Origin of the sequence: Mesorhizobium sp. B2-5-7 (genome assembly GCF_006440875.1) — a bacterium.
GTDB lineage: Bacteria > Pseudomonadota > Alphaproteobacteria > Rhizobiales > Rhizobiaceae > Mesorhizobium > Mesorhizobium australicum.
On record NZ_VFUO01000001.1, the window covers coordinates 1 to 57,671 of the forward strand.

Annotated in this window: 49 protein-coding genes and 1 pseudogene (1 of these 50 running past the window's edge); 27 read left to right on the plus strand and 23 right to left on the minus strand. The window is 63.9% G+C overall.

From position 1 onward, the window contains the following. The 11 genes and pseudogenes from FJ543_RS00005 to FJ543_RS00055 all read left to right on the plus strand — a co-directional run. Positions 1-180, plus strand: a pseudogene (locus FJ543_RS00005) (ABC transporter permease); the annotation flags it as partial. Between the two features lie 88 nt (positions 181-268). Then, positions 269-1,294, plus strand: a complete 1,026-nt coding sequence (locus tag FJ543_RS00010) for a sugar ABC transporter substrate-binding protein (RefSeq protein WP_140873217.1) — start codon at positions 269-271, stop codon at positions 1,292-1,294. Positions 1,295-1,383: 89 nt separating this feature from the next. Next, on the plus strand, positions 1,384-3,507 hold the full coding sequence (locus tag FJ543_RS00015; protein WP_140873219.1) for an SMP-30/gluconolactonase/LRE family protein: 2,124 nt from the start codon (positions 1,384-1,386) through the stop codon (positions 3,505-3,507). After that, positions 3,504-4,559 (plus strand): hypothetical protein, encoded by a 1,056-nt coding sequence (locus tag FJ543_RS00020; RefSeq protein ID WP_140873221.1) that lies wholly within the window; start codon positions 3,504-3,506, stop codon positions 4,557-4,559. Before FJ543_RS00015 ends, FJ543_RS00020 begins: the two co-directional genes overlap by 4 nt. Then, positions 4,559-6,055, plus strand: a complete 1,497-nt coding sequence (locus tag FJ543_RS00025) for a sugar ABC transporter ATP-binding protein (protein WP_140873223.1) — start codon at positions 4,559-4,561, stop codon at positions 6,053-6,055. The genes FJ543_RS00020 and FJ543_RS00025 overlap by 1 nt, the downstream gene beginning before the upstream one ends. A 381-nt stretch (positions 6,056-6,436) precedes the next feature. Continuing rightward, positions 6,437-6,847, plus strand: a complete 411-nt coding sequence (locus FJ543_RS00030; RefSeq protein ID WP_140873225.1) for a carboxymuconolactone decarboxylase family protein — start codon at positions 6,437-6,439, stop codon at positions 6,845-6,847. A gap of 138 nt (positions 6,848-6,985) precedes the next feature. Then, the gene (locus tag FJ543_RS00035; RefSeq protein WP_140873227.1) at positions 6,986-7,822 is read left to right on the plus strand and encodes a metallophosphoesterase; all 837 of its coding nucleotides are present in this window, start codon (positions 6,986-6,988) and stop codon (positions 7,820-7,822) included. Then, the gene (locus tag FJ543_RS00040; RefSeq protein ID WP_140873229.1) at positions 7,819-8,976 is read left to right on the plus strand and encodes an ABC transporter ATP-binding protein; all 1,158 of its coding nucleotides are present in this window, start codon (positions 7,819-7,821) and stop codon (positions 8,974-8,976) included. Before FJ543_RS00035 ends, FJ543_RS00040 begins: the two co-directional genes overlap by 4 nt. Then, positions 8,969-9,892 carry a sugar ABC transporter permease gene (locus FJ543_RS00045; RefSeq protein ID WP_015317092.1) on the plus strand — a complete coding sequence of 308 codons (924 nt, stop codon included), beginning with the start codon at positions 8,969-8,971 and terminating at the stop codon, positions 9,890-9,892. Before FJ543_RS00040 ends, FJ543_RS00045 begins: the two co-directional genes overlap by 8 nt. Further along, entirely contained in the window at positions 9,889-10,719 is an 831-nt protein-coding gene (locus tag FJ543_RS00050; protein ID WP_140873231.1) for a carbohydrate ABC transporter permease, read from the plus strand. Before FJ543_RS00045 ends, FJ543_RS00050 begins: the two co-directional genes overlap by 4 nt. 26 nt (positions 10,720-10,745) lie before the next feature. Then, positions 10,746-12,011 carry an ABC transporter substrate-binding protein gene (locus FJ543_RS00055; protein WP_140873233.1) on the plus strand — a complete coding sequence of 422 codons (1,266 nt, stop codon included), beginning with the start codon at positions 10,746-10,748 and terminating at the stop codon, positions 12,009-12,011. A 50-nt stretch (positions 12,012-12,061) separates the two neighbouring features. Here FJ543_RS00055 and FJ543_RS00060 read toward each other — a convergent pair whose 3' ends face one another. From FJ543_RS00060 to FJ543_RS00110, 11 genes are all read right to left on the minus strand, one after another. Further along, positions 12,062-12,946, minus strand: a complete 885-nt coding sequence (locus tag FJ543_RS00060) for an amidohydrolase (protein ID WP_181173922.1) — start codon at positions 12,944-12,946, stop codon at positions 12,062-12,064. Continuing rightward, positions 12,946-14,217, minus strand: coding sequence for a VWA domain-containing protein (locus tag FJ543_RS00065; protein WP_224623474.1), 1,272 nt, complete (start codon positions 14,215-14,217; stop codon positions 12,946-12,948). Before FJ543_RS00065 ends, FJ543_RS00060 begins: the two co-directional genes overlap by 1 nt. Further along, positions 14,214-15,095, minus strand: a complete 882-nt coding sequence (locus FJ543_RS00070) for a MoxR family ATPase (RefSeq protein WP_140873237.1) — start codon at positions 15,093-15,095, stop codon at positions 14,214-14,216. The genes FJ543_RS00065 and FJ543_RS00070 overlap by 4 nt, the downstream gene beginning before the upstream one ends. An 8-nt stretch (positions 15,096-15,103) precedes the next feature. After that, complete coding sequence (locus FJ543_RS32155) at positions 15,104-16,108, minus strand: molybdopterin cofactor-binding domain-containing protein (protein ID WP_140873239.1); 1,005 nt, start codon at positions 16,106-16,108, stop codon at positions 15,104-15,106. 1 nt (position 16,109) lies between these two features. Continuing rightward, positions 16,110-17,477 carry a xanthine dehydrogenase family protein molybdopterin-binding subunit gene (locus tag FJ543_RS32160; RefSeq protein ID WP_140873241.1) on the minus strand — a complete coding sequence of 456 codons (1,368 nt, stop codon included), beginning with the start codon at positions 17,475-17,477 and terminating at the stop codon, positions 16,110-16,112. A gap of 10 nt (positions 17,478-17,487) precedes the next feature. Then, complete coding sequence (locus FJ543_RS00085; protein ID WP_140873243.1) at positions 17,488-17,970, minus strand: (2Fe-2S)-binding protein; 483 nt, start codon at positions 17,968-17,970, stop codon at positions 17,488-17,490. A 57-nt stretch (positions 17,971-18,027) separates the two neighbouring features. Next, positions 18,028-18,825: an FAD binding domain-containing protein gene (locus tag FJ543_RS00090; protein WP_140873245.1), complete on the minus strand. Its 798-nt coding sequence runs from the start codon at positions 18,823-18,825 to the stop codon at positions 18,028-18,030. 21 nt (positions 18,826-18,846) lie between these two features. Continuing rightward, positions 18,847-19,290 (minus strand): SRPBCC family protein, encoded by a 444-nt coding sequence (locus FJ543_RS00095; RefSeq protein ID WP_140873246.1) that lies wholly within the window; start codon positions 19,288-19,290, stop codon positions 18,847-18,849. A 114-nt stretch (positions 19,291-19,404) separates the two neighbouring features. Further along, complete coding sequence (locus tag FJ543_RS00100; RefSeq protein WP_015317103.1) at positions 19,405-20,232, minus strand: AraC family transcriptional regulator; 828 nt, start codon at positions 20,230-20,232, stop codon at positions 19,405-19,407. Between the two features lie 178 nt (positions 20,233-20,410). Continuing rightward, positions 20,411-21,409, minus strand: coding sequence for an ABC transporter permease (locus tag FJ543_RS00105; RefSeq protein WP_015317104.1), 999 nt, complete (start codon positions 21,407-21,409; stop codon positions 20,411-20,413). 61 nt (positions 21,410-21,470) lie between these two features. Beyond that, on the minus strand, positions 21,471-22,214 hold the full coding sequence (locus FJ543_RS00110; RefSeq protein ID WP_140615494.1) for an ATP-binding cassette domain-containing protein: 744 nt from the start codon (positions 22,212-22,214) through the stop codon (positions 21,471-21,473). Positions 22,215-22,663: 449 nt separating this feature from the next. On the opposite strand from FJ543_RS00110, the gene FJ543_RS00115 reads away from it, so the two are divergent. Then, positions 22,664-23,653 (plus strand): sugar-binding protein, encoded by a 990-nt coding sequence (locus tag FJ543_RS00115; protein ID WP_140615496.1) that lies wholly within the window; start codon positions 22,664-22,666, stop codon positions 23,651-23,653. A 187-nt stretch (positions 23,654-23,840) separates the two neighbouring features. Continuing rightward, positions 23,841-24,623, plus strand: coding sequence for a FadR/GntR family transcriptional regulator (locus FJ543_RS00120; RefSeq protein WP_140615498.1), 783 nt, complete (start codon positions 23,841-23,843; stop codon positions 24,621-24,623). Between the two features lie 21 nt (positions 24,624-24,644). Here FJ543_RS00120 and FJ543_RS00125 read toward each other — a convergent pair whose 3' ends face one another. After that, entirely contained in the window at positions 24,645-25,583 is a 939-nt protein-coding gene (locus tag FJ543_RS00125; protein WP_140615500.1) for an NAD(P)-dependent oxidoreductase, read from the minus strand. Positions 25,584-25,703: 120 nt separating this feature from the next. On the opposite strand from FJ543_RS00125, the gene FJ543_RS00130 reads away from it, so the two are divergent. From FJ543_RS00130 to FJ543_RS00140, 3 genes are all read left to right on the plus strand, one after another. Then, complete coding sequence (locus tag FJ543_RS00130) at positions 25,704-26,600, plus strand: NAD(P)-dependent oxidoreductase (RefSeq protein ID WP_015317109.1); 897 nt, start codon at positions 25,704-25,706, stop codon at positions 26,598-26,600. A gap of 101 nt (positions 26,601-26,701) precedes the next feature. Beyond that, on the plus strand, positions 26,702-27,478 hold the full coding sequence (locus FJ543_RS00135; RefSeq protein ID WP_140665373.1) for a FadR/GntR family transcriptional regulator: 777 nt from the start codon (positions 26,702-26,704) through the stop codon (positions 27,476-27,478). A 154-nt stretch (positions 27,479-27,632) separates the two neighbouring features. Next, complete coding sequence (locus FJ543_RS00140) at positions 27,633-28,076, plus strand: SRPBCC family protein (RefSeq protein ID WP_140873248.1); 444 nt, start codon at positions 27,633-27,635, stop codon at positions 28,074-28,076. A 94-nt stretch (positions 28,077-28,170) separates the two neighbouring features. On the opposite strand, the gene FJ543_RS00145 is transcribed toward FJ543_RS00140, so the two are convergent. Beyond that, a complete protein-coding gene (locus FJ543_RS00145) occupies positions 28,171-28,461 on the minus strand; it encodes a DUF3175 domain-containing protein (protein ID WP_015317112.1) in 291 nt (96 codons plus the stop codon). A 171-nt stretch (positions 28,462-28,632) separates the two neighbouring features. Here FJ543_RS00145 and FJ543_RS00150 point away from each other — a divergent pair, with 171 nt between their 5' ends. The 7 genes from FJ543_RS00150 to FJ543_RS00180 all read left to right on the plus strand — a co-directional run bounded on the left by FJ543_RS00150 (position 28,633) and on the right by FJ543_RS00180 (position 36,621). Beyond that, the gene (locus tag FJ543_RS00150; protein ID WP_140714483.1) at positions 28,633-29,862 is read left to right on the plus strand and encodes an MFS transporter; all 1,230 of its coding nucleotides are present in this window, start codon (positions 28,633-28,635) and stop codon (positions 29,860-29,862) included. Between the two features lie 159 nt (positions 29,863-30,021). Then, a complete protein-coding gene (locus FJ543_RS00155) occupies positions 30,022-31,050 on the plus strand; it encodes a LacI family DNA-binding transcriptional regulator (RefSeq protein WP_140873250.1) in 1,029 nt (342 codons plus the stop codon). Positions 31,051-31,358: 308 nt separating this feature from the next. Beyond that, positions 31,359-32,486 carry a sugar ABC transporter substrate-binding protein gene (locus tag FJ543_RS00160; RefSeq protein ID WP_015317115.1) on the plus strand — a complete coding sequence of 376 codons (1,128 nt, stop codon included), beginning with the start codon at positions 31,359-31,361 and terminating at the stop codon, positions 32,484-32,486. 76 nt (positions 32,487-32,562) lie between these two features. Then, entirely contained in the window at positions 32,563-34,110 is a 1,548-nt protein-coding gene (locus tag FJ543_RS00165; protein ID WP_140873252.1) for a sugar ABC transporter ATP-binding protein, read from the plus strand. Next, positions 34,107-35,087: an ABC transporter permease gene (locus FJ543_RS00170; RefSeq protein WP_015317117.1), complete on the plus strand. Its 981-nt coding sequence runs from the start codon at positions 34,107-34,109 to the stop codon at positions 35,085-35,087. The genes FJ543_RS00165 and FJ543_RS00170 overlap by 4 nt, the downstream gene beginning before the upstream one ends. Then, positions 35,084-36,070 (plus strand): ABC transporter permease, encoded by a 987-nt coding sequence (locus FJ543_RS00175; protein ID WP_140873254.1) that lies wholly within the window; start codon positions 35,084-35,086, stop codon positions 36,068-36,070. Before FJ543_RS00170 ends, FJ543_RS00175 begins: the two co-directional genes overlap by 4 nt. A 2-nt stretch (positions 36,071-36,072) precedes the next feature. Continuing rightward, positions 36,073-36,621, plus strand: a complete 549-nt coding sequence (locus FJ543_RS00180; RefSeq protein ID WP_140873255.1) for a gluconokinase — start codon at positions 36,073-36,075, stop codon at positions 36,619-36,621. Here FJ543_RS00180 and FJ543_RS00185 read toward each other — a convergent pair. The 3 genes from FJ543_RS00185 to FJ543_RS00195 all read right to left on the minus strand — a co-directional run bounded on the left by FJ543_RS00185 (position 36,616) and on the right by FJ543_RS00195 (position 39,462). Then, on the minus strand, positions 36,616-37,764 hold the full coding sequence (locus tag FJ543_RS00185; protein ID WP_140873257.1) for a hypothetical protein: 1,149 nt from the start codon (positions 37,762-37,764) through the stop codon (positions 36,616-36,618). The genes FJ543_RS00180 and FJ543_RS00185 overlap by 6 nt on opposite strands. Before the next feature lie 10 nt (positions 37,765-37,774). Beyond that, positions 37,775-38,224, minus strand: a complete 450-nt coding sequence (locus tag FJ543_RS00190; protein WP_023769580.1) for an Rrf2 family transcriptional regulator — start codon at positions 38,222-38,224, stop codon at positions 37,775-37,777. A gap of 251 nt (positions 38,225-38,475) precedes the next feature. After that, positions 38,476-39,462 carry a sulfate ABC transporter substrate-binding protein gene (locus FJ543_RS00195; RefSeq protein ID WP_140725990.1) on the minus strand — a complete coding sequence of 329 codons (987 nt, stop codon included), beginning with the start codon at positions 39,460-39,462 and terminating at the stop codon, positions 38,476-38,478. A gap of 245 nt (positions 39,463-39,707) precedes the next feature. On the opposite strand from FJ543_RS00195, the gene FJ543_RS00200 reads away from it, so the two are divergent. Together FJ543_RS00200 and FJ543_RS00205 are read left to right on the plus strand one after the other, a co-directional pair. Continuing rightward, complete coding sequence (locus FJ543_RS00200; protein ID WP_140873259.1) at positions 39,708-39,989, plus strand: DUF1778 domain-containing protein; 282 nt, start codon at positions 39,708-39,710, stop codon at positions 39,987-39,989. Then, a complete protein-coding gene (locus FJ543_RS00205; protein ID WP_140874409.1) occupies positions 39,989-40,474 on the plus strand; it encodes a GNAT family N-acetyltransferase in 486 nt (161 codons plus the stop codon). Before FJ543_RS00200 ends, FJ543_RS00205 begins: the two co-directional genes overlap by 1 nt. Positions 40,475-40,518: 44 nt before the next feature. On the opposite strand, the gene FJ543_RS00210 is transcribed toward FJ543_RS00205, so the two are convergent. The 7 genes from FJ543_RS00210 to FJ543_RS00245 all read right to left on the minus strand — a co-directional run bounded on the left by FJ543_RS00210 (position 40,519) and on the right by FJ543_RS00245 (position 53,100). Continuing rightward, positions 40,519-41,559 (minus strand): sulfate/molybdate ABC transporter ATP-binding protein, encoded by a 1,041-nt coding sequence (locus FJ543_RS00210; protein WP_015317125.1) that lies wholly within the window; start codon positions 41,557-41,559, stop codon positions 40,519-40,521. A 12-nt stretch (positions 41,560-41,571) separates the two neighbouring features. After that, on the minus strand, positions 41,572-42,456 hold the full coding sequence (cysW, locus tag FJ543_RS00215; protein ID WP_140873261.1) for a sulfate ABC transporter permease subunit CysW: 885 nt from the start codon (positions 42,454-42,456) through the stop codon (positions 41,572-41,574). After that, positions 42,449-43,300 (minus strand): sulfate ABC transporter permease subunit CysT, encoded by an 852-nt coding sequence (cysT, locus tag FJ543_RS00220; protein WP_015317127.1) that lies wholly within the window; start codon positions 43,298-43,300, stop codon positions 42,449-42,451. Before cysT ends, cysW begins: the two co-directional genes overlap by 8 nt. A 22-nt stretch (positions 43,301-43,322) precedes the next feature. Further along, complete coding sequence (locus FJ543_RS00225) at positions 43,323-44,351, minus strand: sulfate ABC transporter substrate-binding protein (RefSeq protein WP_015317128.1); 1,029 nt, start codon at positions 44,349-44,351, stop codon at positions 43,323-43,325. 224 nt (positions 44,352-44,575) lie between these two features. Next, on the minus strand, positions 44,576-45,298 hold the full coding sequence (locus tag FJ543_RS00230) for a M15 family metallopeptidase (RefSeq protein ID WP_140873263.1): 723 nt from the start codon (positions 45,296-45,298) through the stop codon (positions 44,576-44,578). 18 nt (positions 45,299-45,316) lie between these two features. Then, positions 45,317-47,407, minus strand: a complete 2,091-nt coding sequence (gene pbpC, locus FJ543_RS00235) for a penicillin-binding protein 1C (protein ID WP_224623434.1) — start codon at positions 47,405-47,407, stop codon at positions 45,317-45,319. Between the two features lie 212 nt (positions 47,408-47,619). Then, entirely contained in the window at positions 47,620-53,100 is a 5,481-nt protein-coding gene (locus FJ543_RS00245; RefSeq protein WP_140873267.1) for an alpha-2-macroglobulin family protein, read from the minus strand. A gap of 280 nt (positions 53,101-53,380) precedes the next feature. On the opposite strand from FJ543_RS00245, the gene FJ543_RS00250 reads away from it, so the two are divergent. After that, a complete protein-coding gene (locus FJ543_RS00250; protein WP_140873269.1) occupies positions 53,381-55,309 on the plus strand; it encodes an autotransporter assembly complex family protein in 1,929 nt (642 codons plus the stop codon). 2 nt (positions 55,310-55,311) lie between these two features. Beyond that, on the plus strand, positions 55,312-57,671 hold the 5' end (the start) of the coding sequence (locus FJ543_RS00255) for a translocation/assembly module TamB domain-containing protein (RefSeq protein ID WP_140873271.1). Its footprint extends 3,697 nt past the window's final position; 2,360 of the gene's 6,057 nt are visible here — the first part of the coding sequence; its start codon is at positions 55,312-55,314; the stop codon falls past the right edge of the window.

Genomic DNA, 57,671 nt, shown 5'->3' on the forward strand with positions numbered 1-57,671 from the left:
GTGCGCAATGTGCTGGTCGGCGCCGCGCTGATCGGCATCCTGCTCAACGCCATGACCATCATCGACATTCCGCTGCTCTACCAGAACCTGATCAAGGCGGCGATCCTGCTCGGCGCCATCATCGTCGACGGCATCATCAATCCGCGCGACGAACAGACCGCGCAACAAGGTGACATTTAGAGCAGATGGGCTAGCCCATCTTGCTCTGGGGTACCCGGTCCGATCGGGACGATCGGCCGGCAATGAAAACCGAACCAGAGGATGAGACATGAAACTGATCAGAACACTCATGGCGGCGGCCACGGCGCTGGCCGTCACCGCCTTCGTGGCGCCGACCTTTGCCGCCGACGATCCAGGCCCCGCTGCCTATGCACAAGCGCTGAAAGGCAAGCGCGTCATGCTGGTGCCGCTGGCGATGGGCTTCGACCTGGCGCAGGGCTGGGCGCATTATCTGAAGAAGGAGGTCGAAGCCTGGGGCGGCACGTTCGAAACGCGCGATCCCAACTGGGTCGTCGATGCGGGCGCGCAGGCGATCACCGACGCGATCTCGTCCGACACCAGACCTGATGTGCTGATCATCCATGCGCCGGACCTCAACTCCTATTCCAAGCTTATGAAGAAGGCGCAGGCCGCCGGCACCTATGTGATCCTGGTCGACAATCCGGCGAATTTTCCCGCCGATGCTTTCGTCGGCAGCGACTGGGACCGGCTCGGCCAGCTCGAGGCGGAAGCCGCGCTCAAGGGCTGCGGCGAGAACTCGTCCAAGAAGATCGGGCTGGTGCAGGGCGACCAGGCCAACTCCTCCAGCCTTTACCAATATGCCGGCATCATGAAGGTGCTGGACAAGCATCCCGACTTTAAGGTCGTGGCCAAGCCCGATTCCAACTGGGATGCGACGACCTCGCGCAACGTGACCACGACCATGCTGCAGCAGAACCCGGACATCTGCTCGATCATCGACTTCTGGGATGGCGATGCCACCGGCGCATCGGCCGCGATCCGCGACGCCAAGCTCGACGGCAAGGTGTTTTTGGTCACCACCGGCGGCGGCGAAAAGGCGGCCGATTGCGACAAGCTGAACGACGGCACCTACGGCGCCGTGGTGATGACCGATCTTGCCCGCCAATCGGGCGACATGAACGCCATCATCAAATTCCTGCTGCAGAGCGACCAGCCAGCCGGCACCTCCCACACCTACATCTACACGCTGGAGAAGGCGACGACCAAGGCCGACCTCAAGCCCGACAGCTGCTGGGACCTGAAGGCGCTGCAGGCCGAAGCAGCGGCGAAGTAAGCTGATCGTCTGCAACCGATATCGACGAGGTGGCCGGATCGTCCGACCACCTCTTTCTCTTGTGGCCCAGACCTGGCAGCAGTGACCCGATGAGCTTTCGCGAACGCCTCCAGTCCTGGCGCTACAATCTCGTGCCCGACCACCTCGTCGGCGAGATACTGACCAAGCGCTGGACCGACAACGCCATTCCCTTCCTGGCGCTGGTGGTGACGTTGGCGACCTTCGGCTCGATCATTCCGGGCTTCTTCAAGCTTTCTTCCCTGCAGGAATCGACGCGCCAGCTCGGCGAGTTTTCGATGGTCGTCACCGGCATGACGGTGGTGATGCTGGGCGGCGGCATCGATCTCTCGGTCGGTTCGATCTTCGCGCTGTCCTGCTTTTCCGCCGTCTATGTCTTCTTCATCCTCGAACAGTCGATCTGGCTGGCGCTGGCCGCCTCGCTCGCCACCGGGTTGGTGTTCGGCGCGATCAACGGCTACCTTGTCGGCTATCTCAGGCTGCGTGCCTTCCTTACCACGCTGGTGACCTTCATCTTCGGGCGGGCGCTGTTCGATATCCTGGTCACCACCTATGCCGCCGATGTGCAGCTTTCGACCGCTACATCAGACGTGCTCGATTTCATCGGCGACAGCACTTTCTGGGGCCTGTCGGTCTCGGTGTGGCTGGCGATCATCCTCGCCATCGTCACCCATGTCGCGCTGACGCGCTCGCGGCCGGGCTGGCACGTGCTGGCGGTCGGCGGCTCCCGGCGTTCGGCGCACAATGCCGGCATCAGGGTGCGCCGTACCGTGTTCATGACCTATGTCTTTTCCGGCTTCTGCGCCTCGATCGGCGGCTTTCTCATTGCCTGCCGCCTGAGCGGGGCGGGGCCAGGCACCGGCCTCAACCTCGAGATCATGGCGCTGACGGCGGCGGTGGTCGGCGGCGTCAGCCTCGGCGGCGGGCGCGGCTCGGTGATCAAGGGGCTGATGGGCGCCATCATCGTGCTGACCATGACCAACGGGCTGATCCGGCTGGGCTATGGCACCGGTACCAACCAGATGGTGCTGGGCATCATGCTGGCGGTGGCGGTGACCATCGACATTCGCTGGCTCAAGAACCGCCACAAGGTGCTGAACGAGGTCTATGTCGCGCCGGTCTATCTCAGGATGGGCGAAACCCAGTCCGCGGTGCCGGGTTCGGGCACGCCTTACGCGCTCGACAACCGGCTGTCGGCGGCCGACCATATCGGGCTCGGCGAACTGGAAGGGCCGGAAGACGTCATCCTCGACCGCGACGACAATCTCTATTGCGGCACGCGCCATGGCGAGATCGTTCGCTTCTTCGCGCCGGATTATGTCAGGTCGGAGGTGTTCGCCCATATTGGCGGTTTTCCGCTGGGCTTGGCCTTTGACAAAGGGGGCAATCTGATCAGCTGCGTCGGCGCGATGGGGCTCTATTCCGTCTCTCCGGATCGCGCGGTCAAAAGGCTGTCGGCCGAGACGTCGCGCTCCTGGACCTCGATCGTCGACGATGCGCGGCTGCGCGATCCCAATGATTGCGATATCGCGCCGGACGGCCGCATCTATTTTACGGACTCGACCAAGCGCTATGACGCGCATGACTGGGCGCTGGACTCGATCGAGAACCGCGCCACCGGCCGCCTCCTGGTCTACGATCCCAGGGATGGGTCGACCAGGACGCTGCTCGACGGCTACCGTTACACCAATGGTGTCTGCATGGCGCATGATGGCAAGTCGCTGTTCTTCGCCGAAAGCTGGGCCTGCCGGGTGCATCGCTATTGGCTGGAAGGGCCGAAGGCGGGCACCGCCGAATGCGTCATCCGCGACATGCCGGGCTACCCCGACAACATCAACCGCGCGTCGGACGGCAATTACTGGATGGCGTGGCTGGGCATGCGCACGCCGAGCTTCGACCTGTCGCTGCGCCACCCCGACATGCGCAAGCGCATGACGCGCCGGCTGCCGCAGGACGAATGGCTGTTCCCCAACATCAACACCGGCGGCGTGGTGAAATTCAACGAGAAGGGCGGCGTCGTCGAGGCGATGGGCGACTTGACGGGCGGCGCGCACCCGATGGTCACCTCGATGCGCGAGCACAAGGGATATCTGTTCGTCGGCGGCATCCTCAACAATCGCATCGGCCGCTACAAGGTTTCCGGCGCCGACCCGAACTGGACCAGCTCCGCCTCATATTGGGGAGCGCAGCCATGATCCTCGACCCAATCCTGGATATGTTTCGCGGCAAGGCGGTGACCATCCCGCCGCTCGACGGCGCCTTCCGTCCCAACACGCTGCTCGACGATGCGCCGGCTTTTGTCGGATTGACCGAACCGGACAATCTGCTGGTTGCCGATGGGCGGCTGCTGGCCTCCAGCGGCAACGCCATCTATTCGCTTGCCGCCGACACTGAGCCGATGGTTGTCGAGACCTTTCCTTTCCCAATCACGGCGCTGGCTCTGTCGCCATCGGGCCAACTGACGGTGGGGCTCGAAAGCGGCAAGCTGCTGACATCGGGCAAGGAAGTGTCGCTGCCGGCCGGTGTCAGCTGCATCACCGCTCTTGCCTATGCCGAGGACGGCACTTTGTGGTTGGCCAACGGGTCGACCGAGCATGCGCCATCGCAATGGGCCGCCGATCTGATGAAGAAGGGCGCATCCGGTTCGCTTTGGAAGCGAAACGCGGCAGGCGGCGAGTTCCGCAAGATAGCCGGCGACCTCGCCTTTCCCTACGGGCTCCGCCCCATCGGCGGCGATGTGCTGGTCAGCGAAAGCTGGCGCCATCAGCTTGTCCGCTTCGACGGTGCGACCGGCAACCGTTCGACCGTGATGACGCATCTTCCCGGCTATCCCGCTCGGCTGTCGCCGGCCGGCGATGGCGGGGCGTGGCTGACCTTGTTCGCGCCACGCAACCGGCTGATTGAATTCGTGCTGCAGGAAACGCACTACCGCCAGGACATGATCGACCAGGTGCCGCCGGCTTACTGGATCGCGCCGGCGCTTGCCTCCAGCCGCAGCTTCCTCGAACCGCTGCAATGCGGCGGCATCAGAACCATGGGCATCCACAAGCCGTGGTCGCCGAGCCGTTCCTACGGGCTGGTGGTCAAGCTCGATCAAAACATGCAGCCGCAATTCAGCCTGCACAGCCGCGCCAACGGCACGCGCCACGGCATTTGCAGCGTGGTGGAAAAGGGCGGCCAACTGTTCATTGCTTCCAGGGGTGGCGATTGCGTGCTGGCCGTCGACCTCGCCTCGGGAGGTTTCTGATGGAACCAATTATTCGCCTCGAAAACGTCACCAAGAATTATCGCGGCGTTCCGGCAGTCAAGAACGTCAGCTTCGAACTGCGCAAAGGCGAAATCCACGCACTGCTCGGCGAGAACGGCGCGGGTAAATCGACACTAACCAAGATTATCGCCGGTGTCGTCGACGCCACGTCCGGCAGGATGTTCCACAAGGGCCGGGAGATCGCCTACGCTTCGCCGCATGCCGCGCTAGAGGCCGGCATTGCCATGGTGTTCCAGGAGACCAGCCTGGTGCCGTCGATGACGGTGGCGCAGAACCTCTATCTCGGTACTGAAAAATTCCTCAACCGGCTGCGCGGCACGTATATTTCAGCACAGCAATTCCTGCAGTCGCTGAATTTTCCGGTCGATCCGAACGCCATGGTGGCGACGCTGGGCGCGGCCAAGCGGCAGATGGTCGAGATCGCGCGCGCCGTGCACCACAAGGCCGAGATCATCATCTTCGACGAGCCGACGGCGACCCTGACGCCGGAGGAGAAACGCCATTTCTTCGCGCTGATCCGGCGGCTGAAGGCGAACGGTGTCTCGATCGTCTTCATCAGCCACGCGCTGGAAGAGGCATTGATGATTGCCGACCGCATCACCATTCTGCGCGACGGTGAGCTGGTGATCACCGACGACACGCCGGCCTTCGACCGCGACAGAATTGTCGCCGCCATGGTCGGGCGCACTTTGTCGGGGCAGATCTACCGCCAGCGCGACGAAGCCAAGCTGCGCAAGGCGGGCCGGAAAGTGCTGTCGGTGCAGGACATTTCGATGAGCAATGTCGTGCGCAACAACTCCTTCTCGATCTTCGAGGGCCAGATCACCGGCGTGTTCGGGCTGATCGGCTCCGGCCGCACCGAGACCTTCAAGGTCGTGTCGGGCATCTATAAGCGCGATTTTTTGCGCGGCGGTACAATCGAACTCGACGACAGGCCGGTGCGCTATCTCGTGCCGAGCGAAGCGGTGGCGGACGGCATCGTCTATGTCACCGAGGACCGCAAGAGCGAAGGCATCTTCGAGACGATGAGCATCGCCGAGAACCTGTTTGGCGGCCTGCTGGCGGCCGGCCGTGAAAAGGCCTGGGTGATCAACCAGCAGGAGATGCACGCGCTATCGGCCGAGTGGACGAAGACGCTCAACATCAAGGCGATCAACGACAATGCGCGCGTGGTCGAACTCTCCGGTGGCAACCAGCAGAAGGTGGTGATCGGCAAGGGGCTGGTGCAGCAGCCGCGCATCGTCATTTTCGACGAACCGACGCGCGGCGTCGATGTCGGCGCCATCGCCGAGATCCACCAGATCATCAACCGGCTGGCCGACGAGGGCTTGGCCGTGGTGGTGATCTCGTCCTATTTGCCGGAGATCATGAACCTGTCGGATCGGATACTCGTATGCCGGCAAGGCCGCATCGTCGAGGAGTTTTCTCCGGCGGAGGCCACGGAGGAGAAGATCATGTACGCGGCGGTGCACTAGGGGGCGGGGAAGGCGGATGATCGCACCGTTGGATGGAACACCGGAGGTTAGCCGCCTCATCCGCCATTTCGTCATCCACGGGCGGAGCAAGGAGCGCAGCGACGCGGCGCAGACCCGAGGATCCATGCCGGGGCTCGGAAGCGCTGCTACGGTGCGGAATTTCGCTCTGCTGCACACTTCGATAGACGTCACGGAATGGATCCCAGGGTCTCCGCGACGGCGCTTCGCGCCTGCTTCGCCCAGGGATGACGAAGTTTAGTGCTTCGGCAAATCTGCAAACGCTTTTGCGCATCGAAAACTGAATCAGAAAAGCCGGTTAGCCCCCTTTGCTCGAGACCTGAATCAACGGCCTGATCCGCCGATCCAACGAAAGGAAATGCCATGGCCACCACAAGACTGCTGAGCGATGCCGAGGTGGAAAAAATCCCGGCGGTGAAGGCCGTGTTCGACGACATCAGGGCGACGCGCAAATCGGATTTCGTCAACAATTTCTGGCGCGGGCTGGCCAATGATCCGGCGGCGCTGAAGCGGATCTGGGAGCAGTTGAAGGCTGTCATGGTCGCCGAGAGCGCTATCGATCCGCTGACCAAGGAGATGATCTACATCGCGGTTTCGACCGCCAATGGCTGCTCCTACTGCGTGCATTCGCACACGGCGGCGGCGCGCGCCAAGGGCATGACAGACGCGCAGCACGGCGAGTTGGTGTCGATCATCGGGCTCGCCGGGCAGACCAATCATCTGGTCACGGCCATGCAGATCCCGGTCGATCCGCAATTCGAGGTGAAAAGCTAGCGGCCAGCCAGCCTATCGGCATGGCGGGGAACATTTGTCCCCTGCCTGTTAAGGAAGTGACATGTAACGGCACTAAGGAGACCCACGCGAAGTCGCGCCGGTGGGTTCCCGGCAGCCGGCTCTCGCAGTGGAGCCGGCATGAAAATCGTCCAGATCACCGATACCCATTTCAGCCCGACCAAGCCGCATTTCAACGGCAATTGGGAGCCGCTGGCCGCCTGGATCGCGCAGAGCGGCGCCGATCTCGTCATCCACACCGGCGACCTCAGCGTCGATGGCGCCGACAAGGACGACGACATCGGCTTCAGCATGGAGCTGATGCGGGAAATCTCGGTGCCGATGCTGCTGGTGCCGGGCAATCACGATGTCGGCCATCTGCCGGGCTCCTTGCAGCCGGTCAATGCGGAACGCCTCGAGCGCTGGCGCCGGCTGGTTGGTCCCGATTATTGGACGGAGGACGCCGGAAACTGGCGATTTATCGGTCTCGACAGCCTGCTGATGGGCTTTGATGATGCCGAGGAAGAGGCCCAGTTCGAATGGCTGCGTGCGGCGCTGGAAAGCCGTGGCGGCCGGCGCGTCGCGCTCTTCGCCCACAAGCCGCTGTTCATCGACGAGCCCGGCGAAGGTGACACCGGTTACTGGAGCGTCCGCCCGGCACAGCGGCAACGTCTCTACGATCTGATCGGTGCCAATGACGTGGCGCTCTTCGCCAGCGGTCACCTGCACCGGGCATGGCAAGGCAAATACGAAAACACCGCGCTGGTCTGGGGTCCGTCGGCCGCCTTCGTCGTCGGCGACATGGAGCGCGACATGCCGGGCGAACGGCTGCTCGGCGCCGTCGTGCATGAATTCGACGATACAGTCACCAGCGAGATCGTCGCTGTTCCCGGCATGACCGTCCATGTCCTCGATGACGTGGTCGAGGAAGTCTACCCGCACGAGGCGCACAAGGTCCGCAGGAAGGTCGCGTCATGAGCGCGCTCTCGCTTCGCGGCCTGAATAAATCCTTTGGCGGCAATGCCGTCCTGAACGGCGTCAGCCTCGATGTCGAAGCGGGCGAGTTCATCGCCCTGGTCGGTCCCTCGGGCTGCGGCAAGAGCACCTTGCTGCGCATTCTTGCGGGGCTTGATCATGCCGACAGCGGCGAGATATTCGTTGCTGGCAAGGACATGTCTGCGGTCGCCGCGGCCGATCGCAACATCGCCATGGTGTTCCAGTCCTACGCGCTCTACCCGCATCTGACGGCCGGCCAGAACATCGCCGTTCCGCTGGCCATGAAGCGGCTGAGCCGGACGCAGCGGCTGCCGCTGGTCGGCTCGGTCCTGCCGGGCCAGAAAGAAATCCGCGCCGGCATTTCGCGCGATGTCCGCGAGATGGCGACGGTACTCAAGATCGACCATCTGCTCGACCGCAAGCCTGGGCAGATGTCGGGCGGCCAGCGGCAGCGTCTCGCCCTGGCGCGCGCCATGGTGCGGCGCCCCTCGATCTTCCTGATGGACGAGCCGCTTTCCAACCTCGACGCCAATCTGCGGGTGCACGCCCGTGGCGAGATCGTCGAACTGCACCGCCGCGCCGGCGTGCCGACGCTCTATGTGACGCATGACCAGGCCGAGGCGCTTTCGATGGCCGACCGGGTGGCGGTGATGATCGGCGGCAATCTGCTGCAACTCGCCGCGCCCGAGGCGATCTACAACGATCCGGCCCATATCGAGGTCGCCCGTTTCGTCGGCCAGCCCAGGATCAACATCATACCGGCACTTGCCGAAAATGGCCGTGTCAGCTTCGAAGGCATCCGGTTGGCCCTGATGGAGAAGGTGGCAAACGGCCCGGTCAGCCTCGGCATCCGGCCCGAATTCGTCAAACTGTCTCCCAGTGGGCGGAGCGGCCTTGCCGGCCGGATCGAGCGCCTCGAATTCCTCGGTTCGGAAGTCATTGCCCATTGCCGGCTCGATGCGACCGGCGACATCGTCATCGCCAAGCTGGCGCCGCACGAGGCGAGGGACCTGATTGCGGGAATGCCGGTGGGTATCCTCCTTCCACCCGAGCATGCCATGGTCTTCGGGCCGGAGGGAAAGCGGCTGCGCACGGCGAGCGCCGCGCCCGCACGCCAGGAGCCGGCCTATGTCTAGCGTCGCGCTGGCTGGCAATATCCCGAGCGCCGCGGCTCTCCACAGGCGCAGCGAGGACCGCACCGCCTGGCTGCTGGCGGCCCCGGCGATCGTGCTCTTGCTGCTGTTCGTGCTGCTGCCGGTGGTCGCCGTCATCTTCCTCGGCTTCACCGATTTCGAACTCGGTTATGGCAAATTCCGCCTGGTCGGCTTCGAGAATTACGCGCATCTCCTGACCGACCGCACCTTCCGCAAATCGCTGTGGAACACATCGGTCTATACGGCGATCGTCGCACCGGTCTCGATCGTGCTTGGCCTTGGCGTCGCCTTGCTGATCGAAGGCGAACCTCGGGCGCGCGGTTTCTTCCGCACCGTCTATTTCCTGCCGGTCGCATCGCTGATCGTCGCCATGGCGACAGTCTGGCAATATCTCTTCCACCCGACCATCGGGCCACTCAACGCGCTGCTTGCGCTGGTCGGCATTCCTGGCCCGAACTGGCTCGGCGCCTCCAGCACCGTGCTCTACAGCCTGTCGATCATCGGCGTCTGGCAGTCGGTCGGCTTCAACATGGTGCTGTTCCTGGCTGGCCTGACGGCGATCCCGCGCGAGCTCTATGCCGCTGCTCACGTCGATGGCGCGAAATCGGCGCTCGACCGGTTTTTCCTGGTCACCTGGCCGATGCTCGGGCCGACGACGCTGTTCGTCGTCACGATCAGCATCACCAATGCGGTGAAGGTCTTCGAAACCGTGAAGATGCTGACCGACGGCGGGCCCAACAAGGCCTCCGAAGTGCTGCTGTTCACCATCTACCAGGAAGGCTTCGTCTACCTGCGCGTCGGCTATGCCTCGGCAATGACCGTCGTCTTCCTTGCGATCCTGGTCGTGCTGATGCTTCTCCAATACCGCGTACTCGACCGGCGGGTGCATTACACATGACCAGCCTGCCTGCCGGCCGCATCGTCCGTTTCGCGCTGCTTTCGCTGGGCGCGCTGATGATCCTCGCGCCTTACATCTTCATGATCTCGACCGCGGGCAAGACGCAGAGCGACATCTTTACCTCGTCGCTGTCGCTCGTCCCCCAGCATTTCTACTTCGCCGAGAATTTCGCCAAGGCGCTGAGCAAGGTGCCGATGGCAACGCTGCTGTGGAACGGCGTCGTCGTGTGCGGCCTGATCTTCTTCTTCCAGGTGCTTGTCGCGATTCCCTGCGCCTACGCCATGGCCAAGCTGAAATTTCGTGCCGCGCGGCTGATGATGGTGCTGGTCATGCTCGGCCTGCTGGTACCGATCCATGCCACGGCGCTGCCGCTCTATGTCGCCTTCGACAGGATGTCGCTGCTCAACAGCTACACCTCGCTGGTGGCGCCGTTCACCATCTCGGTGTTCGCGATCTTCATGTTCCTGCAGTTTTTCCGCGCCATGCCCGACGATCTCATCCACGCGGCAAGGCTCGACGGCATGTCCGAGCTCGGGATCGTCGCGCGCGTCATCGTCCCCAATGCGTGGCCGGCGGTCACTGCCTTCGCGATCTTCTCGGTGGTCGCCCACTGGAACGACCTCTACTGGCCGCTGATCGTCGTCAGCAAGCAGGCCTACGCCACGCCGCCACTCGGCCTGATGTATTTCCGCGCCGCCGAGGCCGGCGACGACTACGGCGCGCTCATGGCCGCCACGCTGATCATCACCCTTCCACTCGTCGTTGCCTTCCTGTTCGCACAGAAGCGCTTCGTCGAAGGCATCACCATGACCGGTCTCAAAGGCTGACCGGGCCAACAAGGAGCAACGAGCCAATGAAGCATATCTCCAGGATTTTTGCCGCGGCGGCGGTGTCGCTGGCGACAGCCCTTCCAGCCCATGCCGACACGACGCTGACGGTTCATTATCCGATGCCCGGCTTCTTCAAGAACGTGATGGACACGATCTCGAAGAAGTTCATGGAAGAAAATCCCGACATCAAGATCCAGTTCGCCAGCCCGTCCGCCACCTATGAGGAAGGCATCCAGACCATCCTTCGCCAGGCCGGCACCGACGAAATGCCCGACATCACCTTCATCGGTCTCAACCGTCTGCGCATGCTCAACGAACGCGACGTTGCCGTCGATCTTGGCCCGCTGGTCAAGAAGGAAGGCAACATGGCTGAGCTCGGCTTCTCCGACACGATCCTGAAGCTGGCGCAGGTCAACGGCAAGCAGGTCGGCCTCGCCTTCGCAACCTCGAACCCGATCATGTATTACAACGCCGACCTGGTGAAGGCCGCCGGCGGTGATCCGGACAATCCGCCCAAGACCTGGGACGAGGTCATCGCGCTCGGCGGCAAGATCAAGGCGCTCGGCAATGGCGTCGACGGCATCGACTTCCGCTGGCAGGGCGATGACTGGATGTTTTCGGCGCTGCTGTTCGGCGCCGGCGGCAAGATGCTGAACGAGGACGAAAGCAAGGTCGCCTTCAACGGGCCGGAAGGCGAGAAGGCAGTCGAGATCCTGCAGCGGATGGTGAAGGAGGGCGGCATGCCGGTCTTCACCAAGCCGGCTGGCGAGCAGGCGTTCGCGGCCGGCAAGGTTGGCTTCGAGTTCCAGACCACCGGCGCGCTGGTCAACACCATCAAGAACGTCGGCGACAAGTTCACGCTGCGGACGGCCAAGATCCCGCTGATCGATGCGGCCAACGGCCATCTGCCGACCGGCGGCAATGCCGTGGTCATCCTGACCAAGGATGCCGCCAAGCAGGACGCCGCCTGGAAATTCGCGAAATTCGCCGCCGGCCCTTATGGCGCGTCGGTCGTCGTGCCCGGCACCGGCTATGTGCCCAACAATGAGCTCGCGGCAAAGTCTTCCGACTATCTCGGCGATTTCTACAAGAAGAACCCGCTGTTCCAGGCCGGGCTCAGCCAGATGCCGCTGATGGTTCCGTGGTATGCCTTTCCGGGCACCAACGGCGTGAAGGTGACGCAGACCATCGTCGACAATCTGTCGCGGATCGTCGACCAGTCGGCGACGCCCAAGGAAGCGCTCACCGATGCGGCAAGCGACGTGGAAGGCATGCTGCCGACGCAGTAAGGACTTGCCAGGGCATCGCCGCGCCAATGGCGCGGCGAACTCCCTGGCGGTCAAGCCGGCCGGTAGATCCGCTCCGCCGTATTCCAGAAGATATCAGCCTCGGCCGCCGGACCGTGCTTCGCTACAGCCGCGCGGTGGGCCTTGATCAGTTCGGCGTGGCTCGTCCACAACTTCTCGATGGGGAAGTTGGAACCGAACATCAGGTGATCCGCGCCCAATATCTCGATCGCGTTGTCGACGATATAGGCGATCAGCGCCGGGTCGTTGCGGTGGACGAAAGTGCCGAGGCCAGACAGCTTGGCGTAGACGTTCGGCGCCGACAGCGTGCGCAGCCCAGCCTTCCAGGCTTCGGTTGTTTCCTGATCCATTCCGGTCAGCATGCCGGCATGGGTGAGGATGAAATTGGTTTCGGGGTTCTCGCCGACCAGCGTCAGCCCGTCCTTCATCTGGGCGGGAAAGAGCTGCAGGTCGAAGGACAGGTCATAATCCTTCAGCCGCGCCACATTGGCCCGTATCCTGGGGTCGATCACCTGATCGGGGCCAGTGGCGAAGCGGAAGGCTGGCGTCTCGTGCCAATGCAACTGCATGCGCACGCCGCGCAGCAGCGGATATTTTTTCAAGCGGTCGATCTGGGGTCTGATATCGTCCACCGTCATGTCGGTGTAGCCGACGATGGCGTGCGGCCAGCCGGTTTCATCAGCCGTTTTCTGCAGGAAGGCGACTTCCTTCTCGAAATCCTCCTTCGCCCAGTTGGTCTGGACGTAGACCGCTTTCTCGACGCCGGAACCTTGCTGGTCGGCGAGAAACTCCTCGATCGGGTAGTCGCGGCGGATCGGCTCGTAGGGGCCGAAGATGCGCGGCACCATCGGCCCGACCAGCCAGGGCTGGTCCTGCTGGCGCCAGATGTGGAAATGCGCGTCGATGGCTTTCTGCATCACGATACCCTTTTCCAGATTGTCGCCGCCCGTGGAGCAGGGCGGGCGAGCGACAGGATGAAATCGGTGAGGCCGGCGAGCGACGAGCCGTCGACCAGATCGTCGAGATCAGGCAGGATGGCCCGCAGCGCGGCCGTTGCCGGCTGGAAGCGCGGGTCGCCGGCCAAAGGTGTCGCCAGCGACAGCCGGAAAGCACGGGCGCTCAGCCGGCGCATCGCCGTCTCCAGTTCGGCATGGTCGCCGCGCTCCAGCGCGTCGGACAGGATGATCACCGCCGCACCACGTGCGAAGGCGGAAAAACGCGGCACGGAGAGGAAAGCAAGCAGCGTTGGCCCCATGCGGGTGCCGCCGTCCCAGTCGTCGACCTGGACGGCCGCGCGCGCCAGCGCCTGCTCGCGGTCGGGGATGCGCAGCGCTGACGTGATGCGGGTCAGACGCGTGCCGAAGGTGAAGATCTCGGCGCGGTCAGCGCCTTGCACGGCGGCATGCGCGAGCTTGAGATAATCAGCAGTGTGCAGTTTCATCGAGCCGGACACATCGATCAGGATCAGCAGTTTGCGCGGCACGGTCTGGCGGCGGCGCAACAAGGGTGAGGGGACATCGCCATCGGCGCTGACGATTTCCCTGAGCGAGCGGCGCAGGTCGAGCTTGCCGCGCGAATGAGTGCGCACCGTGCGGAAGGAGCGGCGGGCAGGCAGGGCACTCGACAGTTGACGGCGGAAGGCGGTCAGCCTGTCGTCGTCGCGCTGGAAGGCGCGGCTGCTCAACTGTTCGATCGCCGAGGATAGCTCGCCGCCTTCCTGTCGCTGCTCGGCTTCGATCCGCTCGTCGTCGGCGCCGCCATCATCCTTGACGCGGGTTTCCTCGTCGCTGTCGCCTTCCACCACGGCTGATGTGTTGCCGTAAAAATGGCTTTGGAAATGCGCCTCGAATTCGTCGCGGCGGTCAGGTGGCGGCGCCAGGGTGGCCAGCGCTGCCTCACGGATATCGGCCATCGAACGGGGCCCGAGCAGCGTCACGGCCTGCATGAAGCCAGAGATTTGCTCCGGGGCGATTCTAAAGCCGTAGCGGCGCAGCAGTTGGCCGAAGCCAAGGAAGGGCGTGGCGGCGGGAGGTACGCTCTCCTCGCCCCGTTTACGGGGAGAGGATGCCGGCAGGCAGGTGAGGGGCAGCGCCGACTTCTGGCCATCGTGGCGCCGCCCCTCATCCGCCCCTTCGGGGCACCTTCTCCCCGTGAACGGGGAGAAGGGATCGTTGACGTCCCGGCTCACGCCAGTGCCTCCTGGACGATGCGCCCAAGCTCGGGGGCGATGTAGGAAAGATCTTCCTCGTCCTTGATCAATACGCCGATGGCGCGGCGGAAGGCTTCCGGCCACGGGCTGCCGCCCTTTTCCAGGATCGTCGCGGCATTGGCCCATTCGACGGCCTCGGCGATGCCGGGCGGCTTGGCGAGCGGACGGGCGCGGATGGTCTGCACGGCGGCCGCCACCGCGCGCGCGGTAGCCTCCGCGACATCGCCAGCACGCAGCATGATGATGGCGGCCTCGCGTTCGGCGTCGGGGTAGCCGATCCAGTGATAGACGCAGCGGCGGCGCAGCGCCTCGGCGAGTTCACGGGTGCGGTTCGAAGTCAGGATGACGATCGGCTGTGCGGCGGCACGGATGGTGCCGCGCTCGGGGATGCTGATCTGGAAGTCGGACAGGAATTCCAGCAGCAGCGCCTCGAATTCATGATCCGAGCGATCGATCTCGTCCACCAGCAAAATACGCTGCCGCGGCGCCTTCAGCACCTGCAGCAGCGGCCGGGCAATCAGGAAACGGTCGTCATAGATATCGATCTCGTGCTCGCCGGCATGGCGGATGGCGAGCAGTTGGCGCTGGTAGTTCCACTCATAAAGCGCATGCGCGGCGTCGATGCCTTCATAGCATTGCAGGCGCACCAGATCGCGGCCGAGCAGCTCGGCCATCGCCTTGGCGGCTTCCGTCTTGCCGACGCCCGGCGCGCCTTCGAGCAGCAGTGGCTTGCCCAGCCGGATCGCCAGGAAGATCGCGGTGGCGAGGCTGTCGTCGGCCAGATAGCGCGAGGCGGCGAGGCGCTCGGCCACTGCCTCCGGCGAGGTCGCGAGCGTGTCGGCGTTTCCCTCGGGCATGTCGGTCCTCAGTTCGCGGCTTGCGCCTTGAGCGCGCGCAAAATGCGTTCCGGCGTGATCGGCAGCGTGTCGATACGCACGCCGACCGCATCGAAGACGGCGTTGGCGACCGCCGGGATTTGGGGGTTGGCGCACATTTCGCCCGGTCCCTTGGCGCCATAGGGACCATCTGCCGAAGGCCGCTCCAGCACGATGATTTCGGTTTCGGCGAGGTCGCCGGGACCAGGCATCAGATACTGGTTGAAGTCGGTGCCGCCATGGTCGCGGTTGGGGTAGTAGGGCTCGGTCGTCTCGTAGAGCGCATGGCTGATGCCCATCCAGGAGCCGCCGACCAGCTGCTGCTCGACCATTTTGGGGTTCAACGCGCGGCCGATCTCGAAGACGTTCTTCACCGTCAGCACCGTGACCTCGCCGGTTTCGTCGTCGACCTCGACCTCGGCCACCGTGCAGGCATGCGCGTAACAGGTCGACGGCTTCATCGCGCCGGTCTCCTTCTCCGGATAGGAGCGCGGGATCAAAAACATGCCACGACCTGAGATCGAGCGGCCGCGCTTGAAATGCGCCGACAGGGCGACATCGAAGATCGAGATCGATCTCTGCGGCGCGCCCTTGACCAGTATGTTGCCCTGGCCGTCGGTTTCGAGGTCCAAGGCATTCACTTCCAGTTCCTCGGCCGCCACTTCAAGCATCACCTGGCGGGCTTCCCTGGCGGCCTGGATGACCGCGTTGCCGGCGCGGTGTGTGCCGCGCGAGGCGAAGGTGCCCATGCAGTGCGGGCCGGTGTCGGTGTCGGCGGTGTCGACGACGACGCGGTCGGTCGGCACGCCGATCGTCTCGGCGCAGATCTGCGCCATGATCTGCTTCATGCCCTGGCCGAGATCGACGCTGGAAAGTGTGACCATGAAATTGCCGGTCGGGGTCGAATGCACCAGCGCCTGGGTCGGGTCGCCGCCAAGGTTCATGCCGGTGGGATAGTTGATCGCGGCGACGCCGCGTCCACGCCTGATCGCCATCTCAAGCTCCGTTCTTGTACGAGGACATCGCCATGTATTTCTCCGCCACCGGCCAGTGGGCGGCGCGCGAGGCTTCCTGCATGCATTCGATGAGTGCCGCGCCCTCGGTCGGCTGGCGATGCGCCTTCATGTCGCCGTCGCGATAGGCATTGATGAAGCGGAATTCGAGTGGATCCATGCCGATCAGCCGCGCCAGCTTGTCCATCTGCACCTCCAGCGCGAAATCGCCGATGGTGACGCCGAAGCCGCGCATGGCCGACGACGGCGTGCGATTGGTGTAGACGCAGTAGGTGTCGATCCAGACGTTGGGGATGGTGTAGGGACCGGGATAGTGCCCGGCGCCCTTCTGCGCGCCATAGGGCGAGTGGCGGGAGTAGGCACCGGCATCGGTGTAGCCGGTGACCTTCCGTGCGACGATGCGGCCATCGTTCATGACGCCGTCCTTGATGACGACTTTTTCGGCCGCGCGGGGCGAGGAGATCTGCATCTCCTCCTCGCGGCTGTAGACAAAACAGACTGGTCGCCCGGTTAGTTTTGCCCCGAGGATGGCGATCGGTTCGACGATGACATCGACCTTGCCGCCGAAACCGCCGCCGACCGTGCCGCCGACAAAATGCAGCTTGCTGCCCGGCATCTGCAGGATGATCGAGGTGTTGTCGAGGGTGAAGAACATCGCCTGTGTGTTGGTGTAGCAGGTGAAGCGGTCATTGCCCTCGGGCGCCACCACGCAACCGGTGGTCTCGGTCGGCGCGTGCTCGATGGGCGAGGACTGATAGCTTTGCTCCAGCACGTGATCGGCCTCGGCAAAGCCCGCCTCGACATCGCCGAAGCGCACCTTGCGGCACGCGCCGCTGTCATAGAGGTAATAGTTCTGGCCGTGATATTCGTTGACGATGGGCGCGCCGGGCTTCAGCGCTTCCTCCATGTCGAACACGGCGGGCAGCACTTCATAATCGACCTTGACCTTGGCGGCGGCTTCCTGGGCGGCACGCTCGGTTTCGGCCAGCACCGCCACCACGGCCTCGCCCTTCCAGCGCACCTTGCCGTCGGCCAGGACCGTCTCGTCTTCCGGTCCGACCTGGATCAGGATCAGGATCGTGTAGACATTGTGCGGCACGTCCCTGGCCGTCAGCACCTTGACCACGCCCGGATGTTTTTCGGCCTCCGACGTGTCGATCGAGCGGATGCGGGCATGGTGATGAGGGCTGCGCACCATCTTCAAATGCAGCATGCCGGGAAAGTTGCGGTCGGCGAAATAGGCGGTCTTGCCGGTGACGTGGCCTGGCGAATCCGAGCGTGGCCGCGGTTGACCGATCTCGTTGAGGTCATCCTTGCGAACGTCCGAGAAATAGCTTTTGCGCAGTTCCATCTTGTTTCCCTCAGGCCGCGTTCTGCGAGTTGGCGCGCGCGGCGGTGAGCACCGCCTGGATGATCGGCTCGTAGCCGGTGCAGCGGCAGATGTTGCCCGACAGCGCTTCGACGACATCGTCGCGGCTGGGATTGGGCGAGTGGTCGAGCAGCACCTTGGCCGCCATGATCATGCCCGGCGTGCAGAAGCCGCATTGCGTGGCGAAGGCGTCGAGGAAGGCGCGTTGCAGCGGGTGCAGCACGCCGCCTTCGGCGAGGCCCGATGTGGTGGTGATCGTTGCACCGTTGCAGGTCTCGGCCAGCGTCAGGCAGGAGAGCCTCAACTCGCCGTCGATGATGACGGAGCAGGCGCCGCAGGTGCCTTGGTTGCAGCCGCCCTTCGGCGAGGTGTCGCCGATCTTGTCGCGCAAGGCGTTGAGCAGCGTCGTGCCGCTTTCTATGAATTCGGCTTTTTCGGAGCCGTTGAGCGTGAATTGAACCGGGACCTTTACCATTCTTCCTCCTTGCGCGCCTGCCCGAGGAGCGGACAGACGCGCGCCCTCCCACGGGTTTTATTCGGTCAGCAGCAGCCGGCCGAGATGCACCGGCAGCACCTCGGCGCGATACCAGGCGCTGGCGATCGGGTCGGTGATGGGCGAGATGCCTTCAGCCGCGGCGGCCAGCGCCGGTGCGATGCCATCCGGGTCGAGCGTCCTGCCGAGCAGCGCTTTTTCCGCTGCCTTGGCACGCATCGGCCGATCGGCCATGCAGCCGAGCGCGACCCGCGCCGAGGACACGGTCCCGTCTCCAGCCTGTTCCAGAACGATGGCGATGCTCAGCACCGAGACCCCCTTGGGCTTGACCCGCGACACTTTGAGGAAGCGGAAGCTGTCGGGCTTCGGAAGCGTGAAACCGACCGACGTGACGATGGCGCGGCTGTCGTCCCGTGCGGCCAGGAAGGTCTCGATAGGGCTTTCGCCGTCATCGGCAGCGATCGTTGCGTCGAGCGCCAGCAGGGCCACGGCGAAATCGCCATAGGGCGCCGGCGAGAACAGATTGCCGCCGATGGTCGCCATGTTGCGGATCGCCGGGCCACCGACGGCGCGCGCGGCCTTGGCGAGGGTACCGAGTTCCGGATGGCGGGCGATCTCCGCCATTGTCACCGAAGCGCCGATGCGCACCTTGCCGCCGGACAGGGCGATGCCCGACAGGGCCGGGTCGGAGGCGCGGACAAGAGTGGAGACGGAGATATCGCCTTCATTGGCGGCTCGAACCACAAGCGTGCCGCCGCCGAGATAGCGGCTGCCAGCGACCGTCAGCGCCGCATTGGCGTCCTTCACGGTCGAGAATGTCTGCAATGCCAGCGCCATGGCGCGCTCCCGTGGTTTGGCTCAGCCTTGCTCGGCGAAATGGCTCTTCAATGCATTGAAGCCGCCCTGGAAGACGTTGGTTCCCATGCCTTCAGCCAACTTGTCCGCTTCCTCAGCGGCGGCGTCGAAGCTGGCGGTCCATTCGGCATAGGTGCGGTCGCCGTCGGTGACGCGCCTGAGCTGCAGCGTCGCCTTGTGGTTGGTGAGGGGCTGCGGCGTTTCCAGTATGGAATAGCTGACGAGGAAATTGTCATCGGAAAAGTCGAGCAGTTTTTCGCGCAGGCGGGCACCGCTGGCCAGCTGGAAGTTGCGCACGCAGCCGATCGTGCTGGCATCCTTGCCGTCTTCGATATGGCTCTCGACCATGCGTGGATGCCAATCCGGCAACCCGTTAAAGTCGCGTATGCGCGCCCAAACCTTTTCGACCGGTGCGTCGATCACGCTGGAAATGGTGACTTTGGGCATATGATGTTCCCTTGCGAATTTCGTTGCGGCAAGGGTAGGGCGCTAGCGCGCACAGCGCTTATCAATGCGTCTTGAGCATCTATCAACCAGTCTGAAAAACAGATGGTTGCCGGCTCAGGCCATTGCCCGCGCGGCCTCGCGGTAGAGCGTCGGCGGCACGCCGACATGGTCACGGAAGAAGCGCGAGAAATTGCCTTGCGTGGTGAAGCCGAGATTGCAGGCGACCGAGATCAGAGGCTCCCGCGACCATTGCAACTGCCGCACCGCTTCCTCCATACGCAGCGTGTTCCAATAGACGTTGGGCGTCAGGTTGGTCTGTTCCTTGAACAAGGCGAAGAAATGCGGCCGCGAAAGACCAACGGCGCGGGCAACGTCGTCGAAGGAGATGCGTTCGCAGACATTGGCCTTCATCAGCTGGATCGCCTTGCGAACGCGGAAATCCTGCACGGTGTTTATGCGGCCGCGCGCTTCCTGCGGCGCCGAGGCGTCGGCGGCATCGAGCACAGAGTCGATGAATCGCTCGATCTCGTAGTTGGCGACATCGTCGACGCTCTCATTGTCGGTGAGATGGTCGAGCAGGCTGGCGGCCGCCTGGTGCAGCCAAGGCTCGAGCGCGATCGCCGCCCGCGAAAACAGCGGCGCGCTGGATGGCAGGTCGCGCCGGCGGCGGGCCCAGTCGGGATCGATGTAGAAGGCGAGAAACAGACCGGGCGTCCCGTTTTGCGACAGGACGTGGCTGTGGGGCTGGAAGGAATTGATGCCGGCGGCTGTGCGAGGGCCGAGGCGGACCGTCTCGCGGCCGATGGTCATCTCGCCGGCGGTGCCTTCGAGCCAGATGATCAGATGTGCCTCGACATGGGCATGGGTGACGAAGTCGCTCGCGACATTCAGGACAGAAACATGTCCGAACCGGCCCCAGTAGAGCCTGATCGCTTCCGTCATGGCATATCCTCCCGCAAGCGACTGGCCTCCCTTCGCTTGCAGGGAGGATTGTGCGGCCGGTTTTCGGCATCCGTCAAGGCATCGGCTGTTGGCCGCTACCAATGGAGGTCGGCTTCAGCCGATTTTCAGACTGAGCGATAGGAACCAGAATGAATGGCGCTTCGACGGCGACAAGCCCTCAATCGCTGCGCCTGAAATTGCGGATCCGGTCGAACAGAACCGCGAGGAGGATGGCGCCGCCGATGAAGGTGCCTTGCCAGAAGGCGTTGATGCCGAGCAAGCCAAGGCTGTTGCGGATCACCTCGATGAGGGCGGCACCGACGATGGCGCCAAAGGCGGTGCCGACGCCGCCGGCCAAATTGGCGCCGCCGATGACGGTGGCGGCGATCACTTGCAGTTCCATGCCGTTGCCGAGATTGGTGGTGACAGCGCCGAGCCAGCCGGTTTCGATGATGCCGGCAATGCCGGCCGACAGCGCCGAGATCATGTAGACGGCGACCTTGATCTGGCGCACCGGCACGCCGGTCAGCGTGGCGGCGTGCTCGTTGCCGCCAATGGCGAAGATATGCCGGCCGAACTTCGTCCAGCGCAGGACGAAGCCGGTGATCAGGGCCAGCAGGATCGTGTAGAGCACCGGGTTGGCGATGCCGAACACCCAGGCGCCGCCGCCGAGTGCCAGCAGCTTGTCGTGGTCCGGGCCGAACTGGAAGACGACGGTGTTGTTGGAGGCGACCATGGCGAGGCTGCGGGCGATCGACAGCATGCCGAGCGTCACCACGAAGGGCGGAAAGCCCAGATAGGCGATAAAAATGCCGTTGAAGGCGCCGATGACGAGCGCGGTGGCGATCGAGGCCAGAATGCCGATCTCGATCGAATAGCCTGCATGCATGGTGACGGCCAGCACCATCGAGCACAGGCACAGCACCGAGCCGACCGACAAGTCGATGCCACCGGTGATGATGACGAAGGTCATGCCGAGCGCCACGATGGCGACGAAGGTGATGTTGCGGGTGATGTTGTAGAGGTTCTTCGAGGTGGCGAAGGCATCGGTGGCGAAGGACAGGAAGATGCAGGCCAGGATGACGGCGACCACCACCCAGAAAGTCTGGCTGGAGAACAGGCGCGACAGGAAAGTGTGCTGCTTCTGCGCGATCGTCTGGTCAAGGGTGACTGCCATTATCGACCTTTCCTGCCGGCAGCGAAACGCGCCAGCGCAATGAAACCCGGTTTTATCCCTCTCACGCCGCCTGCTCGATGGCGCCGGTGATCAGCCCGGTGACTTCCTCGGGCGAGCTCGACGCGATCGCCTTGTCGGCGACCTTCCTGCCGCGCCGCATCACGATGACGCGGTCCGCGACGTCGAAGACGTCGGGCATGCGATGGCTTATCAGCACCACGGCGATGCCCTGGTTACGCAGGTTGCGGATGAGGTTGAGCACTTCGGCGACCTGCCGCACCGAGATCGCCGCCGTCGGCTCGTCCATCAGCACGATCTTGGCCTGCGACAGCATGGTGCGGGCGATCGCCACGGCCTGGCGCTGTCCGCCCGACATCTGCTTGACGAGATCGCGCGGGCGCGTCTCGGATTTCAGCTCGGCGAAGATATGGCCGGCGCGCTTGTACATCGCCGCATAGTCGAGGATGCGGAACGGGCCGACGCCACGGCGCAGTTCGCGGCCGAGATAGACATTGGCCGCCGCCGTCAGATTGTTGCAGAGCGCCAGGTCCTGGTGGACGATCTCGATGCCGTGCTGGCGGGCCTCGACCGGCTTGTGCAGGATGAGTTCCTTGTCGTCCATGCGCATCGTGCCATGGCTCGGGCGGAAATTGCCGGCGATCATCTTGACCAGCGTCGACTTGCCGGCGCCGTTGTCGCCCATCAGGCCGACGACCTCTCCGGGCTCGATCGACAGCGACACGTCGTTGACCGCCTGGATGGCGCCGAAATGCTTCGAGATGTTGGTGAGTTCGAGAACCGCCACCCGTCTTTGCCTCCCATGCCTGGCCCATCCGCACGCGGACAGGCGACAGCTTCCATTGGCTTTCCCCAGCTCCTCCCGGGGGCAGCGATGCGGTCATTTACGCGAATGGCATCGCGGGCGTCAATTGTCGAACAGGCAATTGTCAGACGAATAGTGCCGTGCGGAATTTGAAAAATCAGTTTTGTAGGACAAATAGCATTGACGTTGGCGGCAAGCCGTTATTAGTTGAGCGTCGGAGGAAGACATGCCGGCTTTGACGACGCCATCGGCGGCGCCAACGGCAGGAAGGTTTTGGCGATCGTGCAGCGTCGTCGCTGGGAGGGTCGTATCTGAAAATGCTTATCGGCCTGGCCGGATTGAATGGGCGCATGCGTCTCAGTCATCTCGCATCCCGGCTGGTTTGTGTGGCGGGCACGCCGTGTCCGTCTGGTTGCAAAGGGAGGACTGACATGAGGAAAACAGTATTGCTCGCCGCCGTCGCCGCCATGGCGTTGGGCGCCGGGCCGGCTTTGGCCAAGAAGCAGCTCGTTATCGTGGTGAAAGGTCTCGACAATCCATTCTTCGAAGCCATCCACCAGGGCTGCGAGAAATGGAACAAGGAAAACGCCAGCTCGGAATATGAATGCTTCTACACCGGTCCGGCATCGACTTCCGACGAGGCCGGCGAGGCGCAGATCGTGCAGGATATGCTGAGCAAGGCCGACACGGTGGCGATGGCGATCTCGCCGTCCAACGCGCCACTGATCGCACAGACGATCAAGAGCGCCAATCCGTCGATCCCGATCATGACCGTCGACGCCGACCTCGCCAAGGAAGACGCGGCACTGCGCAAGACCTATCTCGGCACCGACAACTACCTGATGGGCAAGAAAATCGGCGAGTACATCAAGAAGGCCAAGCCGAATGGTGGCACGATCTGCACCATCGAGGGCAATCCGGCGGCCGACAACATCTTGCGTCGCGCGCAAGGCATGCGCGACGCGCTGACGGGCAAGGAAGGCCTCACGGCACTTGCCGGCGAAGGCGGCTGGACGGAAGTCGCCGGCTGCCCGGTATTCACCAATGACGACGGAGCCAAGGGCGTTCAGGCGATGACCGACATCCTCGCCGCCAATCCCAAGCTCGACGCGTTCGGCATCATGGGCGGCTGGCCGCTGTTCGGCGCGCCGCAGCCCTACCGCGACCTGGTCGGACCGCTCAAGGACCGGCTGGCCAAGAACGACTTCGTCATCGGCGCCGCCGACACGATCGGCGACGAGGTGGCCATCGCCAGGGACGGCCTTGTCACCGCGCTGGTAGGCCAGCGGCCCTTCGAAATGGGCTACAAGGCACCATCGGTGATGATCGACCTGGTCGAAGGCAAGAAGGTTGACGATCCGGTCTTCACCGGTCTCGACGAATGCACCAAGGACACGGTCGACACCTGCATCCAGAAATAGGCCGCGATTTCGGGGCGCTCGCCAACGAGCGCCCCGTTTCCTCCAATTCTTCAACAGGACGCCTTGGTTGGGGCAATCGGAGCCCGGCTTTGACGCGTCAGTGGTTTGGATTTTCGGCAACGGGATCGGTGCGCCGCGCGGGTTTGGATCAATCCGGGTGACTGGCGGCCGACCTATTGGAACGTGGATGCCGGACGAGAAGGCAAAGAAAAAAGCCGGCCGGGCCAAGGCGCAAGCCAGCCACGACCCGGCAGCCATGCGCAGGGTGGATGCGGCGCACTTTCCCGGGTCCAGCGTCCATGCCTCGCTCGCCAGCGAGATTGGCCTCAGGATCGTGCGCGGCGACTATCCGCCTGGCAGCATCCTGCCCAATGAGGCCAAATGGGCCGAAACCTTCAATGTCAGCCGTTCGGCGGTGCGCGAGGCGATCAAGATGCTGATGGCCAAGAGCCTTCTGGCGTCGCGGCCAAAGATCGGGAGTTGGGTCGAGCCGAAGGAGCGCTGGAACCTGCTCGACCGCGACGTGCTGGCCTGGTACGCGACCGCGCCGGATCGCGAAGCGTTCCTTCGCACCGTGCAGGAGTTCCGCCACATCATCGAACCGGAAGCATCCGCCTTTGCCGCAATACGGCGCAGCGACGAGCAGATGGCCGAGATCAGCCTGGCCTGCCGCGAGATGGGCGAGGCGGCCAACCTGCCCGAGCGCATCCGTGCCGACACGCGCTTCCACCTCGCCATCCTGCGGGCCTCGGGCAACGACCTTCTGGTGCCGCTCGGCGTGTTGATCGAATCGGCGCTCGACCATCTCTTCATCTTCACCACACGCCAGGTCGGCGATCAACGGCGGGCACAGAAACTGCACGAGGCGATCGAGAAAAGCATCCGCCTGCAGCGGCCAGCCGCGGCGCGCAACGCCGTGCACAAGCTGCTTGCCGACACCGATGAGGGGATCGGAAGGGGCCGGCGCTAAGGCCAGCCGACCGTCCGGGTCTCAGATCGTCTGCTTCCTTCCATCCTTCGTCGGCATCAGGTCGATGCCATTGACCTTGGCGATGTGCGTGGCCAGCATCGGCACGAACTGCTCGGCCGGGCCGGTTGCGTGAGCGCCGGCGAAGGCGTTCTTGGTGGCGTTGCCGAGCGGATTGGCGATGCCCGCCGCCCCCGCCATCGATTCCAGATAGGTCAGGTCCTTGAAGGCATTGGCGATGGTGAATTTGTGGGCGTCGCGGTCGCCTTCCAGCGTCCAGCGCATGAAGGTCTGATAGAAGCCGCAATCCATGCGGCCATTGCGGATGACGCTGTCGAAACGCGGCGGCGAGATGCCGACCTTCTCCGCCAGTGCCAAGGCCTCGGAATAAAGGGCGGCGTAGCCCAGCGAGATGAAATTGTTGAGCAGCTTCATGCGGTGGCCGTCTCCGGTATCGCCGATATGCACGATGCGGCCGGCCCAGGTGTCGATCACCGGCTTGACCCTGGCAAAGACGGCATCGGGCGCGCCGACCATGGCGTCGAGCGTGCCTTCCCAGGCTTCCTTCGGCGTGCGGCTGAGCGGCGCGTCGACATAGTCGACGCCGAGCGCCTTGAGTTCCGCGGCAAGTGCCACGGTCGAGACCGGATCCGATGTCGAGCAGTCGACGACGACCGCCCCCTTCTTCAAACCCTCCTTGAGGCCATCGGGACCGCGAATGATAGCCTCCACCTCGCGCGAGCCGGTGACGCAGATGAAGACGATATCGGATGCCGCCGCCACATCGCGGGAAGTCGATGCCTCACGAGCGCCTCGGCCGAGAAGATCCTCCGCCGGTTTGCGGTTCTTGCGGCCGAGGAAGGTCAGGGAATATCCCTTGTCGACGATGTTCTTGGCGATGCCGTGCCCCATCAATCCAAGGCCGACAAAGCCGATCTTCTCACCCGTAGCGGTCGTGTTCATGCTGTCTGTCCTGTTGCGTGATTATCGATAATGTCGCCGCTGTTTTAGCCATAGACGGTTGCAGAAAGCAATATTGTCTGACAATACACGTAAATCCCAGGACTTTCGTGGAGACCAGAAATGACGAAGCGGATCATGTTCACCGGCGGCAGCGGCAAGGCTGGGCGCCACGTCGTGCAATATCTGGTGGAGCAGGGTTGCCAGGTGCTCAACATCGACACCAGGCCGCTCGACAATCCCAAGGTGCGCACGCTGATCACCGACATCACCGACAGCGGCCAGGTGTTCAACGCGCTGTCTAGCTATATGGGGCTGCACGAATTCGACCCCTCGCTACGCCCGCAGCCAGTGGACGCCGTGGTGCATTTTGCTGCCATTCCACGCATCATGATCACGCCCGACAACGAGGTGTTCCGCATCAATGCAATGGGCACCTACAACATCATCGAGGCGGCGGTGAAGCTCGGCATCCGCAAGGTGATCATCGCTTCCAGCGAGACGACCTACGGCCTGGTGTTCGCCAACGAGCCGCGCGATCCCGCGTATTTCCCGCTCGACGAGGACTATGACGTCGACCCGATGGACAGCTATGCGCTGTCAAAGATCGTCAACGAGAAGACCGCGCGCGCTTTCGCGCAGCGCAATGGCACGGATATCTATGCCTTGCGCATAGGCAACGTCATCGAGCCGCATGAGTATTCGCTGTTTCCGAAATGGTTCGCCGATCCTGGTTTTCGCAAGCGTATCGCCTGGAGCTACATCGATGCCCGGGACCTTGGCCAGATCACGCTGCGTGCCGTCGAGAAGGATGGGCTGGGCTACCAGGTGTTCAATGCCGCCAATGACGACACCTCGTCCGACCTGCCGACCGCCGAACTCCTGAAGCGGTTCTATCCCGACGTGCCGGTCAAGGGCGAACTCGGTGAATACGAGACGCTGCTGTCGAACCGCAAGGCGCGCGACATGCTCGGCTTCCGCCCGGAGCACAGCTGGCGCAAATACGTCAAGACCGCCTAAGCGAGCTCGAATCACGGCTGGGTTGTGCATAGAGGCCGGCTTTGCGGCCCCGCGCCCGCACCACGCTTGACAGCCTCCCTAAACCGGCCTTTCTGGAATGCATGCGGGACGCGAAGCCGAACAGGGAAAAATCGCCGAAAAAGGCTGTAGCCGCCGATCGTCCGGCCGGTGTTCGGCGAGCCGACGCGGCACGTATTCCGGGCTCCAGCGTGCACACATCACTGGCCAGCGAGATTGGGCTCAGGATCGTGCGCGGCGATTATCCGCCCGGCACCATCCTGCCCAATGAGGCCAAATGGTCGGAGACGTTCAGCGTCAGCCGCTCGGCGGTGCGCGAGGCGATCAAGATGCTGATGGCCAAGAGCCTGCTCGCATCGCGCCCCAAGATCGGCAGCTGGGTCGAACCCAGGGAACGCTGGAACCTGCTCGACCGCGATGTGCTCGCCTGGTACGCGACGTCGCCCGACCGCGAGGTTTTCCTGAAGACGGTGCAGGAATTCCGCCACATCATCGAGCCGGAAGCGACCGCATTCGCCGCCATGCGGCGCACCGACGAGCAGATGGCCGAGATCAGCCAGGCCTGCCGGGAGATGGGCGAGGCGAAAAGCTTGCAGGAACGGACCCGTGCCGACACCCGCTTCCACCTCGCCATATTGCGTGCCTCGGGCAATGATCTGCTGGTGCCGCTCGGCGTGCTGATCGAATCCGCCTTCGATCACCTGTTTGCCTACACGACCCGGGAGCTCGACGATTTGCAGCTCGCCCAGAAGATGCACGAGGCAATCGAAAAGAACATCCGCCTGCAGCGGCCGGATGCGGCGCGCAATGCCGTGCGCAAGCTGCTGGCCAATACCGACAACGTCATCCGTTCGCGATAGATTTCCGCGACACGGCCGTTGGGCGCGGGTGTTCGCGCCTTGGAACTCGAAGCAATTCGGGGCCGCACCGCAAAAAATTCAAAAGCCTGTGTCGGATCGGCAGTGTGGTGCCCGTCCTTGGGGCATCGAACAGAGACCACGAAGGAGTATCGACATGCCCAGCACCGTACGTCTGCACCGCGTCCTGACCACCAGCCCGGAGAAGGTCTACCGCGCGTTCCTCGAGGCCGATGCGCTTGCCAAATGGCTTCCGCCGAACGGCTTCACCTGCACGGTTCATCACTTCGAGGGCAAGGTCGGCGGTACCTTCGAGATGTCGTTCCGCAACTTCACCACTGGCGACAGCCATTCGTTTGGCGGTGAGTATGTCGAGCTCGTCGCGGGCGAACTCCTGCGCTACACCGACAGGTTCGACGATCCCAACCTGCCCGGCGAGATCCAGGTGACCGTGACGCTGAAGAAAGTGTCCGTGGGCACCGAAGTGAACATCACACAAGCCGGCATTCCAGACGCCATTCCCGCCGAAGCCTGCTATCTCGGCTGGCAGGAGTCGCTGCGGAACCTGGCCAAGCTTGTCGAACCCGAGATCAGACAATAGGGCGCCTACCGGCTGGATAGCGGTAATAAACGGTTCCTCACCTCGTTTTTGATGGGGTGAGGAACAAGCTTGAGGAGCCATTGGCGGCGAAAGCCTAATCCTCTTTTGGCCGCCCGAATGCCGCACGCAATTCGTCCTTGGCGTCCTCGAGGATCTTCTTGCGAGCCGCGGGCAGGTTTTTTCCGGCCCTGTTGATGTAGAAATTCAGCATCGACATGGCGGACTGGAAGGGCTCGGCCTTGCGGCGGTGGCTGTGTTCGGCCGAACGCTTGAGCGAGGCGGCGATCTTCTTGGCGTCGTCGGATTCGAACACGTGGTCCTCGAGATCCATCGCATCGCTGTGCTCGGTCACCTCGGCTGACCATTTCTGCTTGGTGGCGGTCATGGCTGGACTCCTTTGCGGGTTATCGATCGGAAACTCCAGATGCTGGCGCCGGTTCCCGCGCTCGTACCTCCCTGGAGCCACGGATTTGCCCGCCGTGGCGCTGCTGTGCGCCGAGAATGCGTCGATAGTGGCCAAAACAGCAGCGGTTGAGGCCGCCGACAGGAAACGCCTTTGTCACGAACCGACTTGAGCCGGCCCAGCCCCGGTATCGACAGTTCCTACGCCTGGATGCGTCTAGCCATCTCGATGCTGCTGGCGACGATCGGTGCGGTCGGCATGTGGGCCGTCGTCGTGGTGCTGCCTGCGGTACAGGCCGAGTTCGGCGTCGACCGCGCCGCGGCATCCATGCCTTACACCGCGACCATGGTCGGCTTTGCCGCCGGCAATGTGCTGGTCGGCCGCGCCATCGACCGCATGGGTTACTGGATTCCGGCGCTGTTTTCCTCGATCGCGCTCTCCGCCGGCCTTCTGCTCGCGGCTTTGTCGACCTCGATCCTGCAATTCACCCTTGCCCAAGGCGTGCTGATCGGTCTCGGCACATCGGTGATCTTCGGGCCGTTGATCGCCGATATATCGCACTGGTTCAATCGCCGCCGCGGCGTCGCCGTCACCGCGGCCGCGGCCGGCAACTACCTCGCCGGAGCGATCTGGCCGACCATCATGCCGACGCTGATCAAGGCGGAAGGCTGGCGCTTCACCTATGCCGCCATCGGCGTCTTCTGCCTGGTCACCATGGTGCCGCTGGTGCTTTTGCTGCGCCGCGGCGCTCCGGAAGCGGCAGCCGCCGGCCCGGCCGGAAGCCGGTCCGTGCAGCCGATGCCAATGTCTCCGGCCGCAATGCAGATGCTGCTGGTCGTCGCGGGACTGGGCTGCTGCGTGGCGATGTCGATGCCGCAAGTGCACATCGTCGCCTATTGCATGGATCTGGGCTACGGCATGGCGCATGGCGCCGACATGCTGTCGATCATGATGGCCGCGGGCGTCGTCAGCCGGCTCGCCTCGGGTTTTGTCGCCGACCGCATCGGCGGTGTCAAAACCTTGCTTATCGGCTCCGTGCTGCAATGCCTGTCGCTGCTGTTCTATATCCCGTTCGACGGGCTCGCCTCGCTCTATGTCGTGTCGCTGGTCTTCGGCCTGTCCCAAGGCGGTATCGTGCCTTGCTATGCGATCATCGTGCGCGAATACCTGCCCGCCAAGGAGGCCGGCCAGCGCATCGGCATCGTGATGATGGCGACGATTTTCGGCATGGCGATCGGCGGTTGGATGTCGGGTTGGATCTACGACCTGACCGGCTCCTATGCCGCCGCGTTCCTGAACGGCATCGCCTGGAACCTCTTGAACATACTGGCGATCGGACTGTTCATGTGGAAGGCAAGGCACAGGGCTGCCGTCGCCGCCTGAGGAAGGCCAAGCGCGGCCATTCCGTGGCTCGGCTTGACAACAGGCAGTCACTGCGCGACGCCAGGGCGGATGGGTGCGGCAACAGGCCGGTGAGATGGCGACAGCTGGAAAGATCGCATTGCGGGCGCGCTTCGATGGCCATGCGCATGGGCCAAGACCGTGATCAAGCCGCGTTCGCGCCGGGGCGGTGGCCGCCCAACCCTGTCGGATGTGGCACGCAAGGCCGGCGTCGGCGCGATCACCGTTTCACGCGCACTGCGCGACCCGGCACGTGTTTCCGAGGAACTGCGCCGTCAGATCCAGGCCGCCGTCGACGAACTCGGCTATGTGCCGGACCCCAATGCGCGTGCATTGGCCTCGGCGCGCGCCGAAGTGTTCGGCGTACTGGTGCCTTCGCTGACCAACAACGTCTTCGCCGAGGTGGTGCGCGGCATCTATGACTGCCTGTCGGACAGCCCGTTCCGCATCCAGCTCGGCAACACGCATTATTCCGGACTGGAGGAAGAGCGGTTGCTGCAGCTGTTCGGTTCGCAACGCCCGGCCGCGCTCATCATTGCCGGCATCGACCAGACGCCCGCTTCGCGAAAACTCCTGGAGAATGCCGGTTGCCCGGTGGTTCAGGTGATGGAGACCGGACCCGATCCGGTGGACATGATGGTCGGCTTCTCGCATCTCGATGGCGGCCGGACGGCGACCGAGCACCTGATAGAGGCGGGGTATCGCCGGATCGGCTTCATCGGTGCACGCATGGACCCGCGCTCGCAGCGGCGCCTGGCTGGTTACCGGGTGGCGATGGAGAAGGCCGGGCTCTCGGACCCGCGCCTGATCACCACAACGCCGGTGCTGTCCAGCGTGCCGCTTGGCCGCGAACTCTTCCGCGATGCGCTTGCCAAGATGCCGACGCTCGACGGCGTGTTCTGCAACAATGACGACATCGCGCTCGGCGTGCTGTTCGAATGCCATCGTGCCTCGATCGAGGTGCCGAAGACCATCGGCATTGTCGGCTTCAACGATCTCGACATGATGCAGGTGGCGTTTCCTTCGGTCACCAGCATCCGCACCCATCGCTACGAAATCGGCAGGCGCGCGGTGGCCATGGCGCTTGCGGCGATATCGGGTGACAGGCCGCGGCAGCGGGTCGTCGACCTTGGCTTCGAGCTCAAGCGCCGCGAGAGCACAGCCCGCTGAACACGCTTTCGAGAACACCCGCGAATGACGCTTTACACAACGTCATGGTAGCGCTACCATTTTCCATTGGAGAGCTTCGCCACTCAACTGTTGGGCCTGTTTATTATACATAAGCAACAGCTCATGCTTGTTTATTATGTATAATATGATAGCCTTTTCCCAACCGAAGGAGACGGCAAGGGGAGGGATCGCCGAGGTCTTCGGCATCTGGCAGGCGTGACTGGGTAAGGCGGGAGGTGCCAGCCGGGAGCGCGAAATCGCATAAAAACTGAACCGACAAATCGGAACTGCAATCGGGAGGATTATCGATGATCAAGTCACTTGTCGGCGGCATCGTTGCTGCCAGCGCATTCGTCATGCTCAATTCGGCGGCCATGGCTGCCGGCCCGGAGATCGTCTCCGGTCCCGCCGCCCAGGCCGACTGTTTCGCGCCCTGGGACGCGAACACCAAGTTCTTCAAATTTCCGAAGAAGGAAGGTCCGTTCCGCATCGCCTTCGCCAATGGCTATATCGCCAACACCTGGCGCATCCAGATGGTGCAGACGGCCAAGGCCTATGCGTCGCAGCCCGACGTGAAGGCAAAGATCAAGGAATTCAAGGTCGTCTCGACGGGCGAGGACGTGCCGGCGCAGATTTCGGCGATCAACAACTTCATCGATTCCGGCTATGACGCCATCGTCACCGACGCGCAGAACCCGACCGCCTTCGGCCCGGTCATCAAACGCGCCAAGGAAGCCGGCATCGTGCTGGTCGCCTTCGACAATATTCTCGACACCAAGGACGCTATCAACGTCAATGTCGACCAGAAGGGACTTGGCGAATTGTGGGCCAAGTGGCTGGTCGCCAAGATCCCGAATGGCGGCAAGATCCTGGAAGTGCGCGGCGTCGCCGGCACCTCCGTCGACACCGATCGCCACAACGGCATCCATGAGGTGTTCGACGCCTCCGGCAAGAAGTGGGATGTGACCGAAGTCGCCGGCAAATGGGATGACGGCGTGGCGCAGAAAGTGACCGCCGATGCGATCGCCACCAACGGTCCGTTCGACGGCATCACCGGCCAGGGCGGCGACACCGGCATCGTGCAGGCGATGATGGACGCCAAGCATCCGTTCGTGCCGTTCGGCGGCGAGACCGAAAACGGCTTCCGCAAGTTCTGCGCGGCGCATTCGGCCGATGGCCTGAAGTGCACCTCCGCCGGCTCGGGCCCGGCCCAGGTCGCCGTCGCCATCAAGACGGCGATCGCGGCACTCGAAGGCGAAGTGGTGCCGCAGGAGGTGAAGCTGCCTCTGGCCGTCGCCACGGATCCGGACATGAAGGAAGGCACGGATTACTTCCCGAAGGAGTCCGACAATTTCTTCGTCGGCAATTCCTTCCCGACCTGCGGCATCAATTTCAGCGCCCAGGAAATCATGGGGCAGACCAAGGAAAACCAGTAGTCGCTTTCTATCGTCTGGCGCCGCGGCTGATCCCGCGGCGCCAGACTGCAATCCCACAATCGCCCTGGGAGGGTTGATGGACGGTGCGGCTCCACTCTTTCGCATGGAAGGCATGTCCAAGCGCTATGGCGGCGTGCGGGCGCTGGAAAAGGCCGAACTGACGGTCGAGGCCGGCAGCATCCACGCCATTCTCGGTGAAAACGGGGCCGGCAAGTCGACGCTGATCAAGGTCATGGCCGGTGTCGTGGCGCCCGACGAGGGCCACATGATGCTGGACGGGCGCGAGGTGACCTTCGCGTCGCCGGGTGCGGCGAACAAGGCCGGCATCGTCTGCATCTTCCAGGAACTGTCGCTGATCCCCGAACTCAGCGTCGCCGACAACATCGTCATTTCCGATCCGCCCAAACGCTTCGGCATGATCGACCGCAAGGCGCAGCGGCGCATCGCCGAGGACGCGCTGGCGCGCGCGGGTGCCGGTGACATCCATCCGCTGGCGCTGGTCAAGGACCTGCCGCTGTCACGACGGCAGATGGTGGAGATCGCCAAGGCGCTGGCCAGGAAACCGCGCATCCTCATCCTCGACGAAGCGACCTCGGCGCTGACGGCGGCGGATGTCGCGAAGATCTTCGGCGTCTTGAAACGACTGCGCTCGGAAGGGCTGGCGCTGCTCTACATCTCGCACCGCATGAATGAGATCGCCGAACTGGCCGATCATTGCACCGTGTTCCGCAATGGCCGCAATGTCGCCAGCTACGAGGCCGGCTCGAAGAGCGACAACGAGGTGGTCGAGCTGATGATAGGCCGTGAATACAGCCATATCTTTCCGCCCAAGCCGGCGGCGGCACCCACTGGCGCCGCCCCCCGGCTCGAGGCGCGCAGATTGTCCTGGGCCGACCGGCTGCACGATATCTCGCTGACAGCCGGGGCAGGCGAGGTGGTCGGCCTCGGCGGGCTGGACGGCCAGGGCCAGCGCGAATTGCTGCTCGCCTTCTTCGGTGTGCTGCGCGGCCTCTCCGGCGAGGTGCTGATCGACGGCAAGCCAGTGACGATCACCAGCCCGGCAGCGGCCCGCGAGGATAGCGTCGGCATGGCGCTCATCCCGGAGGACCGCAAGACCGAAGGACTGATGCTGCCGATGACGGTGCGCGAAAACCTGTCTTTCGCCGCGCTTGACCGGCTGTCGAAAGGCGGCATCATCGATCGCGCCACCGAACAGCGGCTGATCGACGACATGGTCGGCCTGCTGGCGATCAAGACGGCGGGCCTCGACATTCCGGTCGGCGCGCTGTCGGGCGGCAACCAGCAGAAGGTGGTGATCGCCAAATGGCTGATGCGCCAGCCGCGCATCATCCTGCTCAACGACCCGACACGCGGCATCGATGTCGGCACCAAACAGGAGATCTATCAGCTGATGCGCAAGCTGGCGGATGCGGGCGCGGCGATCCTGTTCTATTCGACCGACTATGACGAGCTGATCGGCTGCTGCGACCGGGTCCTGGTGCTCTATGACGGCGCCGTCAAGCGCGAGCTGGTCGGCGGCGAGATCACCGAGCGGGCGCTGATCGCGAGCGCGCTCAACATCCATGGCGAGGAGAGCCCGGTGGGCCTGGGAGCAAGCGTGTGAAAGACTGGCGCTACTGGCTGGCCGAGCAGCGCGGAACGTTGCTGGCTCTCGGCATCTTCATCGTCATGTTCGTCATCTACACCTCGAACCACCCGGCGGGCTTCACCGCCAATGTCGTGCAGACGGCGGCGAACAAGGGCGTGCTGCTTGCCTTCGTCGCCATGGCGCAGACGCTGGTCGTCATCACCTCCGGCATCGACCTGTCCGTGGGCATGATCTTCCTGCTCACCAACTGCCTGGCCTCCTGGCTGGTGGTAGGCACGCCGTTGCAGACCACGCTCGGCGTCATCGCCGTGCTTGTGGCGGGCCTTCTGTGCGGCGCCGTCAACGGCGCCATCGTCATCTATGGGCGGCTGCAGCCGATCGTCGCCACCATCGCCACCGGGGCTGTCTACTACGGCATCGGACTGTTGTTGCGACCTTTCCCGGGCGGTTCGGTCAATGAGGACCTGGCCGACGCGCTGACCGGCCGCGTGTTCGGCTTTGTGCCGGCGAGCCTGGTGGTGCTGCTCGCCATCGTGCTGGTGATCTGGGTGCCGTTCAGCCGCTCGATCCTCGGCCGCGCGGCATACGCGGCGGGCTCTTCGGAAACGGCGGCCTATATGTCCGGCGTGCCGATCCGGCGCGGCAAGTTCGCCGCCTATACGCTGGCCGGGCTGCTGGCGGCGATCGGCGGGCTGTTCCTCACCTTCTTCACCTATACGGGCGAGGCTGCCTACGCGAGCGGCAACTCCTACACGTTGTTCTCGATCGCGGCGGTCGTGCTGGGTGGTGTGTCGCTGTTCGGCGGCAAGGGCAGCGCTATCGGCGCCATCTTCGGCGCCCTTGCCTTCCGCACCATTGGCGACCTGTTGTTCGTGTTCGACTTCGATCCGCTCTGGCAGCCGCTGTTCCAGGGCGTTATCCTGCTGGTCGCCGTCAGCCTCGGCGCCTTCGCCCTTTTTCGGGTCCGCAACCGGCTGGAGTGGTTCCTGTGAGCGAGACGACCTTGGGCGGCATTGCCGGCCGCATGCCGAAATTCATCCGCCGCGCCGACCCGGCGGTGCTGACCGCCTTTGCCTGCATCGTGGTGCTGCTGTTGGTCGGCAGTCTTTATTCGCGCAGCTTCCTGTCGCCTGAATATCTCCTGCAGCAGCTCAAGGTGGCCTCGTTCCTCGGCGTCATCGCCACCGGCATGATGCTGGTCATCCTGCTCGGCCAGATCGACCTGTCGGTGCCGTGGTCGGTGGCGGCGGGCGCGATGATGGCCTGCGCGGCGGCCGCCTACGGTCCGGCCGGGGTGGTGCTGGCGATCCCGTTCGGCATCTTCTGCGGCGTGCTGATCGGCATCGTCAACGGCATCGGCGTGGCCTATTTGCGCATTCCCTCAATGATCATCACGCTCGCCACCAATGCCGTCGCGCAAGGGCTGATGGTGGTCTATACCGGCGGCTTCTCGCCACAGGATTCGGCGACCGGCGCCATGCGCTACCTGGCCACCGGCTTCACCATTCCGGGCGTCCCCAACGCCGTCATCATCTGGGCGTTTATAGGGATCGCGATGGTGTTCGTGCTGACGCGAACCGGCTTCGGCCGCGCGGTCTATGGCATCGGCAACCGCGAGCGTGCCGCCTATCTCTCCGGCATCGACACGAGACGCGTGGTGATGATCGCCTTCGCCGTCTCCGGAGGGCTTTCCGCCTTCGGCGGCGTGCTGCTGGCCGGCTACGCCTCCAAGGCGGCGCAGTCGATGGGCGATGCGTATCTGCTACCGTCGATCGCAGCCGTGGTGCTGGGCGGTACCTCGATCCTGGGCGGGCGCGGCTCCTATCTCGGCACCGTCGCCGGCGTGATCCTGATCACGCTGTTGCAATCCATCCTCTCGGTCATGCAGATGCCGGAGGCGGGACGGCAGATCATCTATGGCGTCGTCATCGTCGTCATGCTCCTGCTTTATGGCCGCGCGCCGGCGAGCCGCTGACGGTGGACGAAAACGCAGCGCAGGCGCCGACGGGCGCTTCCGGTTTGGCGCCTCCGGCCATCGTGGTGATGGGTGTTGCCGGCTGCGGCAAGTCAGCCGTCGGCATCGCGCTGGCCACCGCACTGGATGCCGTCTTCATCGAGGGCGACAGGCTGCATCCGCCCGAAAACGTCGCCCGCATGGCACGCGGCGAGCCGCTCACCGATCAACTGCGCGAAGGCTGGCTCGACGCGATCGGCGAGCAGATCCAGGCATCGATCGGCAAGCGGCAAGGTGTGGTCGCCGCCTGCTCGGCGCTGAAGCGCGGTTATCGCGAGCGCCTGCGCGGTTTTTGCCCTGATATCGTCTTCCTCTATCTGGAGATCGATCCCGCCACCGCGCGGCGGCGCGTTGGCAACCGCAAGGGCCATTTCATGCCGGCAAGCCTGGTTGACAGCCAGTTCGCCACCCTCGAGCCGCCGGGGCAAGACGAGCGGGCATTGACGCTCGACGCGACACGGCCGGTCGACGAACTCGTCGCCCAGGCAATGCGCTTGATACGCCCGTCATGAGCCTTCTTCGGCGCTGATGCCGATGCCGTCCTGGGCTTCCGTCAACCGCTCATGGCGCGACCAGGACATCATCTGCTCGGGGCACTCTTTCAGCGCCTGCAGCAGGCGGTCGCGTTTGAGCAGGATGTAGCGTGCCTGCAGGGCCATGTTCTTGGCTCCGTCCCTGATTGTGTCCACTGACTGGGGCGCCGGTGCCGCCGGCACCAGCTCGGGGCTCAAGACGGCGCGATATTCCCGGAAGGGAACGACCTCGAAGGTCGACATCGCAAACAGGGCCGTCTTGCCGCGCGCGGCGAAATTCGCCGGTGCCGAGGCAAGGTGCGTCCAGCCGCTTTCGCCAAGCGCGGTTTCGGTGAAGGTCGAGCCGGCGTGGATTGTGTTGGTCATCATCACGACGCCGTTCTGCCTCAGGATCTTCTGAATGCGGATGGTGACTTGATAGGCATCGTCACGGTCGAAGACGATCCGGCTTTTCAGGAACCGGTTCTCGACACGAACCATTGGCGGATTGAGAAAGCGCTGGCCGAATGCCGTCTCGGAAACGCCATGCGTGTTGACGCTGACCTGATGCGCTTCGATGCCGGCCTCATGCATGGCGCGCTTGCCGATCATTGTCTGGGCGGTGAACTGATCGCACCAGAGGATCGCGCCATGGCCGCGTTGCAAAGCGGCCTGCAAGTCCTCGAGCCTTTCCAGCCGGATCGCCGGCGTCCAGCGACGGGCGACCAGATGCGCGGCAAGCTGCATGCGGCGGCGATGGCGCGCCGCGAGCAATGCCTCGAACAGCTTGCGCGCATCGATGTCACTGCCGAGCACCGCGCGCGTTGCGGCGGCATATCCGGGGAAATCCTTGCGCATATGGCGCTTCAGGCGAAACCGCGACGCCCAATCGCAGATCGGCGACCACCAGCGCACCGGCAGCACCGCCGCGACCGCGAGATAGAAGAGGGCGGCCAGGCCTTCGCGAAGATCCCTGGTGGAGAAGCGGCGGAGCTTGCCGGCGTTAAGCTGCTTGCGGCTGAAGAACCGCACGTCCTCGGCATATTCGGGGACAAAGACGTCGGTGATGATCTCGGTACGGAAGCTGGCTGCCGATGGCTTGCGGCGGGCTTTTCGGGATTTCGTGAACCTCGACAGCCTCATTCGCCCGGCTCTAGATCTGGGATGTCAACTCGACCGGAAAATCGTCGTTGTCGGCATCGCGCATGGCGGCGAGGCTGCGGTTGTCCAACACCTCGGCGATCGCCTGACGCACTTCCAGCATCATGTGCCGGACCTGGCAGGTCGCTTCGTCGCAATCCTCGCAGCGCTGGTACTGCGTGCGGCTGGCGCAAGGTATCGGCGCCAGCGGACCGTCCAGCACGCGCACGACATGGCCGATCTTGATCTCGGAAGCGGGGCGGGCGAGGCGATAGCCACCTTCCTTGCCCTTGCGGCTCTGGACGAAGCCGGCGTTGCGCAATTCGCCCAGTATGGCATCGAGGAATTTCTTCGGGATGTTGTTGGCGACGGCGATGTCGTTGACGAAGGCCAATTGGCCAACCGGAAGATTGGAAAGATGCACGAGGGCCTTGAGGCCGTATTTGCCTTTTTTCGTCAGCATGCCCGAGTCAACCCGTTGAAGCCCCAACCACCCCGCATCTGGCGGCTGTTTGTGTGCAAATGATGACGGCATTGCTTCCACACCCTGCCGTTTCGCGAAAGCAAGCCATTGGAAAGGCATGTTTGGCACAAACGCGTTGATTGTTTGTAACGTTTTGCACGAAGGCGCCGGATTGCCCTGTCGGCTGCCTAAACAAGAAAAGCCGGCCCCGGGGCCGGCTCTCCTGATCTTTCTATCGGACCGCTGAAACTTTACCGGCTGCCATAAGCTTGGTCGAGCAGGCCGCCGGCGGCGAAATGCTCTTTTTGGACCTTGTCCCAACCGCCGAAGACGTCTTCCACCGTCAGCAGGCGCACGTCCGGAAAATCGGCCTTGTATTTGGCCGCGACAGCCGCGTCGCGTGCGCGCAGGCCATTCTCGGCGGCGATGCCCTGGCCCTCGGGCGTATAGAGGAAGTCGAGATAGCTCTTGGCGAGGTCGCGCGTGCCGTGTTCGTCGGCGACCTTGTCAACGATGGCCACCGGGAATTCCGCCAGCAGGCTGACCGAAGGGGTGACCTGCTCGAACTTGTCGTCGCCATATTCCTTGCGGATGCCGCGCGTCTCGGATTCGAAGGTGATCAGCACGTCGCCGATCTCGCGCTGCACGAAGGTGGTTGTCGCGGCGCGCCCGCCGGTGTCGAAGATCGGCACGTTGTTGAACAGCTTGGTGATGAACTCCTTCACCTTGGCGTCGTCGCCCTTGAAGGCTTCCTTGGCGTAGGCGGTGGCCGCCAGATAGGTGTAGCGCGCATTGCCCGACGTCTTCGGATTGGGGAAGATTACCTGCACGTCGTCGCGCACCAGGTCGCTCCAGTCCTTGATGTGCTTTGGATTGCCCGCGCGGACGAGAAACGAAGGCAGCGAATAGAAGGGCGAGGCGTTGTCTGGAAAATCCTTCTGCCAGTCGGTCGAGACGAGGCCCTTCTTGACCAGGAAGTCGACATCGGTGACCTGGTTGAAGGTGACGACGTCGGCCCCGAGGCCTTCGGCGATGGCGCGCGCCTGCGCCGAGGTGCCGGCATGGGACTGGTCGACGCTGACGCCCGGATGCTTGGCGATAAAGGCCTTGTTGACCTGCACGAAGAGTTCGCGGCCGACGTCATAGGAGGCGTTGAGCAGCTTGTCGGCCGACCAAGCCTGGGAGGATGCGAGGATGAGGCCGGCTGCGACGGCAACGCCGAGGAAAAATCGCTTCATGAAATGGCTCCGGATGTAATGTTTTATCGTTTGAGCATAGCGAGGGTACAAAGGGGCGGCGAGGCATAGATTCAGGGCTTGGCACTCGTTGCTAGAAAACCGTTTCCTAGACAGGCTGATCCTAGGTTTTTCTTTTGAGCGGCATCATATTGGAGCTCGGTTCACGTCAACCTTTTCCCAATGGAAAGGACAAATAGATACACATTGTGTATGCGGCATGTTATGGTGAAGGAAAGGAGCCCTCCATGGCGAAAGCCGCAGCCGAAACTCACGCTAAGCCTGTCAATCTGCGCATTCGCGAGGATATGCGCATACTGATTGACCGCGCCGCGAAGCTACGCGGGAAAACCCGTTCCGATTTCATGATCGATGCCGCCTACCGCGCGGCCGAGGATACGCTGCTCGACCAAACACTGATCAAGGTAGATGCCCAGAGTTACCGGCACTATCTCGACATCCTCGATGAACCGCCAGGCGGGGAAGGTTTTGCGCGTCTTATGAACGTGCCCAAGCCATGGCAGGACTGATGCTGTCGGCGCCCACGCCGCTGGCCGAGAACCACGATCTCGAACTTTTCCAAAGCGGAACGGAAAGTCTCGACCAATGGCTTCGCCGCCGCGCACGGGCCAACCAGGTCAGTGGCGCATCTCGTACTTATGTGGTCGCGGAAGGCATACGCGTTGTCGGCTACTACTGCCTGTCTTCGGGCGGGCTTGACCTAGCGGAAGCGCCCGGCATTGTTCGGCGCAACATGCCGGATCCCATTCCAATGGTCGTGCTCGGGCGTCTCGCGGTGGGCACAGGCTGGCAAGGGAAGGGACTGGGTGCAGCGCTTCTGCAAGATGCCGTCCTGCGCGCCGGTCAAGCCGCGACGATCCTCGGGATACGCGGAATTTTTGTTCATGCGATATCGGACGAAGCGAAAGCCTTTTATGAGCGCCATGGCTTTGCGGCTTCCCCGAAAAATCCCATGACATTGGTGCTGTCGTTGAAAGGCCTGGTGAAAGGGTAGGCGGCCGCCCTCGACCGGGATAGGGATTGACGGCGGTCCTATCGCTACGCAGCCGGAAACAGCTTCCAGCGCCCCGGCCGGAACGCCACGCGGCTCTTCTGCGCCGCCGGATGATCGACCGGCAGTTCGATCTCGACCCGCTGGCGTTCGCCGCCGATCTCGAGCTCGACGCGCCTTGTGCCGGCGACGCGGCGGCTGGCGGCCACGGTGCCGGCGATGCAGCCGCTGCAGCCGTCCAGCAGTTCGACGTCATGCGGCCGGAAGTAGAGCATCGCGTCGCCCTCGGGCGCATGCGGCGCCGACAATCCGATCGGACGGTCGGCCAGCCAGATCTCGCCATTCTCGACCTTGACGGGAAGGGAGCTGGATTCACCGATGAAGCCGTAGACGAAAGGCGAGTTCGGCGTGTCGTAGATGTCGTCGGCGGTGCCGACCTGTTCGATGCGCCCCTGGCTCATCACCACGACGCGGTCGGCAAGCTCCAAAGCCTCTTCCTGGTCGTGGGTCACGAAGACGGTGGTGTGGCCGGTGCGGTCATGGATTTCGCGCAGCCAGCGACGCAGTTCCCGGCGCACCTGCGCATCGAGCGCGCCGAACGGCTCGTCGAGCAGCAGCACCTTGGGTTCGATGGCCATGGCGCGGGCGAGCGCCACACGCTGGCGCTGGCCGCCCGAAAGCTGCGCCGGATAGCGCTTCTCCAGCCCTGAAAGCTGGACAAGATCGAGAAGCTCGGAGGCGCGGCGGCGGATTTCGGGGGTCGACGGCCGCGTCGGCCCGTGCCGCACCTTGAGGCCGAAGCCGATATTGTCGGCCACCGTCATGTGGCGGAACAGCGCGTAGTGCTGGAAGACGAAGCCTACGTTGCGCTCCTGGATCGATTTCTGCGAAGCGTCCTCGTCACCAAAGAAGATTTTCCCACGCGTCGGGCGCTCCAGTCCGGCGATCAGCCTGAGCAGCGTCGTCTTGCCGGAGCCGGACGGTCCGAGCAGCGCGATCAGTTCGCCCGACTTGATGTCGAGCGAGACATCGTGGAGCGCCGGAAACCGCTCGAACTCCTTGCGCACGTTGGCAACGCGAACTTCCATGCAATGAACCTTCTAATGTCCGCGCGTCGCGGCGAGTTCGGCGCCGTAGCGCATCTCGAGCAGTGTTTTCAAGACCAGCGTGACGAGCGCCAGCCCGGCAAGCAAGGAAGCAACGGCAAAGGCGCCGACGGCGTTGTACTCGTTGTAGAGGATTTCGACATGCAGCGGCATGGTGTTGGTCAGGCCGCGTATGTGGCCCGACACCACCGAAACCGCGCCGAACTCGCCCATGGCGCGCGCATTGCACAAAAGGACGCCGTAGAGCAGGCCCCATTTGACGTTAGGCAAGGTCACGTACCAGAAGGCCTGCCAGCCATTGGCGCCAAGCGACAGCGCCGCCTCCTCGTCGCCATTGCCCTGTTCCTGCATGAGCGGAATAAGTTCGCGGGCGACGAAGGGGAAGGTGACAAAGACGGTGGCCAGCACAATGCCCGGCACGGCGAACAGGATCTGGATGCCATGTGCCTTCAGCCACTCGCCGAGCAACCCTTGAGCACCGAAGAGAAGCACGTAGACCAGACCCGAAATGACCGGCGAGACCGAGAAGGGCAGGTCGATCAGCGTGGTCAGGAAGGCCTTGCCCTTGAACTCGAACTTGGCGATCGCCCAGGCGGCCGAGATGCCGAAGACGATGTTGAGCGGGACCGAGATCACGGCCACCAGCAAGGTCAGGCGGATCGCCGAACGCGTGTCGGCATCGCTTAGCGATTGCAGGTAGGTGCCAACGCCTTTGGCGAAAGCTTCCTTGAAAACGATGATCAGCGGCAGCAGCAGGAAGACGGCGAGAAAGACGAAGACGATGGCCATCAGCACGGCGCGTGCCGGCCGGCTCTCGGTCACCGCCGCCGAGCGGCTCTCATGATACGGTTCGTATGATTTGATCTCGGGATCAGCCATAGCGCTTGCGGCTCCATGTCTGCACCAGATTGACGATCAACAGCATGATGAACGACAGCGCCAGCATGATCGCGGCGATCGCGGTCGCCGCCGGGTAATTGTATTCCTCGAGCCGGATGACGATCAGAAGCGGCGCGATCTCGGATTTGTAGGGCAGGTTGCCGGCGATGAAGATGACCGAGCCGTATTCGCCGACGCCGCGCGCGAAGGCCAGCGAGAAGCCCGTGATGATGGCCGGCGCCAGGCCGGGAAAGAGCACGCGGGTGATGATCTGGAAGCGGCTGGCGCCGAGGGTGGCGGCGGCTTCCTCCACTTCCTTGTCGATCTCTTCCATGATCGGCTGCACGGTTCGCACGACGAAGGGCAGGCCGATGAAGATCAGCGCAATGACGATGCCGAGCGGCGTGTAGGCGACCTTGATGCCGAGCGGCATCAGCAATTTGCCGATCCAGCCATTCGGCGCGTAGAGCGTGGTCAGCGCGATGCCGGCCACCGCCGTCGGCAGCGCGAAGGGCAGGTCGACCATGGCGTCGACGATGCGGCGGCCGGGAAAACGGTAGCGCACCAGCACCCAGGCGACGAGCGTGCCGAAGACGACATTGACGACAGCCGCGATGAACGCCGTGCCGAAGCTGATTCGAAGGGCGTTGATCGTGCGGCGATCGGTGGCGATGGCCCAGAAATCGACCCAGCCGAGAGCGGCCGAACGCCAGATCAGCCCGGATAGGGGGATGAGGATGATGAGGGTGAGGTAGGCAAGCGAGAAGCCGAGCGTCAATCCGAAACCCGGAATGACGCTCGGCTGTCTGAACCGCCACCCCGCCCGCGCGGGTGCTGTGGTCATGTCGTCCCGATCTAGGTTTAGCTCACTGGGCCGGCTTGTAGATCTGGTCGAATATACCACCGTCGCCGAAATGATAAGGCTGCGCTTTCTTCCAGCCGCCGAAAAGCGGATCGTCGATGGTGATCAGCTTGATCGGCGGCAGCTTGGCGAGATCCTCGGGCGGAACCAGTTCGGGCTTGGACGGCCTATAATGGTTCTTGGCGATGATGGTCTGGCCTTCCTTGGAATAGAGGTAGCTCAGATAGGCCTCGGCCACCTTGCGTGTGCCCTTGGCGTCGACATTGGCGTCGACCACGGCCACCGGTGGCTCGGCCAGGATGGAGGTCGGCGGATAAACGATGTCGAAATTGTCGGCGCCGAACTCGTCGAGCGCCAGATAGGCGTCGTTTTCCCAGGCGATCAGCACGTCACCCAGGCCTTTTTGCGCGAAGGTCACGGTCGAGCCGCGCGCGCCGGTGTCGAGCACGGGAGCATTGGCGTAGAGCTTGCCGACGAAGTCCTTGGTCTTGGCTTCATCGCCGCCATCATTGGCGTTGGCATAGGCCCAGGCCGCGAGATAGTTCCAGCGTGCGCCGCCCGAGGTTTTGGGGTTGGGCGTGATCACCTGGACACCGTCCTTGACGAGGTCGTTCCAGTCGTGGATGCCCTTGGGATTGCCCTTGCGGACAAGGAAGATGATCGTCGAGGTGTAGGGCGCCGAATTGTTTTCGAATTTGGTGCGCCAGTCTGGATTGATCTTCTTTGACTTCGAGACGATGGCGTTGATATCGCCTTCGAGCGCCAGCGTCACCACATCGGCGTCGAGGCCATCGATCACCGCGCGGGCCTGGGCACCCGATCCGCCATGCGACTGCTGGATGGTCACCGTCTCGCCGGTCTCCGCCTTCCAATGCGCGGCGAAGGCCTCGTCATAGGCCTTGTAGAGCTCGCGCGTCGGATCGTAGGACACATTGAGAATGGTGGTGTCGGCAAACGCGAAACCGAGCGTGCCGAACTGGATAGATGTGGCGACCAGTGCGCCGAGCAGTTTCCTGAAATGAGGTTTGGTCATTTCTGCCTCCGTTGAACCCGCGCCAAATCTACCTAATTGATAGAAATAAGATGCATTGAATGTTGCCTTTTTTGTCCTTCTGAAGAAAATGTTCGGCGATCTGTCGCTGTTGTGAGAACTATTTTGCTCGCGGTCGCTCCGCGCCGGAGTCGGCCCACCATCCGGCCTATCTAGGCATGCGCGGTTGCCGGGCAAGGCTGGTTGGGCAAGGCTGGTTGGGCAGGTTACTCGACGGTCACCGGGAAATCGAAGCGCTGCTTTTGAAATGGCTCCCGGGCCAGCGCAAAATGCCACCATTCGCGCGCGTAGTTCTTGAACCCGCCAGCACGCATGGCATCGACGAGCAGCTTTCGGTTTGCCGCGGCTTTGGCGCCGAGCGGGCGACGCGCGGTCTCGCTCATCGGGTCGAAACAATCGAAGCCGGTGCCGAAATCGAGGGTGTCGGCATCGATCGCGCCGCAGGCCGGTTTCGGCACGGGCGTACTGTCGACAGGCGCGATGGCAACATCGACGGTCGAGCCGCGCGAATGACTGGACAGTTCGCCGACATAGCCCTTGGCGATGAGATCGCCACGCTTGACCGTCGGATACCATTGCGGGTCCGGCGGTCCACCCGCGGCCGTCCATTCGCCCATGTCGGCAACGGCGCGGGCAGGGCGATAGCAGTCGAAGACGACCAGCGTCAGGCCTCTGGTGGCGATCGCCCGCTGGACTCTGGAAAGTGCCTCGGCGGCCTCCCGGGTCAAAATGCAGACCGGCGCGTCATAGCCATTCACCTTGCGGTGCAGAAAGTTGTCGGCGTTGGCGTAGCGAATGTCCTGGCGGATCGATGGCGCGACATCGGCGAGGCGAACGAAACCCGCGGGGAGGGGATCGGCAGGCGCCGGCAGGGCCGAGCCGGCAATCATCAGCGCACAAAAGCCAATGCGCTGAATCGCCTGGCGCATTCTATTCAAGGATCGCTTTCACTGGACGAAGACCTTCACACTGGCAGCCCGTCCTGCGGCGTCGATGACGGTCAGCGTCGAATAGCCCGCGCCGTCGGGCAGCCAGGTCGCGGTGCGGCGGCGGTCGAGGCCGATGAGGGGCTTGCCATTGGCCAGCCAGCGGAACGGGGCGCGGCCGCCTTGCAATTTCAGCACCAGCGGCGAGGCGTCGGCCGAGTTGGTGGAGAGATCGACGCGGGCGCCGTCCGGCGGGAAGATGATGCTCGGCGCCGGTTCGGTCGGCGTCGCCTGCACCAGGCCATCCGCGCCGGCGCCGAAGCGGGCAAGCGTCACAGGCAGGTCCTCGCGCTTGGGTGTGAAGGCACCGCGCGGTTTGCCTGGCAGCGGTACGGTGGCGAGGCCCGAGCGGACAAAGCCTTCGAACAGGATCGGGGCGGCCGAGACATAGCCGGAGAGGCCCGGCACCGCGCCGGCATCGGGCCTGCCGACCCAGACGCCCAGCACATAGCGGCCATCGAAGCCCACCGACCAGGCGTCGCGGTAGCCGTAGGAGGTTCCGGTCTTGTAGGCAATGCCGCGCTGCAAGGCACCTTCCGGCGGTTTTACTCCGGAGAGGATGTCGATGATCTGCCAATTGGCCTGGTCGCTGAGGATGGTGGTGGTCGAACTCACGGCATTGGCCGGTTCGGTGCCGTCGCGCAGCGAGTGCGTCTTGCCGCCATTGGCGAGCCCGGTATAGAGCTGGACGAGGTCGCGCAGCGTGACGCCGACGCCACCAAGCCCGATGGCCAGCCCCGGCGCCTCATTGACCGGCAGGATCGGGTTGACGCCCGCCTGGCGGAAGCGCGCCGTCAGCCGCGCCGGACCGACCGCGTCGAGCACCCGGATGGCCGGCACGTTGAGCGACAATTGCAGCGCCTGGCGGATCGAGACATCGCCCTGATAGCCCATGTCGAAATTCTTGGGCCTGTAGCCGCTGAAATCGACCGGGCTGTCCTCGATCAGTGTCTCCTGTGCCACCAGTCCCTGTTCGAAGGCGAGGCCATAGATGAACGGCTTCAGCGTCGAGCCGGGCGAGCGCACGACCTTGGTCATGTCGATCCAGCCGGAACGGCTGGAATCGAAGAAATTGGCCGAGCCGACTTCGCCCAGAATGTCGCCGGTGCGGGCATCGGCCAGCACCATGGCGACCGACAGACGCGGCCCGAGCCTGGTGGCGGCGTCGCGGGCCACCTCTTCCAGTCCCTGCTGGACGCTTTTGCGGATCGTCAGCTTAAGCGGCTGGCCGGGGACGGCCTTGGGCAGCATGGCGTAAGAGGCATGCGCGGCGAGCGCCGGCAAGCGGCGGCGCAGGCTCAACACATCGTCAAGCGCCGCGCGTGCGGCCTCGCGTTCGCCGATCAGGCCTGATGAGACCATGCGGGTGAGCACACGGTCGCGAGCTGCGTGGGCGATCTGCAGGTTGCGGTCAGGACGGCGCTTTTCCGGCAATTGCGGGAGGGCCACCAGAAGCGCGGCTTCGGAAACGGTGAGCCGCTTTGGCTCCTTGCCGAAATAGGCGAGCGAAGCGGCACGCACGCCCTCCAGATTGCCGCCATACGGCGCCACTGTGAGATAGCGTTCGAGGATCTCGCGCTTCGACAACCGCCGCTCGATCTGGATGGCCCGCAGCATCTGCTTGAGCTTGGAGCCGAGGCTGCGGCTCTCGCGCGGCTCGATCAGGCGGGCGAGCTGCATCGACAGGGTCGAGCCGCCGGAGACGATGTGGCCGCTGGTCGCGAACTGGCCGGCGGCGCGCGCCAGCGCCAGCACGTCGACCCCCTCATGGTCCCAGAAGCGCTTGTCCTCATAGGTGACCAGCATGTCGACGAACTGCTTGTCGACCTGGTCGAGCCGGGTTTCCAGCCGCCAGTAGCCGTCCGGTGTGGCAAAGGCGCGCAACAGCTGGCCGTCGCGGTCCTGGACTTCCGTGGAGACGGTGAGCCTTTCAGGAAGCGGGGGCGGGAAGGCGCGGTCGAGTTGCCAGAGGGCGGCGGCGGCAATCGTGAAGAAGGCGGCAAAGGAGGCAACTGCGATGGCAGCGCGACGGAGGAGTTTCTTGGAAAGCATGGCGCCGCCCCTCATCCGGCTGCCGCCACCTTCTCCCCGTTTAGTGACGGGGAGAAGGGAGCTGTGGCATGCATTGGCGCCTTTCCTGCGACGTTTAAAGCTGGCGAAAGCTTTGGTGCAGGCTTCTTTCTCCCCGTCTCTATACGGGGAGAAATGCCCGGCAGGGCAATGAGGGGCGGCGCGAACCTCACGTTCATTTCCGCCAAGGCACCTTACGGTGCCTTGATCTCCATCATGCCGGTAGCTGTACGGGCCGAATATTGCGGACGGTACATGTCCTCCACCGTTGCCGCCGGATGGGCATAGGTCCCCGGCGTCACGGCGCGCACGACATAGGCAAGCGTCAGATTGTGGTCGTGGTCGCCATCGGCCGGGTTGAATGCCGCGACGAAGCGATCGTCGCGGAATTCCAGATGCGCGGCGTCGGTCTGTGCCAGCCAGGAGAAGTTCGTCAACTGGGCGCTGGAGACCAGGCCTGGATTGTCGATCTCGAAGCCGGCCGGCAACAGGTCGGTGACCAGCAGGCGCGACGGCCAGCTGTTCTGCTCGGTGACCTTGAGCACGACGACATAGCGTTCATTCTGGGTTGCCTCGGTCACATTGGCTTCGGTGCCGTCGAGCTTGTAGTAAGTGCGGCTGATGGTGAAGCCGTCACCGCCGGCCGGCAAGGGCTGGATCGGCGACGCCACGGTGGTGACGACGGCCTGCAGCGGGGTCTTGCCGGTGTTGGCGATTTCGAGCGGGCTGTCGATAAGCTCGGAGCCGTTGACCTGGTTGGAATAGCCGCCGGAATGCGGCGCGCCATTGACGGTGAGCGCGATGGAGTCGTTGCCCTCCTTCAGCGCGCGCGCCGCCAGCAGCATCCAGGAATCGTCCTGGGTGCTGGTCCAGCGGGCTTCGGCGCGTTCCCTGGTCACCAGTTTGATCAGCTCGGGCACGATGGTCGATACCGGCTTCGATTCCGCCGCCAGCGACAGCATCGCCGCGCCGTCACGCAACGCCGAACCGTAGTCGGAGCGGTACCAGTCGTACTCCGTGCTCGACTTGGCGAGCTGCAGCGCGGTCTTGAACGTCGCCTCTGAACGCTGCGTGTCGCCGTAGAGCGCCAGGCTCGCCGCCAATTGGGCAACGGCCATCGGGCTCGAGAAGGCTTCGAGCTGGGTGTCGGCGTAATAGCGCAGATCGCCGATCGAGGCCTTCTTGTTGCGGGCGAGCACATAGAGGGCGTAGGCGATCTCGCTGCCGCGGTCCTGTACGCTCTGGTCGTAGCCGAGCGAGTTCTGCAGGTTGTTGAGGGCCTGGTTCATCGCCAGAGCCGGCACGTCGTATTTCTGCTCCCGCGCCCTGGTCAGGAATTCGCTGACATAGGCGTCGAGCCACGGGTCGCCGGAGCCCGGGCCCCACAGGCCGAAGCTGCCGCTCGAGGACTGGTAGCTCAGGACCTTGTAGATTGCGTCCTGGACGCGGCCGTGCAGGTCAGGGTCGCTTTCCATGCCGACGCCGGATGCCATCTCGTTGACGTAGAGAAGCGGCATGGCGCGGCTGGTGGTCTGCTCGGCGCAGCCATAGGGGTAGCGATCAAGTGTCATCAGCAGCGAGGGCACGTCGAAGGCTGCCGCCTGCGAAACGCCGACACTGACCGAAGCGCCGTCGAGCAGGCTGGCCGCCAAGAGTTCCTTGTCGACGCGCAGCGCGCCGCCATTGCCCTTGAGGTCGACCACAAGGCGCGTGGTGACCGGCAATTGCGCCGGGCGCACCGGCACATAGAGCGTCTGCTCGACCTTGGTGCCGTCGGCGTGCGCCAGCTTGATGGTGAGCGAGGCATTGCCCGCCGTCCTGGCGATCAGCGGCACGGTTAGCGTCTGGCGCTTGCCCTGGGCGAGCGTCAGCTTCTGGGGCAGGGACTTGTCGCCGATCGACAGGTCGCCCGTCGTATCGATCGACAGCGCGTAGTCGCCGGCCGGGCCGTCGGTGTCGGCCACGTCGAGGCGCATGACGGCATTGTCGCCAGGCGCCAGGAAGCGCGGCAGGCCGGCGGTAATCACTATGGGATCGCGCACGATCACGTCCGCCTGGGCATGGCCGACCGCTTCCTTGGTCCAGGCGACGGCCATGACGCGCACGGTGCCATTGAACGGCGGGATATCGAAGTCGATCCGCGCCTTGCCGTCGGCATCGAGCTGGACGATGCCGGAGAAGAAGGCGACCAGCTTTTCGGTGGGCGGGCTGCCCTGCGCCTGCATGTTGGCGCCGTCGCCGCCGGTCCGGAGCTTGCCGGTGGTGCCCAGCGAGCCATCGATCAGGCGGCCGTAGATGTCGCGGATCTCCATGCCGAGCATGCGCTGGCCGAAGAACCAGTTCTCCGGATCCGGCGCCTTGTAGTTGGTCAAATTGAGGATGCCGACATCGACGGCGGCAACCATGACATAGGCGTTCGTGCCCGGCTGCACGCCGGCCACGGAAACCGGGATCGACAGCTGCTGGCGCGGCACGGTCTTGTCGGGCGGCGTCAGCGTGATGGCGAGCTTCTTGGCGCCCGGATCGACCGTCAGCCACTTCACGCCGATGGCGCGGGCCGGCATGCGCGTTTCCTGCGCATCGCCCGGCCGGAACAGGGTTGCCGTGACATAGGCGCCGGCACCCCAATCGTCACCGACGGGGATATCGACGGTGCTGCCGCCTGCCGGTACGGTCGCCGTTATGGTCTTCAACAGCTTGTCGGAACCGATGTTGATCAGAAGTTCGCCGGCAAAATGCGGCGAGATTTTCAGCTTCGCCACTTCGCCCGCGGCGTAATTGTCCTTGTCGAGCGCGATCTCCAGGCCATCAGGCGTTTCGGTGGTCGTCGAGGCGACATACCAGCCGGCGTCGAACTCGTAGCTGGTCGCCGGCCCCTCAGGATCGGATGTCTCGACCTCGAGCCGGTACTGGCCCCAATCGACCGGCACGGAGACGGTGGCGTCGCCGTCGGCGCCGAGGTCGACCTGGCCGTTGGAAATCGACTTGGTGAAGGAGACCGGCTCGTAGTTCCAGGAGTTGTTGGAGCGGTACCACTGGTAATTGCGTTCGACCTTGACCAGTGTCCACCGCGCGCCTTTCAGCGCCTCGCGCTTGCCGTTGGGATCGACGGCGATCAGGCTGAACTTGGCGGTGCCGCCCTGCGGCACTTCACCATCGGCGAAGTCCGATCGGATGCCGATCATATGGCCTTGCGGGCGGATGCCGATGTTGAGCGAGCGCTCGATGGCGCGGCCGCCGGTTTCGCGCATGCGCACCGTCACCTTGCCGTCGACCAGCTTGGTGGTCGAGGGCAACTGGTCGACGGTAACAGGGAAGGTCGCCTTGCCGTCATCGCCGACCACCGGGAGGTCGGTGAGCGGCGTGACCGTCGGCTCCGCCGACTGCTCGTCGGCGAGGCCGAAGGAAAAGTTGGGAAAGCGGTCCCAGTCACGAGAGGTCGACAGCGTCAACTCCCCTTCCAGCGCAAGGCCCGCCGCCGGCGCGCCATAGAGGAAGCGGCCGTCGATGTCGATGTTGGCGGTTTCGCCCCGCGCAATCTCCTGCTTGTCGGCTTTCATGTCGAATTCGATGCGATCCGGCACGAAGTCCTCGACCAGGAACATCTGGCTGGCCACCGCCGGCTGCTTGGGATCGGTGTGGATCGACACCGACCATGTGCCGCGCATGGCGTTGGGTTCGAGCGGCAGGTCGACGGCATGGCCGCCGGCCGAGGCGCCGTCACTGACGATGCGGCGGTCCTCGACGCCATCGGGGCGCGAGAAGATGAAGGTCAGCGGCAGGTTCTCGACCGCCTTGCTCGCACCATCGCGGGCAAGGGCGGCGACATGGACGTCCTCGCCGGCGCGGTAGATGCCGCGCTCGGTCCAGGCATAGACGTCGAGCGCGCCTGGTGCCGCGCGTCCGGTGACGCCACGGTCGGACAGGTCGAAGCCGGCCTTGGCCATGTCGAGGAAGACGAAATCATTACCGCCCTGCTTGGCCATCAGCACGGCCGGCACCATGCCGCCGTCACCGCGCGTCAGGCCGGGGTTGAAGACGGCGTGGCCGTCGGCATCCGACGTCGCGGTGCCGAGAACCTCGTTGTTCCTGGCAACCAGCGTCAGTTCGGCGCCGGCAATCGGCTTGGCGCTGCCCAGCGAACGGGCAAAGACATTGAGCCCGTCCTGGCCGGTATAGGTCGACAGGCCGATGTCGGAAACGACGAACCACTGCGTGGCCAGCGAACCGTAGTCGTCGCTCTTGTCGTTGACGGGCTGCGCGGTCAGCACATAGACGCCGGGCTTGCGCTGCGGCAGCGCTTCGTCGACCGGGAAGGAGGTGGTGACTTCCTTGTTAAGGTCGTTGCCGATGTCGAGTTGGCCCTGCCAGACCGGTGCGCCCATCTGCTCGGAAATGTTGGAGATGTCATAGCCGTCGAGCTGGTGCAGGAACTGGTAGCCCGACAGAAGCTGCGCCAGCGAACGGTCGCCGATGCGGTAGAGCTTCATTTCGGCGGCGTTCATGTTGACGGTGACGACCGGGATGCCGCGGCGCGCGCCGGCCGGCAGCACGAAGCTGTCGCCGGTGAAGCGGGCGGACGGCGCGCGGTCCTGTACGTAGATCGACAGCACCACGGGGGCGGCGGTCACTTCGCCGATCGCCGCCGGCAGGCCGGCGCGGAAGGTGACGTCGTAATGCTGGCCATGCTCCAGGCCCTCGACGCAGATCTGCTTGTCCTTGGCCTCGACGCCCTTGGGCGGCGCGTTGTCGACGGTGACGAACTGCGCGTAGTCGACGCCGGTCTTGACCAGTTCCTCGGAGAATTGCGCGCAGATGCGCGGCGCGCTGGTGTCGGCATCGATGCTGTGATCGACAACGCGGAATCCTTTGCGGGCTTTCAGATCGGCATAGTCGGCCTGGACCGCGGGCGAGCTTTCCAGCGCAAGGCTGGCCTCATAGGCCTGCAGCGCCGGCCGGTAGAGATCGCGCTTGTCGAGACCGTTGCCGAGCAGCGCCAGCACTTCGGCGCGCGTCTTGGTGGTGCGCAGCAGCTTATAGGCGTTGAAGGCGGCCGACGTGCCGTTTGCCGGCAAAGTCGAGGCTTCGGAGGTGTTGGCGGCAGGCTGCACGGCCAGCGTTTCGCGCGCCAGCTTGAGCCAGAGCTGGCCATCGTCAGGCATGACCGAGACCGCGGCCTCGTATTTCTGCATGGCGGAGCGATGGTCGCCGGTCAACACGGCCTGTTCGGCGGCATTGGTCAGCGCCGCCATGCCCTCTGTCGGCTTGTCGAAGGCCGGGCCGAGCACCTTGTTGCGGTATTGCTGGGCCTGGTCGGCCATCCAGTTGGGAAAGAAGGCGAGTTCCGGCGGCGCGCCGATGTCGGGATCGCCGTCCATGTTGACGACCTTGCCGGCGACCGCGCCGGTGAAGGATTTCAACTGGTTATAGTCGGATTTGAGAAAGCACCATTTTGCCTTGGTGTTGTAGGTGAAGGCGCGGCAGGCCGGATCGCCGAGGCATGTCGTCTTGCACTGGTCGAGCGTGACGTTCTGGTCGGACCGGAGATCGAAGCCGAAATAATCGGAATTGTCCGTCGTCGCGATCCGCCGGGCCTCGGCCGCTTGCGCGACGCTACCCCAGGCAAGGAAAAAAAGGACGAGAATCGACAGACCACGAGCCGCGCGCATTGCCATTACACCCTCCAGACAATTGCAGACGTCCGGGCATGATCAAGCTTCAGTCGGGCTTGTCAACGCGCGAACGCGGCAGGTGCCGCCTGCCAACGGTTTATTTTCCGGCCAAGGACCGGTATGCGGACAGTAACCTCCATGGGAAAGGGGATCACGCTTTCTTGCGGAAACGCAGAAGGTGTGAATTCCAAGCCCGTCCTATTTCAGACAATTGGATTGTGGCCCCTTTACGAGCGCTTCAGAACTTCATTCCAATTTTAGTTTTACGAACTAGGTTGTCTTAATGCCGGCGTATGAAGAGCAGATGTCAGGAGGGATCGCGCCAGGGCGCGTGCTTCCGCGCGCCCTGCTTTTGGCCATGATGTGCTCGATGGCGCTGCTTTGCGAATCGAGGCCCGCGGCCGCGTTCGAGCTTTTCGGCATCAAGCTGTGGGGATCGTCCAGCGACGAGGACGCCGACATTGTCGATCCCCTGCGCTATGCGGTGACCATCTCCGCGCCCGATGCCGACAAGGACCTGGTCAAGAAGCTCGAAAACGCCTCGGCGTTGAAAGGCGACGAGGACCGGCCGGTTTCGGGCTCGCTCGGGCTGATGGCCAAGGCACGCAGCGACCGTGAACAGCTGGTCGCCGCCCTTTATGCCGATGCCCGTTATGAAGGCGTCGTCACCGTCACCATCGACGGCAAGCCGCTCGACGAATTGCCGCCGGACGCCGAATTCAAGGGGCCACAGCCCATTCCGGTGGCGATCACCATCTCGGCCGGCCCCAAATTCACGCTCGGCAACATCAGGCTGGAAGGCGACGCGGCGGGGCTGATGAGCGCCGATTATGGGCTGATAGCAGGCGGCGACGCCGGATCGGGCGCTGTGCTCAAGGCCGAGGCGCTGATCGTGCGGACGCTGAAGGAGCAGGGCAGGCCGCTGGCCAAGGTGACCGGCCGGCAGATCGTCGCCGACCACGCCACATCGACGCTCGACGTGACGCTGACGGTCGCGGCCGGGCCGGTAGCCGGCTATGGCGCGACCACGGTGGAAGGCACCGAGAAGGTCGACCGCGACTTCACCGAATACATGACTGGGCTGAAGCGCGGCAAGCAGTACTCGCCGCAGGAAATCAGCGACGCGCGCGACAGGCTGCTGGCGCTCGAGGTGTTCAACAGTGTCACCTTCAAGGAAGCCGACAAGCTCGATGCCGACGGCAACATCCCGATCGGCGTTCAGGTCAGCGAGCGCAAGCCGCGTTATTTCGGGCTGGGCGGCACATTCTCGAACACCGAGGGGCTTGGCCTGGAGGGCTACTGGGGCCATCGCAACCTGTTTGGCCGTGCCGAAAAGCTGCGCATCGACGGTGCCATCAGCGGCATCGGCAGCAACAATCTGTCCGAACTGAACTACAACGCCGGCGTCATGTTCGAGAAACCCGGCGTCATCGGGCCGGCGTCGAAGTTTTTCGCCAGCGTCAAGACGGTGCTGGAACATCCCGACGCCTACGACCATTTCTCGGTCAAGGGCAGCACCGGCCTGTCTTATGAACTCGACAAGAAGCAGACCGTGTCGGCCGAGGTCGCGCTCGATTATTCGCGCATTCACGACGCCTTCGGCAAGCACAAATACCTGATCGCCAGCATTCCGCTGCAGTATGTCTATGACAACAGAGACAACCGGCTCAATCCGACCACCGGCTTCCGTTTGCTGGCCTATGCCGAGCCGAGCTACGACATTTTGAGCGGTGCGGCCTTCCTCAAGCTGAAGGGCGAAGGGTCGGCCTATCAATCGCTGGACACGGCCTCGAAGTTCGTGCTGGCCGAACGTGTCGCGGTAGGCTCGATCGTCGGTACCGGGCTGCAGAACGTCCCGGCCGACCGGCGTTTTTATTCCGGCGGCGGCGGTTCGGTGCGCGGCTATGCCTATCAGGGCATCGGCCCGAAGGACTTCACCGGCCAGCCGATCGGCGGCCTGTCCTTCTTCGAGACTTCGGTCGAGATGCGCATCGCGGTCACCGACACGATCGGCATCGTGCCGTTCGTCGATGCCGGCACCGTGTCGACCAAGTCGGTTCCCAACTTCTCCGACGTCAAGGTCGGCGCCGGTGTCGGCCTGCGCTACGTCACGCCGTTCGGGCCGCTGCGCATCGACGCGGCCGTGCCGCTCAACCGCGACCCAGGTGATCCGCATTTCGGCATCTATGCCGGCATCGGACAGGCGTTCTGACGATGAAAACGGTCTGGCGCATCCTTCGCATTGTCCTTTACACGCTGCTGATCGTGGTCGCGGGTGCGATCGGCGCGCTGGTCGTGCTGACCAAGACCGAGCGCGGGCGCGACAACCTCGCCGGCATCATTTCGCGGCTGGCTTCAAGCGCCGACCGCAAGGTCACCGTCAGCGGCATCAACGGCATCTGGTCGGGTAATCTCAGCGTCGACCATGTCGTGCTTGAGGACCGTGAGGGCGCCTGGCTGGTGGCGCGCAAGGTGGCCGTCGACTGGTCGCCGACGGCACTTCTGTCCAAAAGCTTCAGCGCCGATCGCATCGCCGCCGATCGCGTCGAACTGGCACGCCTGCCGGTGGCCGGTACGCAGCCGCCCGCGCAGAGCGGCACGACGACGCTGCCGGTCTCCATCGACATTAAGCAGATCGAGCTGCCGGAAATCGCGCTTGGCCAGCAACTGGCCGGCAGCGGCATCGCCGAGCTCGCGGCCAAGGGAATGCTCAAGGCCGATGCCGCGCCACTGGCGGTCCAGACGGTGCTCAATGTCACCCGTCACGACGGCAAACAGGGCAATGTCGACGCCAAGATCCATTTCGCACCCGCCGATAACAAGCTGGACCTCGACCTCAAGGCGTCGGAGCCGGCCGGCGGCATCATTGCCAACCTGCTCAAGCTGCCGGATGCGCCACCAGTAGATATCGTGGTTTCGGGCAGTGGGCCGCTTGCCAACTGGAGCGGTGTCGGCACCTTCCTCGTCGACCATCGGATCGTCACCCAGCTCACCGGCCGTCACCAGCTCACCGACAAGGGCAATCATGTCGAGGCAAAGGGCGACGGCGATTTTGCCCGCTTCCTTCCGGAAAACCTGAAGCCGTTGTTTGCCGGCAAGACCAGCTTCGATGTCGCGGGCACCGCCACGTCGGTGGGCGGCATCAGCATCGACCGGGCCAGCATCGAGAGCGATGCGGTGCACGGCACCGCGTCCGGCATTGCCGATCCTGCCGGCGCCAGCGACCTGTCGGTCGAACTCGCCGCCAAGGGCCCGCCCGTGGTGATCAGCGTCGGCAGCAAGGCGCAGCCGATCACGCTCGCGATCAAGAACGCCACCGCGCGCGCCTTCGGCGACGGCAAGGCGCCGATCGTCGACATCGGCGCCTCCTTCGTTTCGATCGTCGCCGGCGGCACGCGGCTGGACGATCTGGCGGCGCAAATCCATTCCGATGGTTTCGATATCCAGAACCGCGCCGGCCCGGTTGCCGTCAAGCTGGAGGCGGGCGGCCTGAACACCGACGTCGCGACGTTGGCGCCGCTGATCACCGGCAAGGTCAATGTCGATCTGGCCGGTTCGATCAGCAAGGACGCCGTTATTGCCATCGATCAGGGTACGCTGCGCTCCGATGCGGTCAATGCCTCGCTGACGGCGACAGTGGCGCTCGCCGACATGTCGATGCAGCTCAAAATGAATGCCGATGCCGTGGCGACCGCGTTTCCCCAGCAGATCGCCTCGGTACTCGGCGGGCGGGTGAAGTTCTCGGCCACGGCATCGCGCGATCCGCAGGGATCTTTCGCCGCGAATTCCATCGAACTCACTTCAGGATCGCTCAGCGCCAGCGGTACGGCCAGCATGCAAGGCACTGACATCCAGGCCGACATCAAGGGCAAATTGGGCGACGTTTCGGTGTTGTCGCCGACGGTCGGCGTGCCGGTTGCCGGCGGGGTCGATTTCGCGCTGTCGGCAAGCGGCGCGATGACCGCGCCGGATTTCACCGTTAGCGCCAACAGCGAGAGCCTGACCGCTTCGGGCCGCACGGTGAAGGCCATCAAGCTGAGCGCGAGCGGCAAGGCCGACATAACGAACCCTTCCGCCAACGTCTCGCTGACCGGCGCCGTCAACGACCAGCCGCTCGACATCAAGGCGGCCCTGGTGACCAGCGAGGGCAAGCGTTCGATCAATGGCTTCCTGGTGTCGCTGGGCGACAACAAGGTCTCAGGCGACCTGGCGCTCGACGACAAGTTCATGCCCCTGGGCACGCTGACGCTCGCCGCACCTGCCATCGACCAGTTGGCCGCGCTCGCCGGCCAGGCGGTGACCGGCGACATCAACGGCACCATCCTGTTCGCCAAGGACGGCGATGCACCGTCCATTGCCATCGATGCCAAAAGCACGTCGGTCGCGCGTGGCGAGGTGACGGCCAAAGCGATCGCCATCAATGCGCTGGTCGCCAATTATCTCAAGGCGCCGGCGATCTCGGGCACCATCAAGGCCGATGCGGTCACTTCGGGAAGCACGGAAATCAGCGGCATCGGCGTCGACCTCAAGCGCGACGGCGACTGGACCGATTTCACTGGTGGCGCGACCATAGC

Bases quoted from the DNA above. Each gene is read 5' to 3' on its own strand.
- FJ543_RS00250 (WP_140873269.1), top strand. From the start codon at position 53,381: ATGCCGGCGTATGAAGAGCAGATGTCAGGAGGGATCGCGCCAGGGCGC.
- FJ543_RS00030 (WP_140873225.1), top strand. From the start codon at position 6,437: ATGGCCACCACAAGACTGCTGAGCGATGCCGAGGTGGAAAAAATCCCG.
- FJ543_RS00160 (WP_015317115.1), top strand. From the start codon at position 31,359: ATGATCAAGTCACTTGTCGGCGGCATCGTTGCTGCCAGCGCATTCGTC.
- FJ543_RS00165 (WP_140873252.1), top strand. From the start codon at position 32,563: ATGGACGGTGCGGCTCCACTCTTTCGCATGGAAGGCATGTCCAAGCGC.
- FJ543_RS00060 (WP_181173922.1), bottom strand. From the start codon at position 12,946: ATGCAGAAAGCCATCGACGCGCATTTCCACATCTGGCGCCAGCAGGAC.
- cysT (WP_015317127.1), bottom strand. From the start codon at position 43,300: ATGACCACAGCACCCGCGCGGGCGGGGTGGCGGTTCAGACAGCCGAGC.
- FJ543_RS00095 (WP_140873246.1), bottom strand. From the start codon at position 19,290: ATGCCCAAAGTCACCATTTCCAGCGTGATCGACGCACCGGTCGAAAAG.
- cysW (WP_140873261.1), bottom strand. From the start codon at position 42,456: ATGGCTGATCCCGAGATCAAATCATACGAACCGTATCATGAGAGCCGC.
- FJ543_RS00100 (WP_015317103.1), bottom strand. From the start codon at position 20,232: ATGACGGAAGCGATCAGGCTCTACTGGGGCCGGTTCGGACATGTTTCT.
- FJ543_RS32155 (WP_140873239.1), bottom strand. From the start codon at position 16,108: ATGGCGATCAGGCGTGGACGCGGCGTCGCCGCGATCAACTATCCCACC.
- FJ543_RS00210 (WP_015317125.1), bottom strand. From the start codon at position 41,559: ATGGAAGTTCGCGTTGCCAACGTGCGCAAGGAGTTCGAGCGGTTTCCG.
- FJ543_RS00025 (WP_140873223.1), top strand. From the start codon at position 4,559: ATGGAACCAATTATTCGCCTCGAAAACGTCACCAAGAATTATCGCGGC.
- pbpC (WP_224623434.1), bottom strand. From the start codon at position 47,407: ATGCTTTCCAAGAAACTCCTCCGTCGCGCTGCCATCGCAGTTGCCTCC.
- FJ543_RS00020 (WP_140873221.1), top strand. From the start codon at position 3,504: ATGATCCTCGACCCAATCCTGGATATGTTTCGCGGCAAGGCGGTGACC.
- FJ543_RS00130 (WP_015317109.1), top strand. From the start codon at position 25,704: ATGACGAAGCGGATCATGTTCACCGGCGGCAGCGGCAAGGCTGGGCGC.
- FJ543_RS00145 (WP_015317112.1), bottom strand. From the start codon at position 28,461: ATGACCGCCACCAAGCAGAAATGGTCAGCCGAGGTGACCGAGCACAGC.
- FJ543_RS00120 (WP_140615498.1), top strand. From the start codon at position 23,841: ATGCCGGACGAGAAGGCAAAGAAAAAAGCCGGCCGGGCCAAGGCGCAA.
- FJ543_RS00055 (WP_140873233.1), top strand. From the start codon at position 10,746: ATGAAGCATATCTCCAGGATTTTTGCCGCGGCGGCGGTGTCGCTGGCG.
- FJ543_RS00045 (WP_015317092.1), top strand. From the start codon at position 8,969: ATGTCTAGCGTCGCGCTGGCTGGCAATATCCCGAGCGCCGCGGCTCTC.
- FJ543_RS00070 (WP_140873237.1), bottom strand. From the start codon at position 15,095: ATGCCCGAGGGAAACGCCGACACGCTCGCGACCTCGCCGGAGGCAGTG.
- FJ543_RS32160 (WP_140873241.1), bottom strand. From the start codon at position 17,477: ATGGAACTGCGCAAAAGCTATTTCTCGGACGTTCGCAAGGATGACCTC.
- FJ543_RS00200 (WP_140873259.1), top strand. From the start codon at position 39,708: ATGGCGAAAGCCGCAGCCGAAACTCACGCTAAGCCTGTCAATCTGCGC.
- FJ543_RS00190 (WP_023769580.1), bottom strand. From the start codon at position 38,224: ATGCTGACGAAAAAAGGCAAATACGGCCTCAAGGCCCTCGTGCATCTT.
- FJ543_RS00225 (WP_015317128.1), bottom strand. From the start codon at position 44,351: ATGACCAAACCTCATTTCAGGAAACTGCTCGGCGCACTGGTCGCCACA.
- FJ543_RS00015 (WP_140873219.1), top strand. From the start codon at position 1,384: ATGAGCTTTCGCGAACGCCTCCAGTCCTGGCGCTACAATCTCGTGCCC.
- FJ543_RS00115 (WP_140615496.1), top strand. From the start codon at position 22,664: ATGAGGAAAACAGTATTGCTCGCCGCCGTCGCCGCCATGGCGTTGGGC.
- FJ543_RS00090 (WP_140873245.1), bottom strand. From the start codon at position 18,825: ATGGCGCTGGCATTGCAGACATTCTCGACCGTGAAGGACGCCAATGCG.
- FJ543_RS00050 (WP_140873231.1), top strand. From the start codon at position 9,889: ATGACCAGCCTGCCTGCCGGCCGCATCGTCCGTTTCGCGCTGCTTTCG.
- FJ543_RS00105 (WP_015317104.1), bottom strand. From the start codon at position 21,409: ATGGCAGTCACCCTTGACCAGACGATCGCGCAGAAGCAGCACACTTTC.
- FJ543_RS00085 (WP_140873243.1), bottom strand. From the start codon at position 17,970: ATGGTAAAGGTCCCGGTTCAATTCACGCTCAACGGCTCCGAAAAAGCC.
- FJ543_RS00245 (WP_140873267.1), bottom strand. From the start codon at position 53,100: ATGGCAATGCGCGCGGCTCGTGGTCTGTCGATTCTCGTCCTTTTTTTC.
- FJ543_RS00010 (WP_140873217.1), top strand. From the start codon at position 269: ATGAAACTGATCAGAACACTCATGGCGGCGGCCACGGCGCTGGCCGTC.
- FJ543_RS00185 (WP_140873257.1), bottom strand. From the start codon at position 37,764: ATGAGGCTGTCGAGGTTCACGAAATCCCGAAAAGCCCGCCGCAAGCCA.
- FJ543_RS00205 (WP_140874409.1), top strand. From the start codon at position 39,989: ATGCTGTCGGCGCCCACGCCGCTGGCCGAGAACCACGATCTCGAACTT.
- FJ543_RS00125 (WP_140615500.1), bottom strand. From the start codon at position 25,583: ATGAACACGACCGCTACGGGTGAGAAGATCGGCTTTGTCGGCCTTGGA.
- FJ543_RS00040 (WP_140873229.1), top strand. From the start codon at position 7,819: ATGAGCGCGCTCTCGCTTCGCGGCCTGAATAAATCCTTTGGCGGCAAT.
- FJ543_RS00230 (WP_140873263.1), bottom strand. From the start codon at position 45,298: ATGCGCCAGGCGATTCAGCGCATTGGCTTTTGTGCGCTGATGATTGCC.
- FJ543_RS00140 (WP_140873248.1), top strand. From the start codon at position 27,633: ATGCCCAGCACCGTACGTCTGCACCGCGTCCTGACCACCAGCCCGGAG.
- FJ543_RS00035 (WP_140873227.1), top strand. From the start codon at position 6,986: ATGAAAATCGTCCAGATCACCGATACCCATTTCAGCCCGACCAAGCCG.
- FJ543_RS00135 (WP_140665373.1), top strand. From the start codon at position 26,702: ATGCGGGACGCGAAGCCGAACAGGGAAAAATCGCCGAAAAAGGCTGTA.
- FJ543_RS00195 (WP_140725990.1), bottom strand. From the start codon at position 39,462: ATGAAGCGATTTTTCCTCGGCGTTGCCGTCGCAGCCGGCCTCATCCTC.